Source organism: Streptomyces sp. NPDC014894 (assembly GCF_043080985.1).
GTDB lineage: Bacteria > Actinomycetota > Actinomycetes > Streptomycetales > Streptomycetaceae > Streptomyces.
In genome coordinates this window covers 1-57,671 of the sequence record NZ_JBIBWD010000002.1, presented here as the reverse complement: position 1 = coordinate 57,671, position 57,671 = coordinate 1, and the positions used below count along the sequence as shown (strand labels likewise).

At 74.6% G+C, this 57,671-nt stretch carries 20 protein-coding genes and 1 pseudogene (1 of these 21 running past the window's edge); 3 read left to right on the top strand and 18 right to left on the bottom strand.

Features of this window, described 5'->3' with window-relative positions; all coding sequences use genetic code 11:
• Together ACF089_RS04385 and ACF089_RS04380 are read left to right on the top strand one after the other, a co-directional pair.
• Window positions 1–505, top strand: the 3' portion of a protein-coding gene (locus ACF089_RS04385) for a siderophore-interacting protein (RefSeq protein WP_392021668.1). The gene continues 386 nt to the left of window position 1, outside the view; the window shows 505 of its 891 coding nt (coding positions 387–891); its start codon lies beyond the left edge, outside the window; its stop codon occupies window positions 503–505.
• A 149-nt stretch (window positions 506–654) separates the two neighbouring features.
• Window positions 655–1,353, top strand: a complete 699-nt coding sequence (locus tag ACF089_RS04380; protein ID WP_392021666.1) for a hypothetical protein — start codon at window positions 655–657, stop codon at window positions 1,351–1,353.
• A gap of 59 nt (window positions 1,354–1,412) precedes the next feature.
• Here ACF089_RS04380 and ACF089_RS04375 read toward each other — a convergent pair whose 3' ends face one another.
• From ACF089_RS04375 to ACF089_RS04310, 14 genes are all read right to left on the bottom strand, one after another.
• Entirely contained in the window at window positions 1,413–2,228 is an 816-nt protein-coding gene (locus tag ACF089_RS04375; protein WP_392021665.1) for an alpha/beta fold hydrolase, read from the bottom strand.
• Entirely contained in the window at window positions 2,225–6,826 is a 4,602-nt protein-coding gene (locus tag ACF089_RS04370) for an amino acid adenylation domain-containing protein (RefSeq protein WP_392021663.1), read from the bottom strand. Before ACF089_RS04370 ends, ACF089_RS04375 begins: the two co-directional genes overlap by 4 nt.
• 98 nt (window positions 6,827–6,924) lie before the next feature.
• Window positions 6,925–7,152 carry an MbtH family protein gene (locus ACF089_RS04365; protein ID WP_392021661.1) on the bottom strand — a complete coding sequence of 76 codons (228 nt, stop codon included), beginning with the start codon at window positions 7,150–7,152 and terminating at the stop codon, window positions 6,925–6,927.
• Between the two features lie 52 nt (window positions 7,153–7,204).
• Entirely contained in the window at window positions 7,205–8,941 is a 1,737-nt protein-coding gene (locus ACF089_RS04360; protein WP_392021658.1) for an ABC transporter ATP-binding protein, read from the bottom strand.
• Complete coding sequence (locus ACF089_RS04355) at window positions 8,938–10,932, bottom strand: ABC transporter ATP-binding protein (RefSeq protein ID WP_392021656.1); 1,995 nt, start codon at window positions 10,930–10,932, stop codon at window positions 8,938–8,940. Before ACF089_RS04355 ends, ACF089_RS04360 begins: the two co-directional genes overlap by 4 nt.
• Window positions 10,929–12,152 (bottom strand): MFS transporter, encoded by a 1,224-nt coding sequence (locus ACF089_RS04350; protein ID WP_392021654.1) that lies wholly within the window; start codon window positions 12,150–12,152, stop codon window positions 10,929–10,931. The genes ACF089_RS04355 and ACF089_RS04350 overlap by 4 nt, the downstream gene beginning before the upstream one ends.
• An 87-nt stretch (window positions 12,153–12,239) precedes the next feature.
• Window positions 12,240–13,259 (bottom strand): ABC transporter substrate-binding protein, encoded by a 1,020-nt coding sequence (locus tag ACF089_RS04345; protein ID WP_392021653.1) that lies wholly within the window; start codon window positions 13,257–13,259, stop codon window positions 12,240–12,242.
• A 33-nt stretch (window positions 13,260–13,292) separates the two neighbouring features.
• A complete protein-coding gene (locus ACF089_RS04340) occupies window positions 13,293–14,126 on the bottom strand; it encodes an SDR family NAD(P)-dependent oxidoreductase (protein WP_392021651.1) in 834 nt (277 codons plus the stop codon).
• Window positions 14,113–20,061: an amino acid adenylation domain-containing protein gene (locus ACF089_RS04335; protein WP_392021649.1), complete on the bottom strand. Its 5,949-nt coding sequence runs from the start codon at window positions 20,059–20,061 to the stop codon at window positions 14,113–14,115. Before ACF089_RS04335 ends, ACF089_RS04340 begins: the two co-directional genes overlap by 14 nt.
• A gap of 43 nt (window positions 20,062–20,104) precedes the next feature.
• Window positions 20,105–21,277 carry an acyl-CoA dehydrogenase family protein gene (locus tag ACF089_RS04330; RefSeq protein WP_392021647.1) on the bottom strand — a complete coding sequence of 391 codons (1,173 nt, stop codon included), beginning with the start codon at window positions 21,275–21,277 and terminating at the stop codon, window positions 20,105–20,107.
• The gene (locus ACF089_RS04325; RefSeq protein ID WP_392021646.1) at window positions 21,270–27,671 is read right to left on the bottom strand and encodes a type I polyketide synthase; all 6,402 of its coding nucleotides are present in this window, start codon (window positions 27,669–27,671) and stop codon (window positions 21,270–21,272) included. The genes ACF089_RS04330 and ACF089_RS04325 overlap by 8 nt, the downstream gene beginning before the upstream one ends.
• Window positions 27,668–29,077: a SidA/IucD/PvdA family monooxygenase gene (locus tag ACF089_RS04320; protein ID WP_392021644.1), complete on the bottom strand. Its 1,410-nt coding sequence runs from the start codon at window positions 29,075–29,077 to the stop codon at window positions 27,668–27,670. Before ACF089_RS04320 ends, ACF089_RS04325 begins: the two co-directional genes overlap by 4 nt.
• Window positions 29,078–29,223: 146 nt before the next feature.
• Entirely contained in the window at window positions 29,224–35,910 is a 6,687-nt protein-coding gene (locus ACF089_RS04315; RefSeq protein WP_392021642.1) for an amino acid adenylation domain-containing protein, read from the bottom strand.
• A 236-nt stretch (window positions 35,911–36,146) separates the two neighbouring features.
• Window positions 36,147–37,019, bottom strand: a complete 873-nt coding sequence (locus ACF089_RS04310) for an aspartyl/asparaginyl beta-hydroxylase domain-containing protein (RefSeq protein WP_392021640.1) — start codon at window positions 37,017–37,019, stop codon at window positions 36,147–36,149.
• Between the two features lie 627 nt (window positions 37,020–37,646).
• Between ACF089_RS04310 and ACF089_RS04305 the strand changes: the two genes are divergently transcribed.
• Window positions 37,647–38,282 carry a GNAT family N-acetyltransferase gene (locus ACF089_RS04305; RefSeq protein WP_392021638.1) on the top strand — a complete coding sequence of 212 codons (636 nt, stop codon included), beginning with the start codon at window positions 37,647–37,649 and terminating at the stop codon, window positions 38,280–38,282.
• A 228-nt stretch (window positions 38,283–38,510) separates the two neighbouring features.
• On the opposite strand, the gene ACF089_RS04300 is transcribed toward ACF089_RS04305, so the two are convergent.
• The 4 genes and pseudogenes from ACF089_RS04300 to ACF089_RS04285 all read right to left on the bottom strand — a co-directional run.
• Window positions 38,511–39,611 carry an alpha/beta hydrolase gene (locus ACF089_RS04300; protein ID WP_392021636.1) on the bottom strand — a complete coding sequence of 367 codons (1,101 nt, stop codon included), beginning with the start codon at window positions 39,609–39,611 and terminating at the stop codon, window positions 38,511–38,513.
• Window positions 39,608–42,076, bottom strand: coding sequence for a thioester reductase domain-containing protein (locus tag ACF089_RS04295; protein WP_392021633.1), 2,469 nt, complete (start codon window positions 42,074–42,076; stop codon window positions 39,608–39,610). The genes ACF089_RS04300 and ACF089_RS04295 overlap by 4 nt, the downstream gene beginning before the upstream one ends.
• Window positions 42,069–50,447: pseudogene (locus ACF089_RS04290) on the bottom strand (HAD-IIIC family phosphatase); the annotation flags it as partial. The gene ACF089_RS04295 and the pseudogene ACF089_RS04290, both read right to left, overlap by 8 nt.
• A gap of 9 nt (window positions 50,448–50,456) precedes the next feature.
• Window positions 50,457–57,671 (bottom strand): SDR family NAD(P)-dependent oxidoreductase (locus ACF089_RS04285; RefSeq protein ID WP_392021631.1); only part of this gene is annotated, 7,215 nt, incomplete at its 5' end.

Sequence of the window (57,671 nt, the reverse complement as noted above, 5' to 3'; positions counted from 1 at the left end):
CCTCACCCGTCAGATCCTGGTGGCGGATCTGACCGGGCTGCCCGCCGTGGCGCGGATCCTGGAGAACACCCCGGACCACATCACCACCCGGGTGATCATCGAGGTCCCGGACGAGGCGTCGGCGCTGCCCCTGCCGGCCCACCCCCGGACCAAGGTGACCTGGACCTACGGCGGCAACGGGCACTCCCCGAGCCGGCTCGGGGAGCTGATCGCCGCGGCGCTGCCCGAGGACAGCGATCTGACGGGGACCTACCTCTGGACGGCGGGCGAGACCACCGCCCTGCGCGCCGTGCGCAAGCACCTCCGCAAGACCCTGGCGCTCCCCACCGACCGTTTCAAGGTCGTCGGCTACTGGGTCCCGAACGCGGACACCTGGACGGAGCGCTGGGAGGCCCTCCCGGCGACCGTCAAGGCCGAGCTGGAGGCCCTGTGGGAGGCGCCGACGGACGATCTGGAGGACGTCACCATCGAGTACGAGGACCGGCTGAGCGGTCTGGGACTCTGACCCTCCGGGCGGCGCGGCCGCCCCTCGCGCACCACTGGCCCCGGGGGCTCTCCGGCTCCCGGGAGGGGGGCCGTCCGGGCCGGATGGAACACCTCAAGCGGCGCTACCCTGAAGGAAGTTGACCGGCGTCGGGTGCGGACGGGGATGACATGACGACTGGTGAGAAGAGACCTGCCGAGGCGGCCGGGGGCAAGGGCGTCGGCCGGCCCACCGGCCCGACGGGGAATCACGGTTTCCGGATCGGCGAGGTGAGCGGCAGCGCGATCAGCCTCGGCAACCACAACACGGTCGTCATCGCCGGCGACAGCGGTCCGGTCAAACCGCCGGAGCAGGCGCGCGAGCCTCACGGGGAGAGCCTCGCCCAACAGCGGCAGCGATTCTTCTTCGACTTCCTGAAGCACTCGCTCCGGCAGGCCGAGTGGACGTTCAGGCTGAGCGTCTGGTTCATGTCGGGCGGGGCGGGCATCATCCTGGCGGCGGCCGTGCTGGGTCTGGTGCACGCGGGGAATCCGGATCTGAGCTATCTGCCGATCGTGACCTTCCTGACGGGCGCGCTGATCACCGGCGGCGGCGGCGCGCTGGCGCTCCACGCGCGCCGGGCGCGGGCCCATGTCACCGAGCAGGCCGACCGGATGGACATCAAGATCGATCAGGACCACAGGATGGAGAAGGCGACGGCCTTCATCGACCGGGTCGACGATCCGGCCGCCCGCGACCGGCTGAACTCGGCCGCCGCGCTCGAAGCACTGGGCATGCGGCCGAGCGCCGAGGCGGTGGCCGACCGGACGCTGCCCGGGCGGGAGGGCCGCGGGCCCGGCGAGATCGAGTCCGGCGGCCTCGGCCGCTGACCGCGCGGCGGCGGGGCTCGCGGGATCCCGGAAAGGGTCCCGCGGGCCCCGCCGGCGGTTCAGGACCCGGTCAGGAACTCCACCAGCAGCCGGTTGACCTCGGCCGGCCGCTCCAGATAGCCGAAGTGGCCGGTGTCCGCGACCACTTCCGAGCGGGCGCCCGGCACGGCCGCGGCGATCTCCTCGCCCAGCGCCGGCGGGGACAGCCGGTCGTCCGCGAAGGAGACCACCAGGGTCGGCGCGGTGATCCCGGCGAACGCGGAGACGCTCTCGGGGAACCCGGTGAGCGCCGCCGCGAACTGCGCCCGGACGCCCGCCGACGGAGTCGCCGGGGCCATGCCGAGGATGGCGAGCCAGTCCTCCGCCTCGATCTCGTCCCGCAGACTGGCCGGCGAGAGATTCGCCAGCGCGCCCAGCGCGGCCCGCACCTCCGTGGGGAGGACCACCCCGTGGTCGTGCAGGGCGATCTGGGCCTGGGAGAAGACCGTGAGCGCCGCGTCCGGCCGTCCCCGCGTCGCCAGCAGGGCCAGCCGGTTCACCAGATCGGGGCGGTGCAGCGCCAGCTGCTGGGCCACCCTGGCGCCGAGGGAGGTGCCCACCACATGGGCGGGCCCCTGGGCCGCCTTCTCGATCAGACCCGCCAGATCGTCGGTGAGATCGTCCAGGGTGAACCCCTCGGGGCAGGGCGAACTCCCGCCCACGCCCCGGGCGTCGAAGACGATCACCCGCAGCCCGGCCGCGACCAGCGCGGGCACCTGGTGGGCGCGCCACACCCGCCCCGGCGAGCCGGCCCCCATGGCCAGCACGACCGGGTCCCCGCTGCCGAACTCCTCGTACGCGAGGGTGATCCCGCCCAGCTCGATGGTCTCTGTCATGCGCCGTTCCTCTCGTTCCCCGCGACCGCGGCGGCCAGCGCTTCGAGCGCCCCCCGCCACAGCGCGGCCAGTTCCCTCACGTCCCCCTCGTCGCAGACGCCGGGGTCGTATCTCCACAGCGCCTCCACCACCGGGCCGTCCGGCCCCGGGTGGATCGCGCACACCAGCTCCAGCGCATACGGCTGGGCCGCGTCCGGCTCGCTGTCCTGCGGGAAGACCGCCCGCAGTCCGTCGTCGACCACCAGCGTCCACGGCCGGTCGCCGTCGGCGGCCACCACCTGGTCCAGCCGGCCCAGATAGCTGAAGAACACCTCGGCGCGCACCGCGACCGAGTCGCCGAGCAGCCCGTGGTCGAATCCGCCGTGCGGCGCCGCCGCCAGCTCCCCCGCCACCTTCTCCAGCAGTCCGAGCGCCGCCTCGCGGTCCTCCGCCGCGCCGCGGGCGGTCAGCCGCTCCGCCGTGCCGCCGTCCAGGACGACGGGGTGGAAGACGTTGAACCAGCCGACGGTACGCGAGGTGTCGACGGGGCCTTCGAGAAGGCCGGCGAGGAGATCGTCCCGGCGGCCGTGCCCCTCGCGGACCACGGTGAGTCCGCTGTCCACGGGGTGGCCGCGGCGCTCACGCCAGCCGGCCTCCGCGAGGGCCACCGCCGTGAGCAGGGCGTTCTCGGGAGTGGTGCGCGCGGAGCGCACCAGAGCGCCGGTCGTGGCCGCGTCCACCGTCACCCGGTGCGACACCAGCCGCCCCCGGGTGTGGACGGCGGGGTCGGCGGTCCGGCGCGCGATCCTCGGCGCGCGCCCGTGCTCCTCGGCCACCCCGGCCCAGTGGGCCAGCTGCTCGCGCGGCTCGGGTCCGCCGGCCCGCGCGGCCAGCGCCCGGGACCACTCGGCCATGGTGGTGCGCTCCGCGAGCAGCGGCTCCGGGGACTCGTGGGCCGCGGCGAGGTCCTCCAGCAGGATGTGCCAGGAGACGATGTCCACCACGGCGTGGTGCGCGGCGAGGAAGAGCCGGGCCGCCCCGGTCGCGGTCTCCCGCAGGAAGACTCCCACGATCATCGCGCCGGCGTCCGGGTCGAGCCGCTCCCACACCCGGTGGGCGCTCGCCAGGACCACCGGCGGGGTGAGCCTCGGGTGCTCCTCCGCCGTCAGGACGCGGGGCACGGCGTCCGGTTCGGCCGGGACCAGGGCGATCCGGCCGTCCGCCTCGCGCACGGTACGGGCGGACAGCTGCGGATGCGCCGCGCGTACGCGCTCCAGCGCGCGGGCGGCCTCCTCCGCGGTGATGTCCGGAGGGAGGGCGATCAGCTGGGACTGGGCGAATCTGCGGTAGGAGCCGAGCCGCCGCATCCAGTCCAGCGCCGGGGTGCGCACCGGTTCGGGGCGCGCCCCCTCGGGGGCCGCTCCCCCGGGCCCGTCCACGGCCGCCGGGGCGGTCGCCGCGCGGGCGACCTCGGCCGGGGTGCGGTGGACGGCGATCTGCCGGGGGGTGCAGCGCAGACCGGCCCGGCGCAGTTCGCCGACGAGCGAGATGGTGGCGATGCTGTCCATGCCCCGGTGGAACATGTCGTCGTCGACGCCCAGCCCCGGCTCGTCCAGCAGGGCGCGCGCCGCCGCGAGCACCGTGCGCTCGGCGTCGTTCGCGGGCGGACGGGAGACGTCCGGGGAGTCACCGCCGCCCGTGGGGCGCGGCAGGGCCCGCAGATCGGTCTTGCCGTTGACGGTCAGGGGAACGGCGTCCAGCTCCATCCACCGGGCGGGCACCATGTAGTGGGGAACGCGCCGGGCCAGGTCCTCGCGCAGATCCACCGGGTCGAGCCGGCCGCCCGCGGCGCGCACCTCCTCGGTCGCCACCACGTAGGCGACGAGGACCCGCCCCCGCGCCTCCGGCTGGGCCACCACCACGGCCCGGGCGACGTCGGGCCGGGTCTCCAGCGCGGCCACGATCTCGGCGAGTTCGATCCGGTAGCCGCGGACCTTCACCTGGTCGTCGGCGCGGCCGAGGAAGACGAGCCGGCCGGCCGCGTTGCGGCGGACGACGTCTCCGGTGCGGTAGAGCCGCTCGCCGGTGACCGGGTCCGGTACGAACCGTTCGGCGGTGAGTCCGGGCCGGGACTGGTAGCCGCGCGCCACCTGGAGCCCGCCGAGGTACAGCTCGCCGCGCACCCCGACGGGCACCGGCCGCAGGTCCGGGCCGAGCACCTGGGCGGTGGAGCCAGGCGCGGCGGCCCCGATCTGCGGTTCCTCGCCCGCCACGACGAGGGCGTTGACGGCCTCCACGGTGATCTCCGTCGGGCCGTAGAAGTTGTGCACCCGGGTGCCCCGGAGTCCGGCGAGGACGTCCCAGGCGCTGCGGGGGATGTCCTCGCCGCCGAGCGCCAGGATGGCGAGCGGGCAGCGGTCGCCCTCGATCAGTCCGGCCTCGGCGAGCCGGCCCAGCATCGAGGGCGAGGTGTCGAGCATGTCGACCCGGTGCTCGCGGATCTTGCGCACCAGCCGGTACGGATCGCGCTGGTCCTCCTCGTCGAAGAGGACCACGGTGTGTCCGCTGAGCAGGGCGAGCTGGGGCTGCCAGCTCGCGTCGAAGGCGAACGACCAGCCGTGGCCGACCCGCAGCACCCGCTCGGGGTCGTCGAGGACGGGCGCGTAGATCTCCGTGCGGTGCGCCTCCAGGAGGGCCAGCAGCCCGCCGTGGGTGGCGATGACGCCCTTCGGCTCCCCGGTGGAGCCGGAGGTGAACACGGTGTGCACCGCCCGGTCGGCGGCGGTGGCGCCGGTGAGCCGTCCGGCGCGCGGTCCGCCGGCGGCGGGGGGCCCGTCGCCGGTGGCGCAGCGCTCGCCCTGCCACCAGTCCTGTTCGCCGGGCTCGGCGACGAGCACCCGGGCGCCGGCCAGTTCCACGATGGTCGCGTTGCGTTCGCGGGGCGCGGAGAGGTCGAGCGGTACGAGGACGCCCCCGGCCTTGAGCACGGCGAGCAGGGCGACGAGGTAGGCGCGGGTCCGGGGCAGCGCCACGGCGACGCGGGTCTCGGGTCCGACGCCGAGGGCGCGCAGCCGGTGGGCGACGGAGTCGGCCCAGCGGTCGAGCGTCCCGTAGTCGATCTCGCCGGCGGCGTCGATGACGGCGGTGCGGTCCGGGTGTCGATCGGCGGCCCGTTCGAAGGCGCGGTGGACGCCGTGGTCGGCCGGGGTCCCGGATCGGCCGTCGCCGGCGCCCTCGGCGAGGGCTCGCAGCTCGGCGGCCTCCCCGGGGAGCAGGGCGTCCAGTTCGCGGTGGGTGCGTTGGTGGTCGCGGGCGATCTCCCGCATGAGGTGGAGGAAGCGTTCGGCGAGCCGTCCGGCGTCCAGTCCGCCGAGGAGGGCGTCGACGTGGTCGACGTTGACGTACAGCCGGTCGTCGAGGAGGAAGGGGACCACGGTGAGCGGGTAGTGGGTGTAGCTGTCCATGAGGACGGGGGACATCTTCACGCCGTCGCCGAGGTCCAGGGTGTCCCGGGCCGTTCCCTTCGGCGTGTTGTGGAAGATCATCATGGTGTCGAAGAGGTCGCCCGCGCCGGCCTCGCGCTGGATCTCGCTGAGTCCCACATAGCCGTGGGCGCGCTGTTCGGCGGCGTCGCGCTGGACGCGGCGGCACAGTTCGCCGAGCGGCTCGTCGGGCCGGAGCGTGACGCGGGCGGGGACGGTGTTGATGAAGAGTCCGATGGACGACTCGATGCCCGGGACCTCCTCGGGGCGGCCGGAGACGGTCACGCCGAAGGTCGTGTCCTCCCGGCCGGTGAGCCGGTGCAGGAGCACGGCCCAGGCCACCTGGGCGACGGTGTTGACGGTGAGGTTGAGCGATCGCACCCGGGCGAGGAGCGTGTCGAGCGCGGGGCCCTCCAGGGAGCGCATGGTGAGCCGGGGCAGCGGGACGGCGCCCGGGGGCGCGGCGCCGGCGACCACGGTGGGCTCGTCCACCCCGGCGAGCATCTCGCGCCACCGGCGCAGCGAGCCCTGCCGGTCCTGCCGCTGGAGCCAGCCGATGTACGCGGGGTAGGCGGGGGACGCCTCGACGGGTTCGGCGCCGTCCTCCTCGTAGCGGTCGGCCAGCTCGCGCCAGAAAAGGGGCACCGACCATCCGTCGAGGACGATGTGGTGGAAGACGACCAGCAGGCGGTGGTGGTCGGGTCCGAGCGCGGCGAGGGTGGCGCGCAGCGGGGGCCCCTCGGCCAGGTCGAAGGGCTCGTACTGCGCGGTGCGCACATAGGACTGGAATTCGGGGGCGGTCGTCTCCACCTCCCGCCAGGGGAAGTCCGGTCGGGCGGGGACCAGTTGCACGGGGTGGGGCAGTCCCTCGTCCCAGAAGCGGGCGAGGAGATGCGGGTGCCGGGCCAGCACGGCGGTGAGGGCGCGCCGGAGCCGGGGGACGTCCAGCGGTCCGTGGAAGTCGGTCAGTACGGCGATGGCGTAGATGTCCGCCGCGCCGTCGGCGTCCGGCCCGGCGGTGTCGCCGGGAGGGCGGGCCGGTGCGCTGTGGAGCATTCTGTTGAGTGAGTACAGCCCCCGTTGCAGGGGGCCGAGTGCCAGGACGTGGGCGATGTCCTGCTTGCCGCTGGGGGCCACCGGGTGTTCCTCACCTCTCGCTGACGTGCGGTCGTTCATGGGCGGGTGCGCGTTCCTGGGCGGGGCCGGCCGCGGGGGCCCGCGGCCGGCCGGTTCGGTCAGTGGGCCGCGGCGTCCGCGGCCATCGCCTCGCGCAGGTTCAGCGGGCGCATGTCGGTCCAGTTGTCCTCGATGTACTGGAGGACCTCGGCGCGGGACGCCTCGCCGAAGACGCTCCGCCAGCCGGGCGGGATCTCACGGAAGGCGGGCCACAGGGCGTACTGCTCCTCGTCGTTGACGACCGCGTGGAATCGGCCGGTCTCGTCGTCGAAGGGGTTCGTGGACATGGGGGTTCTCCCTTGGGGGTGAGTGGTCCGGCGGCGGGCCGGGGCGGTTCGGTCAGCGGGGGGTGAGCTTCCAGGAGTCCGCCTGCCGGCGGAGTTCCACGAAGCGGCGGTAGGTGCCGTCGTGCTCCATCAGTTCGGTGTGGGTGCCCGATTCGGTCACCCGGCCCTCGTCGAGGACGATGATGCGGTCGGCGCCGCGGACGGTCTGGAGCCGGTGCGCGACCACGAGGACGGTCCGGTCCTCGGCGAGTCGCGCGATGGCCTGCTGCACGAGTCGTTCGTTCTCCGCGTCGAGGGAGGAGGTCACTTCGTCGAGGAGGACGATGGGGGCGTCCTTCAGCAGGGCGCGGGCGATCGAGACGCGCTGCCTCTCGCCTCCCGACAGGGTGGAGCCGCCCTCGCCGACGCGGGTGTCCCAGCCGTCGGGCAGCCGGTCGACGATCTCGTCCACGCGGGCCAGCCGGGCGACCCGCTCCAGCTCGTCCCGGGTGGCTCCGGGCCTGGCCAGCAGGATGTTGTTCTCGATGGTGTCCTCGAAGAGGTACGGGTCCTGGGAGACCAGGGAGAGCTGGCGCATCAGCGCCTCGGTGCCCAGTTCCCGGATGTCGCGGCCGCCGACGAGCACCGTGCCCGCGCCGGGCCCGGGGTCGTAGAAGCGGGCGATGAGGGAGAGGACGGTGGACTTGCCCGCGCCGGAGGGGCCGACCAGGGCGGTGAGCGTGCCCGGGGCGGCGCTGAAGGACAGCGAGCGGAGCACGGGCCGGCCGGGCTCGTAGCCGAAGTCCACGTCGCGGAATTCGACGGTGGGCGCGCCCGCGGGGGCGGCCTCCTCGGGCTCGGGCAGCGGCCGGACGGAGAGCACCTCCTGGAACCGGCGCATTCCGACGGCCGCGATCCGCAGTCCGCCGGCGACCTCGGCCACGGCGGTGAGCGGCTCGACGAACCGTACCGCGAGCACCATCACGGCCAGCAGGACGGCGATGTCCGCGTCGCCCGCGAGGGACAGGTGCACGACGAGGGCGAGCACGGCGGTCAGCACGGTCTGGAGGGCGAGGAAGAGCGGCGCGCTCGCGGCGGAGCTGCCGATCACCATCCGGCGGGCCTGGGCGTCCTGTTCGGCGAAGGCCGCGCCGAGCGGGCCGCCCTCGTCCGCGCCGCGGCCGTAGGCGCGCAGCACCGGCTGCTGGGTGGCGTACTCCAGGACCTGGGCGGAGGCGCGGTTGGTGCCGGCCTCCCAGTCGTTCTCGACCCGTTCGATCACCCGCAGATAGAGGCGGTAGGCGAGGAGCGGCAGGGGTGCGCCGATCAGCAGCGCGAGGCCGATCTCCCAGCGGACGACGAGGGTGACGGCGATGATCGTGGCGGGGGTGACGAAGGCGGTGATGACCGGGGAGACGAGATGGGCGGGGGCGGTGGCGACGTCGATGGCGGTCTTGGTGACGAGCCGGTTGACCTTCGCGGAGCGGCCGGCGTCGAACCAGCCCAGCGGGATGGTGGTGAGCGTCTCGCCCAGCCGGGTGTGGAGCAGCCGCAGCAGCCGGCTGGACAGTTCGCCGGAGCGCAGATGGTTGCGGAGGATCAGCAGATGGTGGGCGAGGACGAGGCCGGCGAGGACTCCGGCCCAGGTCCAGGTGGACTGCCAGTCCTCGGTGAAGACGGCGCCGAGCAGGGGGATGAGGGTGCAGCCGGCGAGGGCCTGGAGGACGGCGGCGGCGGTGATCCGCAGCAGCAGGGCGCGCAGTTGGCGCCGTCCGGTGTCGTCGAGCAGGGCGTGCAGATCGCGGATCATGGTGCTGCGGGTCCTTCCCGGCGGTCGCTGCGGTCGTCGTCGGCCCGGTCCCCGGCGGGGTCGGCCGGCGGCGGGGGTTCCCCGGCCGGTTCGCCGGCCGGGCGCCCGGGCGGCTCGCTCGGGGCCGGGTCCTGGTCGCCGGGTCGCCCGGCGGGGTCCTCCCCGGTGTGGGCCGCCCACAGCGCCGGGTAGAGCCCGCCGCCTTCGAGCAGTTCCTCGTGGGTGCCGACGGCCGCGATCTCGCCGCCGTCGAGGACGACGATGGTGTCCGCGTGGCGGACGGTGTGCAGCCGGTGGGCCACCACCAGCACCGTCTTGTCGGCGGCGAGGGCGCTCAGCGCCTGCTGGATGCTGGCCTCGCTGTCGGGGTCGACGGCGGAGGTGGCCTCGTCGAGGATGAGGACGGGCCGGTCGGCCAGGATCGCGCGGGCGATGGCGATGCGCTGGCACTCGCCGCCGGACAGGGTGGCGTCCTCGCCGATGACCGAGTCCAGGCCCTTGGGGAGCCGTTCGATCACCTCGTCGACGTGGGCGGCGCGGGCCGCGCCCATCACGTCCTCGTCGCTCGCGTCGGGCCGGGCGAGCCGGATGTTGTCGCGCAGGGACATCCGCAGCGGGGTGGTGTCCTGGAAGACGAAGCCGATGTGTCCGTACAGGTCCGCGAAGGGCAGCCGGCGCAGATCGGCGCCGTCGACGGTGATCCGGCCGGACGCCGGGTCGTGGAAGCGGGCCAGGAGTTTGGCGAGCGTCGACTTGCCGGAGCCGGAGGGGCCGACCAGGGCGGTCATGGTGCCGGGGGCGAGGGTGAGATCGATTCCGCGCAGCGCGGAGGTGTCGCCGTAGGCGAAGTCCACCGACTCGAAGCGGATGGTGGAGCCGGTGGCGGAGGGCTGCGGTCCGTGCGGGACGGAGGGGAGTTCCGGTTCGGCGAGGATCTGGCGTACGCGGTCGGCCGCGCCGCGGGCGGCGAGCAGCGCGTGGTAGTTGAAGCCCACGGCCAGGACGGGTGCGGGGATGGCGAGTCCGAGGACGATGAACGGCAGCAGCTCCAGCGGTCCGTCGAGCCATCCGGCGTTGAGCAGGGCCGCGCCCGCGGCGGTGGTGGTGAGCAGCAGCGTCATCGGGGAGAGCGCCAGCTCCATGAAGGTCGCGCCCGCCGAGCTGGACCGCATCCACGCGTAGTGCCTGCCGTCGAAGTCGTCGGCGGCCTCCCGGTAGGCCCGGTGGGCGCGTCCGATGGTGCCGAAGGACTTCACTTCGGTGATGCCGTCGACGAAGCCGACGGTCACCGAGCCGAGGCGGCCGAGGGAGGCCGCGTACTCGACCATCTTCTCGGTGGTGCCCCGGGTGGCGATCTTCAGTCCGAGCATGCCCGCGAGGACGGGCAGCAGGGTGACGGCCGTCATGAGCGGGTCGGTGAGCAGCAGATAGCCGAGGATGGTGACGGGGACCACGACGGCGGTGGTGAGTTCGGTGACCGAGTGCGCGACCAGGTGGTGGAGCGCCCCCACGTCGTCCTGTACGGCCTTCTTCACCAGGCCGGAGTTGCGTTCGGTGAACCAGCCGAGCGGCACCCGGCCGAGCCGGCGCACCACCGAGCGGCGGACCGAGGAGCCCAGGCGGACGTCGGCCAGGTGGGAGACGGTGGCGGCGGCGAGGGTGAGGACCAGCCGCAGGGCGAGCGCGCCCGCGGCGATCCCGGCCGCGGTCCAGGCGGCGTCCTCGTCGACGGCGCCGCCGTCCACGCCGGGCAGCAGCACCCGGGCCAGCTCGACCAGGCAGATGAGCGGTACGACGCCGGCGAAGGCGGCGACGGCCGCGAGGGCGGCGCTGACGACGAGCGGAGCGCGGACCGGGCGCAGCAGCGCGCCGAGGGTGGCGGGGGCGTCGGCGGGCGGCGCGGGGGCGGCCGGGGCCGTGTTCGCGGGCGGGTCCTCCTCGGGCCGGGCGGCCGGTGCGGCGGTGTCGACGCCGGTGGTGGTCTGGCTCACTGGGGCGCTCCTTGCTGGTCGCCGGCGCCGCTGGGCACGGGGGCGGTGGTCGGCTGCCGGAACGCGAGGGTGATCAGCCCGAGCGCGAGCAGGGAGGTGACGGCGGTGGCGACGGGCAGCCAGCCCGCGCCCGCCTGGGAGACGATGACTCCGCCCAGCGCTCCGCCGAGGGCGATGCCGAGGTAGCCGAAGCTGGTGTTGAGGGCGAGCGCCTGGGCGGTGAGTTCGCCGGCGACCTGGTGGAGCCGGGTCTGGACGGCGGGCGAGCTGAGGTAGGCGAGGGCGCCCCAGAGGGCCACCAGCGGCAGGAAGAGCGCGGTGGGGACGGGCCGCAGCCACCAGAGCGCGGCCAGGGCGATCATCACGGCGGTGAAGGCTCCGAGGCCGAGCCGGATGGTGCGGTCGGCGCCGAGCCGGTCGGTGGCGAAGCCGCCGGCGAAGACTCCGACGGTGCCGGCGACGCCGAGGACCGCGAAGACCGGGCCGCGCACGCTGTCACCGGCGCTGAGCAGGCTCTGGAGATAGGGGACCAGATAGGTCAGCAGCATGATCGAGCCCATGATCGCCACCGCGCCGCCGGTGAGGGCGAGGGAGATCGGGCGGGCGGAGAGCGCGCGGATCTGCTGCCGCAGGGGCAGTGGGACGGTCGGCTCGGTGGCGGGCAGGAAGAGGGCGACGAGCACCAGGCTCAGTGCGCCGAGGGCGGCCATGGAGCCGAAGGTGGATTGCCAGCCCAGCCCGGTGCCGATCCAGCTGCCGAGGGGCACTCCGAAGGCGATGGAGCCGGTGACGCCGATCGCCAGGACGGAGAGGTACCGTCCCCGGCGCTCCGGCGGGGCCAGTTCGGCGGTGCTGGCGAAGATCAGCGGGGTGGCCGCGGCGGCGGCCAGGGCGGCGGCGACGCGCAGCCCGACCATGACCGCGTACGAGTCGGTCGCGGTGGCGGCCAGATTGGCGGCGGTGAAGACGGCCAGCGCGCTCAGCACCACCGCGCGCCGGGCGACATGGGACAGCAGCAGTCCGGCCAGGGGTGTGACGAGCGCGATCGTCAGCGAGAACACCGTGACGAGCTGACCGGCGAGGGCCTCGGAGACCGAGAGCCCTTCGGCCAGCTCGGGGAGTATCCCGGCGATCACATGATCGTCCGTGTAGAACGTGAATATCGACAGGAACAGCGCGATGAGCCACAACGGCGCCGCGGTTCCTTTCCCCTCTGCCACCAATTCTCCCTGGCCGGTACGGATTCTGATCAATGGATCTCGACGGACCGCGGCGCCCCGGAGCGTTCCGGGGCACCGCGGGACGGACTACTTCGTCGTCTCGGAGAGGTACGTCTTCCAGACCTTCTGGACGGTCGTCTTCGAGGCCAGCTCGCCCTGTCCGGAGGCGAGCGTGTTCAGGTCGTGCGCGGACGCGTAGAAGGCGAATCCGGACATGCCGTACCAGATGTCGGCGTCCGGGATGACGACCTTGCCCTTCAGCTCCTTGAAGGTCGGCTTCTTCTGGAGCGCGGCCGGGTCGTAGTAGGCCCCCTTGGGGATCACGATCAGCTCGGCGTCCTGCTCGGACAGGTACTCCGAGGAGAGCGGCACCGAGTAGCCCTTGACCTTGCGCTGCTGGAACGCGGGCCGGGTGAATCCGGCCTCGGAGACCAGGGTGGAGATCGGCACGTGCGGGGGCATGGTGAAGTCGTTCTGCCCGAAGGAGTTGCCGAGCAGGGAGAGCGTCTGGTCGCCCTTCTCGGCCTTGTTGGCCTCCGCCGGCTTCTTCAGGAGCGCCTCGGTCGCGGCTATCTGCCGCTTGCCGATCTCCTCCTTGCCGAAGTAGCCGGCGGTGTCGGCGACGATCTCGCGCCAGGTGCCCTCGATGGGCAGGACGACGGTCGGGGCCAGCTTGGTCAGCTTCTTGTGGCCGACGCCCGCCGGTCCGGCCGCGCCGGTGCCGACCATCAGGTCGGGTCCGTCGACGGTGAGCTTCTCCATGGAGGGCAGGGTGCCGACGGTCACGTCGCGCACCTCGACGCCCTCGGCCTCCAGGATCTCCTGGGCGCGCGGCTGGGCGCTCGCCTTGTAGACGACCTTGGGCTTGATGCCGAGCGATACGAGGGTGAGTCCGGCGACCTCGTCCAGCGCGACCACGGACTTGGGCGCGGTCGGCACGTTCAGGGTGCCGAGCGCGTGGGTGATGCTGCGGGTCGTCTTCTCGGCGGGGGCCTTCTCCCCGCCCTTGCCGCCGTCCGCACCGTCCTTCTCCGACGACGTACCGCAGCCACCGAGGAGCAGCGGGGCCACCAGGGCCGCTGCGACAAGGACACGACGCTTGCTCATGGTTCTTCTTCTTTCGCTGATTCTTCTCTTGTCCTACGCTCGCGCGCCGGCGTTACCGAGCATCCGGTTCACCTGCTGGGCGAGCGCCCTCGGCAACCGGGAGACCGCGGCGATGAACGCCTTGTTGCGGATCCCGGGCATCGAGAACGTCTTTCCTCTGCGGAGGTCCACGAGGCACTGGTCGACGACGGCGTGCGGATCCATCCACCAGCCGTCGCCGACCGTGCGCACGTCGATGCCCGCCCGTGCGTGGAACTCGGTGCGCACGAATCCGGGGGCGAGGACCATCACCCGGGTGTTCGTGCCGCGCAGGGCGTGGCTCAGCCCCTGCGAGAAATACAGGATCCACGCCTTGGAGGCGGCGTAGGTCGATCCCCGGCCCGGCACCAGGCCGGTGATGGAGGAGAGGTTGACGACCGTTCCGCCGTCGTGCTCCAGCATGTGGGCGACGGCGGCGTGGGTGAATTCCTGGGTGCTGGTGACGTTCACCGCGAGCTGGGCGTCCAGTTCGGCGCGGTCCACGGACCAGAAGGCTCCGGAGACGCCGAACCCGGCCGCGTTCACCAGGAAGTCGACGCCCTCGCCGATGCGCTCCAGGACGGCGCGGCGGTCGGCGGCGGACGCCAGGTCGGCGGTCAGCACCTCGCAGCGGGTCCCGTACCGTTCGGCCGCCTTCTCGGCGACGGCCGCGAGCCGGTGCTCGTCCCGGGCGACGAGCACCAGGGAGTAGCCGCGCCGGGCGAGCCGGTCGGCGAAGGCCGCGCCGAGTCCCGAACTGGCCCCGGTGATCAGGGCGCACCGGCCGCGGACCGGTCCGGGGACCCGCACATACGGCAGCGGCCGCTCGGCCGGTTCACTCGTCGTCATCGCCCTCGCCCTCCAGATAGGCGTCCAGTTCGTCGTCGCTCAGCGCGGCGACCTCGCGGTACAGGCCGGCGATCTCCTCCAGCCGGCCGGGGTCGGCCTCGGTGCGGCGCAGCAGGGCCGCGAACTCCCCGGCGCTGCGGGTGGAGAAGATGCCGCCGGGCCGGATGCGGGCCCCGGGCAGGATCGCCCTGAGGTCGAGCACCACCCGTGAGACGACGAGGGAGTCGCCGCCCAGCAGGAAGAAGTTGTCGTCCGGCAGGACGCGGTCCACCTCCAGACGGCGGCTCCACACATCGCGGACCAGCCACTCCAGCGCGCCGTCGGACACGGACCCGCCGTCGTCGGCCGCCGCGCCGTCGCCGTCGCCCGCGTGCTCGTTCTCGTACGCGCGCAGCAGCGCGGCCCGGTCCACCTTGCCGTTGCGGCTGGTGGGCAGGGTGGGGACGGCGATCAGGCGCTGGGGGCGCAGCGCGGGCGCGAGCCCGCTCATGGCCCATCCCTGTACGGCGCGGACGTCGACGCCGTCGGCGAGTACGACGAAGGCGACGAGCGCGCGGACCGAGCCGCGTACGGGTCCCGGCAGCGGGACCACGGCGGAACGGCGCACTCCGGGGAGGCCGTTGAGGAAGGCGGTCACCTCGCCGGGCTCCACGCGGTGGCCGCGGATCTGGACCTGGTCGTCGGCGCGGCCGATGAACTCGACGAGTCCGTCGCGGAAGCGTCCGAGGTCGCCGGTGCGGAAGAACACCTCGCCGGTGTCGGGGTCCGCGGCGTGGCGGTCGCGGGAGAGCCCGTCCGCGGTGAGATAGCCGGGCGTCACCCCCACGCCCGCGACGACCAGTTCGCCGCTCGCCCACGCGGGCCGGTCCCGGAAGTCGCCGTCCACCACCCGGTAGTACGTCTCGGGGATGGGCCGGCCGTAGGGGACGGTCGACCAGTCGGCGCCGACGGCGTCGGGGCCGTCCACCTCGTGGGCGATGTTCCAGCCGGTGGTCTCGGTGGGGCCGCCGATGCTCACCGGGCGCACCGAGGGGGCGGCCGCGCGCAGCCGGTCCAGCAGCGGCAGCGGCACCCAGTCGCCGCCGGTCAGCACCCGGCGCAGCGAGGGCAGTCCGGGTCCGGCCGGGCCGCCCGCGCCGTCGAGCAGCATCTCCACGACGGCGGGCGCGGCGCAGACGGAGGTGATCGCGTACCGGTTGACGGCGCGCGCCCACTCCTGGGCGTCGGCGTCCCGGCCGCGTCCGGCGAGGACGACCGTGCCGCCCGCGCCGAGCATCACGAACAGGTCGAACAGCGACAGGTCGTGGTGGAGGGAGGCCACCGCCAGGGAGGCGTCCGTCTCGTCGAGTCCGAGGCGGTCGATGGTGTGCTCGACGCAGTTGGCGAGTCCGTCGAAGGTGATCGGCACGCCCTTGGGCTCGCCGGTGGAGCCGGAGGTGAACAGGACGTACGCCCAGGCGGATCCGGGGCGGCCGGACGGTTCGCCGGGCCAGGGGTCGCGCCAGGAGGCTCCGTCCGCGCCGGGCGGCGCGGGCAGGGCGGCGTCGGCGTCGACGGCGGTCACCGAGGACGGGACGAGCGCGCGGGTCGCCGTGCCGGTCACCGCCACCCGGACGCCGGCCTGCCGCAGCACGGCGGCGATCCGCTCGGGCGGCAGTTCGGCGTCCAGGGGCAGATAGGCCCGGCCGGTCTCCATGACGCCGAGGCAGGCCGCGTACTGCCGCCAGCCGCGCTCCAGCAGGACCGCCACGGGCGCGCCGGGCGGTCCTCCGGCGGCCGTGAGGGCGTCGGCGACGGTCAGCGCGAGGGTGCGGGCCGCGGCCGCCAGCTCGCCGCGGGTCACGGTGGTGTCCCCGTCCACCAGGGCGGGGGCGCCGGCGTCGCGGAGGGCCCGCTCGCGGACGACGGTGTGCGGCGGGACGTCGCGGGCGGTGCGCGCGGGGCCTTCGCCGCGCTCCCGGGCCGCCGTCTCGGCGACGGCCGCCACCGGGGGCTCGGACCAGGAGGAGGCGGTGTCGCCGAGGGCCTCCAGCTGGGCGATCAGCAGGCGGAACACCCCGTCGACGACGGCCGGCGGGAAGAGTTCCTCGACCACGTCCCAGTTGAGCACCAGGGCTCCGGCGCGTTCGCGCAGCAGCAGGTCCATCCAGACCTGCGGGGTCTGGCTGAGCGCGTAGGTCTCGCGCAGCCGTCCGCCGAAGATCTCGTCCACGCCGTCGCCGACGCCGAGTTCGCTGGTCATCACCACGGGCGCGAGCGCCTCGGTGACGCCGCCGTTGCGGCGGATGAGTTCCCGGGTGACGTCCATGCCGGTGAAGTGGCGGTGGTCCAGATCGCTGAGCAGCCGGCGCTGTACGCGGGCGGCGAGCCGGTCGAAGGCGCCGGCGCCCGCGGTGTCGACCTCCAGCAGGGTGAAGGAGGCGCATTCGCCGACGATGCCGTCGACGTCGGGGTGGACGGGGTGGCGGCTCATGCTCGGCACGTTGAGCAGGAATCTGGGCTCGTCCGCCCACTGGGCGAGGGCCCAGGCGTAGGCGCTGAGGACGACCGCGGTGGGGGTGAGGCCGCGGTGGGCCGCCTCCGCGCGGACGCGTGCCCAGCGGTCGGCCGCGAGGGTGTGGCGGCGGTTGACGAAGACCGGGGCGGCGGCCCCCGCCGGGTCCCGGAGCAGCGGCATCCGGGGGCCGGAGGGCAGGGTGTCGATCCGCTCGCGCCAGTAGCCGGCCGCCCGCTCGAACTCGGGCTGCTCGCGCAGCCGGGCCACCGCCGCGACGTACTCCCGGAAGGTGGGCGCGCCGGGGGCGGGGGCCAGGTCGCCCCGGAGGGCGGCGGACCAGTCGTCGAAGATCACCTGGATGCCGCGGGCGTCCGCGAGGAGGGCGTCGATGCTGACGCACATCCGCAGTCCGCGCCCGGGCAGCCGGACGAACACCACGTTGAACAGGGGGAAGACGCCCGGGGGGCGGCTCTCGTGGGACAGCCGGTCGCGGACGGCGGCGGCCGCCGCCGGGTCGTCCACGGCGTCGACGATCTCGCAGACGTAGGGCGGGACGTCCTCGGGCCGCAGCACGCGCTGGGTCATGTTCTGCTCGTCGAAGACCGTCCGCAGCATGTCGTGGCGGTCGATCAGCAGCCGCAGCGCGTCCTGGACGTCCTCGATCCGGACGCCGGGGCCCTCGCGGCCGGCGTCCGGGGCCGCCTCCTCGCCCTCGTACTCGAGGTAGAGGTGGCAGGCCACTCCGCCGCCCTCGATGTCGCCGCCGCGTCCGATCAGATACGCCTGCTGCTGGTCGAGGAGGTCGAAGGGCTCGTAGCGCTCGGCGGGCCGGGGCCGCAGGGCGGGCTCGGCGTCGGCCGGGGCGGGGGCCGAGGCCCGGGAGGCGACCAGCGCGGCGAGGGCGTCGAAGCGCGCGTGCTCGGCGACGTCGGGCACATTGAGCCGGATGCCCAGCCGCCGCCGTACGGCGGAGGCGACCTGGATCGCGGTGAGGGAGCTGCCGCCGACCTGGAAGAAGTCGTCCTCGTCGGCGACCTCGGCGACACCGAGGATCTCGGTCCAGACGGCGGCCAGTTCGGCCTGGGGGCCGGTCCTGCGGGCGCCCGCGGGCTCGGCGGGCAGCGCGGTGTGGTCGGGCAGGGCGGCCTTGTCCACCTTGCCGCTGGGCGTCAGCGGCAGGGCGTCCAGGAGGACGACCGCGGACGGCACCATGTAGTCGGGCAGCGACGCGCCGAGCCGCTCCCGCAGCCGGGCGGCGAGACCGTCCCCGGCGGCGCGCGGCACCACGTACGCGACGAGGACGTTGGCGCCGGACGCGCCCTGCCGGGCGACCGTGGCCGCGTTGGCGACCTCCGCCTGGTCCAGCAGCCGCGCGGTGACCTCGTCGGGCTCGACCCGGTGGCCGCGGATCTTCGTCTGGGCGTCGGCGCGCGTCACATAGGCGAGCCCGCCGTCCGGCAGCAGCCGCACCAGGTCGCCCGTCCGGTACATCCGGGCGCCGGGCGCGCCGAACGGGTCGGCGACATAGCGTTCCGCCGTCAGCCCCGGGCGGCGCAGATAGCCCCGGGAGAGCTGGGGGGCCGCCGCGTACAGCTCGCCGACCTCGCCCGGACCGACCGGGCGCAGCCGGGTGTCGAGGACATGGGCCCGGCAGGTGTCGAGCAGCGGACCGAGCGCGACCGGCCCCTTGGCGTGTCCGCGGCCCCGCTGGGGCAGCGGGTAGGCGGTGATGACATGGGTCTCGGTGGGGCCGTAGTGGTTGTGCAGGGTGGTGCGCGGATGGGCGTCGAGGAAGCGGCCGATGCCGTCGTTCATCACCAGCGGCTCGCCCGACTGGTAGATGTGGCGCAGCGAGGGCAGCGCGACGCCGGTCTCGCCGGCCGCCCGGCACATCTCCTGGAGCATCACCTGCGGGCAGAAGAACTCGGTGACCCGCTGCCGGGCCATCAGCGCGACGAGCGCCTCGGGGTCGGTGCGCTCCTCGTCGCGCGGGAGGACCAGGCACTTGCCGGCCGCGAGCGCGGTGAGGATCTCCTGGCTGGCGACGTCGAAGTTGAGGCTGGCGAACTGGAGCACCCTCGGCCCGGTCTCCGCAGTGGCGGTGCGGGTGTGCCAGTCCACGAGATTGCCGATGGCCCCGACCGTGTGCACCACGGCCTTGGGCGTGCCCGTGGAGCCGGAGGTGTAGAGGACGTACAGCGCGTCGTCGTCGCCCGTGTCGGCCCAGTCGGGGTCGCCCGGCAGTCCGTCCGTGCCCGCGAGGTCGATGGCGCTGGTGGTCCCGGTCTCCGCGTACGGCGCGAGGGTCGTGCCGTCGCCGATCACGGTGTCCACGCCCGAGTCGGCGGCCATGAAGGCCAGCCGGGGGCGCGGATAGGCGACGTCGAGCGGCAGATAGGCCCCGCCGACGCGGACCACGGCGATGATCGCGGCGATGGCGTCGACGGATCGCGGCAGGGCGATGCCGACGGTGCTGCCCCGGCCGCAGCCGTGCTTGCGCAGCAGCGCGGCGATCTCGGAGGAGCGCTCGTCGAGCGCCCGGTAGGAGACGGCGTCCTCGCCCGCGAGCACCGCCGGGGCGTCGGGGGTGCGGGCGAACTGCCGGGCGATACGGGCGGGCAGCGCCGTGCTGTCCGGCGCGGGCGGCCGCTCGCCGCGGCTCAGCAGGCCGACGAGGCGGTCGACGTCCTCGGGCGCGACGGACCGGATGTCGTGATCGACGACGACCGTCCCGTCGGGGCGCAGCTCGACCGCCAGCGGATAGGCGTGCCGCGGGTCCTCGCTGTGCTCGGCGATCTCGATCACGGCGTCCCGGCCGGCGGCGTCGGCGGGGATCGTCCACAGCCAGGGCCGGTCGATCAGCAGGGAGCCGCCGAGCGGGTCCGGCGCGGACGGCGCGGGAGCGTCCGCCCCCAGGACCGCCCGCACCTCGCCGGGGCTGACCGCGGGCATCAGCGACCGCAGCAGACCGGCCGGGTCCGTGCCGGACGGGGTCGCCCGGACGAGCCGCCGCCTCGGGTAGCGGGCGGCCTCAGGCCCGGAAGGCGCGGGCGGGGCGGTCGGGAACGGCGTGTCGCCGGGTCCGTCCGGCAGCGCGAGACGGGCGCACAGCTCGTGCGCGACCTCGTACGGGAGCCGGGCGCGGCCCGGTGTGCGCGGGGCGACGACCGAGACGAGGTCGAGCGCGCCCCGGCCGTCGGCGGGCGCGGGCAGCCGGACCACGCGCAGGGTCCAGCCCCCGTCGCGGCCGAGGGCGTCGTGCCACTGCGCCGCCTGCACCTCGCGGAACGCGGCGAGCGCCGCCGCCTCCCCCCGGTCGGTGAGATCCACCGGCACGGCGGCGCCGGGCGACCCGCCCGGACCCGCCGCTTCCGCCCAACGGCGCGCGGGCACGGCGCCCCGCACCCGCAGCACGATATGGGCCACTGGTGTCCCCATGCTCAGACCGCCTCCGTACGATGACGTGACACGAACGTGCTCCTCAGAAGATCGAAAGGTCGAGCGGGGCGCCGGTGAACCGCCCGCCCAGCGCCTCGGCGCTGGACACCCCCCGCGGTGGATGGAAGGCCAGCGCCCGGGAGGCGGAGACCAGATACGCCACCTCCGGTCCGGTGACGAAGGCGAGTCCGCCGAGCAGCCGGGCGAGGCGGGCGCACAGATCGGGCAGCCGCTCCTCCACGAACAGCCGGGCCAGCAGCGCCTCGGTCATCGCCGTCTCGGCGGCGCCGCCCGCGTCGAAGGTGGCCGCGGCCCGCTCACAGGCGCTGCGGCACACGAACAGTTCGGCGGCCAGCTCGCCCAGCGCGCGGCGGTCCACCCGGGACGCGCCCGCCGCCCGGTCGAACAGCGACTGGGCGGTGCCCAGATAGGTGCCGCAGGCCAGCACCTCGAACCAGGTCCAGGCGCGCACCTGCAGCTCGTCCATGCCCCGTTCGGGGCGGCCGCCGGGCACCACCATCGCCGCGGGGACGTGCACCCGGTCGAGGACGACCTCCTCGCTCTCCGCCGCGACGAGGACCGGGCTGCGCCAGAACGGCCGTACCCCGACGCCCTCGATGGCGGCCGGGATGACGGCGAGGGCGACCGTGCCGTCCCGCTCGTCGTCGGAGCGCACCAGCACGCTGCTGGTGAGGATGTCCATGGAACGGGCCAGACTGCACGGCTTCTTGGAGCCTTCGAGGACATAGCCGCCGTCCTCCTGGAGGGTGGCGGTGGTCCGGGGCACCAGCGCGTCCGAGCCCCGGCGGGCCTCGGAGGAGGCCGAGGCGAGGAGGTGGTCGCGCTGCGCCACCGACGCCAGCAGCGCCCACTGGGGGGCGTCGTCGCCGACGTGGACGCGCAGATACTCCACGAACGACACCACCGCGAGGTGGTGCATCATCGTGCCCACGCCCAGCGAGGGGGAGAGCGTCGCGAGCGCCGACTGGACCCGCAGGGCGTCACGGCAGTCCAGCCCGTGGCCGCCGTGGCGGCGGGGGATCAGCAGCCCCGGGCCCTTCGCCTTGCGGAACAGGTCCAGCACCGGACTGCCCTCGCCCTCCAGCTCCATCAGCCCGATCTCCCCGAGCTGTGTCACCAGACCCGGCAGCAGAGCGTCCGTGAAGGCCGCGTCGGCCTCCGTGAAGGCGCTTGTGCGCCGTCCCTGTTCACTCATCGCCGTACTCCTCGCTGTGCGCGGTGACCGTCGCCGGGGCCGGGGTGACCGGATGGTCCGCCGGGCGGTCGTGGTGGGGTGGTTTCCCGGCGGCCCCGGCGGCCTTCGCCCCCGGGCCGCCGGATGTCGTGGTGAGCGCCTGCCGCACCCACTGGGTGAGGGCCAGCGGGGTGTTGTGCGTCCCGAAGACCTGGACGGGGACGGTGACGCCGAGGGCGTCCCGCAGCCGCCGCCGCAGATCGACCGTGGTGAGCGAGTCGAGTCCCAGCTCGGTGAAGCTGTGGTGCCGGCGCTCGTCGGCGTCGGCGGGGCTCAGATGCAGCACCCGGGCGACCGCCGTCAGGACCGCCGTGTCCGCGCGGGGCGCCGCCGGCGACGGCGGGTCCCCGGCCGGGGCGGCTTCGGGAGCCCCGGCCGTCCCGGCCGCGGGGGCCGGGGCGGACGGGACCGGCGCCGGGGGCGCGCCCGGGCTGATCCAGAACCGCCGGTGCGCGAACGGCGTCGGCGGCAGATCGGCCGGTTCGGCGACCGGTCCGCCGAAGACGTCCGCCGTCCAGCCGACCGGCACTCCCCGGGTCCAGGCCAGCCCGACCGAGGAGAGGAAGTCGCGGTGGGAGCCCCGGTCGCGCCGCAGACTGCCCAGCACGATCGTGTCGGCGCCGCCCTCCAGTCCGTCCAGGGTGGCCGTGATCGGCGAGGTCAGCACCTCGTGCGGGCTGATCTCGACGAACGCGGTGCGCCGCGAGCCGGCCAGCGCCGCCACCGAGCGGGCGAAGTGCACCTCGCCCCGGAGGTTCTCGTACCAGTAGCCGGCGTCCAGTTCGGCGCCGGAGAGCCAGGCCGCCCGGGTGGTGGAGAAGAACGGGGTGCGCGCCTCCCTCGGGGTGATGCCCGCGAGGGCGGCCGTCAGCTCGGCCTCGACGGGCTGGACCATGGCGGAGTGGGAGGCGTAGTCCACGGCCACCGTGGCGGTCCGCACCCCCGCCGCCGCCAGCCGGGCGACGAGCGCCCGTACGGCGTCCACCGGGCCCGACACCACCGTGCTGCCGGGGCCGTTGACGGCCGCGACCTCCACCCCGCGCTCGTCCGCCGGAGCGTTCGCCAGCTCCTCGCGCGCCGCCGGTCCGTCGAGACCGATGACCGCCATGGCCCCGCTGCCCGAGAGCCGGGACAGCAGCCGGGCCCGGACGGCGACCACCCGGGCCGCGTCCGCGAGATCGAGCGCCCCGGCCGCGCAGGCGGCGGCCGCCTCGCCCTGGGAGTGCCCCATGACCAGGTCCGGGGCCACCCCCGCGGCGCGCCACAGGTCCGCGAGCCCGACCATCGTCACGAAGAGCGAGACCTGGATCGCCTCCAGGCCCCTGGCCCGTTCGCTGTCGTCCGCGCCGCTCAGCAGATCGGGTACGGAGAAGTCGACGTACGGGGCGAAGGCCTCGGTGCTCGCGGCGACGCTGTCGGCGAACACCCGCGACTCGCGCAGCAGCCGGCGTCCCATCCCGGCCCACTGGGAGCCCTGGCCGGGGAAGACGAAGGCCACGGCGCAGTCGCCGCGCGCCTCCCCGAACGCCACATGGTCCGCGGTCTCCCCGCGCCGGGCGGCGTCGAGCCCGGCGAGCAGCCCGGCGCGGTCGGTCGCGACGACGGACGCGCGGTGCGGCAGCGCGGCCCTGCGGGTCGCGAGCGTCAGCGCGGAGGCCGCGAGCGACGGCCCCGCCGGTCCGGGGTCCCGCGCGAGCGCCGTCCGTACGCGCTCCAACTGGGCGCGCAGGGTGGCCCGGTCGCCCGCCGACACGACGAACGGGAGGGCGGGCGGCTCCTCCCCGGAGCGCCCCTCCCCCGAGTGCTCCGCCGCGCGGTCCTCGATCACGGCGTCCTCGGGCGCGGACGCGTGGACGGCGTCCGGTACGGCGTCCTGGACCGGGTCCGGGTCCGGTACGGAGTCCCCGGCGGCGCCGGGTACGGACGCGTCCCGCGCGCCGGCGGGGCGTCCGGCCACCGCCCACGGGCGGACGGCGCCCGCCTCCGGCTCCTCGATCAGCAGATGCGCGTTGGTGCCGCTCATGCCGAACGAGGACACGGCGGCCCTGCGCACCCGCGCCCCGCGCGGCCAGTCCGCCGGCTCCTCCGGCAGCCGTACGCTCTCGGGCCACTCCACCTTCGGCGTCGGGGTGTCCGCGTACCGGGTCGCCGGCAGCCGCTCCCCGTGCAGGGACGCCACCATCGCGATCAGACCGCCGACCCCGGCCGCGGCCTGGGTGTGCCCGATGACCGACTTGAGCGAGCGGAGCAGCACCGGCGCGGCGGCGCGGTCGCGGACCCCGTAGGTCTCGATGACGGCCTGCGCCTCCACGGAGTCGCCGAGGACCGTGCCGGTGCCGTGCGCCTCCACCACGTCGACGTCCTCGGCCCGCAGACCGGCGTCGGCCAGCGCCCGCGCGATCACGCGGCGCTGGGCGGCGCCGCTGGGGGCGGTCAGCCCGTTGCTCGCGCCGTCCTGGTTGACGGCGCTGCCCCGGAGGGTCGCCAGGATCCGCAGACCCCGGCGGCGCGCCTCGGAACGGCGTGCCACGACGACGACTCCGGCGCCCTCGCTCCACACCGTCCCGTCCGCCGAGGCGGAGAACGGCCGGCAGCGGCCGTCGGCGGAGAGTCCGCCCAGACGCTGGAACTCCTGGAACATCTTCGGCGTCGACATCACCGTCACCCCGCCGGCCAGCGCCAGTTCGCACTCGCCCCGCAGGAGCGAGCCGGCCGCGAGATGGACGGCGACCAGCGACGAGGAGCAGGCGGTGTCCACGGTCAGCGCGGGCCCGGTGAGCCCCAGCTGATAGGCGACCCGGCCGGAGAGGACCGCGTTCGAAGCCCCGGTCAGCTCGTGTCCGCCCAGATCGTCGCCGACCTCCCGGGCGGCGGTGGCGTAGTCCCCGGCCATCGCGCCGAGGAAGACCCCGACGTCCTGGCCGTGCAGGGACCTGGGGTCGCACCCGGCCCGTTCCAGGGCCTCCCAGCACAGCTCCAGGGCGATCCGCTGCTGCGGGTCCATCGCCCGGGCCTCCCGGGGGGAGATCCCGAAGTGGGCCGCGTCGAATCCGGCGACGTCCGCGAGGAAGCCGCCGTACCGGGGGTAGGGTCCGGGCGCGGCCCAGGCGGGGCCCCGGTCCTCGGGGAATCCGCCGAGCGCCTCGCGGTCGGACAGCGCCAGCTCCCACAGCTGCTCCGGGGAGGACACCCCGCCCGGATAGCGGCAGGCCATGGCGGCGATCACCACCGGATCGTCACCGGCCGGGCGCGCCTTTTCTCTTGGGTCGGCGGAGCGCGGTACGGGGCGGGGCCCGGCCAGCCGGGCCGCGAGGGCGGCCGGGGTCGGGTGGTCGTACACGAGGGAGGTGGGCAGCTCCCGGCCGGTGCGCGCGGCGAGTTCGGCGCGGAGTTCCAGCCCGAGCAGCGAGGTCATGCCGAGGTCGGCGAGGGTGTCCGTCGCGTTCACGGCGTGCGCGGGGCGGATGCCCAGCACCTCGGCGACGGTGGCGAGGACGAGCCCCAGGACGTCGCCGCCGGGAGCGGCGGGGGCCGCGGGAGCCTCCGGGGCGGTCGGAGCCAGAGCCGGGACGGTCGGGGCCTGGGCCGGGGCGGTCGCAGCGGTCTCGGGCGCGACGGGCCCGGTCGAGGCGGGGGCGGAGGAGGCGGGGGCGGTGTGCCCGCCGGGCCAGTACCGCCGGCCGGTGAACCGATGGGTCGGCAGCGCCGCCCACGGGCCCTCGCCGAGCCCGGGCAGCCGGGCCCAGTCGACGTCGTGGCCCTGGACATGGGCGAGCACCAGGGCGTCGAGGAACGCCCCGTACGCGTCGGAGCCGTCCCCGAGCAGCGAACCGGCCGCCGGTGCGCCGCCGCCGGGCGCGCGGACGGCGGCGCGCGCCATCGCGGTGAGGGTCGCGCCGGGTCCGAGTTCGAGGAAGAGCGAGGCGCCGGATTCGGCCGTCCGCTCCAGGCAGTCGCCGAAGCGGACGGCGCCGCGGATGTGGTCCGCCCAGTAGTCGGCGGTGCGCAGGTCGTCGCCCGCGGCGAGAGCACCGCTCACATTGGAGAGCACCGGTACGGCGGGGCGGCCGTGCTCGATGCCGGCCGCGACGGCGCGGAACCGGTCCAGCACCGGGTCCATGTGGGCGGAGTGGAAGGCGTGGGAGACCTTGAGCACCCTGGTGCGGTGACCTCGGTCGGACAGCGCCCCGGCGCAGTCGAGGGTGGACGCGCGGTCGCCGGAGATCACGGTGCCCGCGGGTCCGTTCACCGCGGCGATGTCGGTGCCCGGCCGTCCCGCGACCACCGCGCGGACCTCGTCCTCGGACGCCTCCACCGCCACCATGACCCCGCCGGGGTCGGCCTGGGCCATCGCCGCGCCCCGCGCGAGGACGAGCCGCACCGCGTCGGGCAGCGTCAGGACGTCCGCCGCGTGCGCCGCGGCGAGTTCGCCGACCGAGTGGCCGAGGAGCGCGTCGGGGACGACGCCCAGCTCCGTCACGCTCCGGTGGAGGGCGGTGCCCAGGGCGAACAGGGCGATCTGGGTGTGCTGGGTGGCGTGCACCGGGGCCGCGGCGGGGTCGCCCTCGGGGGCCGGGTCGAACACGATCCGGTGCAGGGGCAGTTCCATCAGCGGATCGGCGACGGCCGCGACCGCGTCGAAGTGCCGGGCGAAGGAGGGGAGGCGGCGGTACAGCTCCGCCCCCGCCCCGGGGCGCTGGCTGCCCTGCCCCGGGAAGAGGAGGACGGTGCGGGCGCGGGGGCCCTCGCCGTGCCGGACCGCCCGGTCGCGGCCGCCCTCCGCGACGGTGCGCAGCCGCTCGCGCAGCTCGTCCGCGCCGCGCACGGTGAAGCCGGTCCGCCGGGGCAGCCGGGCCCGCCGGGTGGCGAGCGTACGGGCGACGGCGTCCGGTCCGTCCGTCGCGGTGGCGGCCCACTCCTCCAGCGCCGCCGCCCCCAGCCGCAGCGACTCCTCGCTCGCGGCGGACAGCAGCACGGGGACGACGGGGACGGCGTCCTCGTCGGCGACGGACCGGCCGGACGACTCGGACGGCTCAGCCGCGTACCGGCCGAGCACCACATGGCAGTTGGTGCCGCCCATGCCGACCGATCCGACGCCCACCGCGGCGCCGTCGCGCAGCGGGACCGCCCGCGCCGGCACCTCGATGCCCGCACCGGCGAGCCGGCGCGCCGTGGCCCCGCCCCGGTGTCCGGCCGTGCCGGGCACGACGCCGTGCTCGGCGACCAGCACCGCCTTCACCAGTCCGAGCAGACCGGCCGCGCCCTCCAGATGGCCCGTGGTCGTCTTGACCGAGCCCACCAGGAGCCGCGCCGGGGCGCTCGCGCCGTCACCGCCGCCGCCCGGGTTCGCGTTCGCGCGCTCGCTCTCGCCGAAGACCCGCAGCAGGGCCTCGGCCTCCACCCGGTCGCCGACCGGGGTCCCGGTGCCGTGGAGTTCCACGTACCCGAGTCCGTCCGGCTCCACCGACGCGGCCGCGCACGCGCGCCGGAGCGAGCGCGCCTGTCCGTCGGCGGTGGGGACGACCAGCGCCTCGCCGCCGCCGTCGTGGGTGACCGCGGTGCCCCGGACGACGGCGTGGATCCGGTCCCCCGCCCGGACGGCGTCGGCCAGCGGGCGCAGCACGACCGCCGCGCCGCCCTCGCCGCGGACATAGCCGTCCGCGTCGTCGTCGAACAGGGTGGCCGTCCCGGAGGGGGACTGGCCGCCGAAGGAGGCGGTCGCCGTGGCCGCCTCGGTGGAGAGGTTCAGATTGACCCCGACGACCAGCGCGGCCGAGCAGTCGCCCGCCCGCAGTGCGAGCACCGCCTGGTGGACGGCGACCAGCGACGAGGACTGGCCCGTGTCCACGACCACGCTCGGGCCGCGGAGGCCGAACACATGGCTGATCCGGTTGGCCATGACCGACGGCGACCAGCCCGCCAGCGACGACGGGCCGATCGGACCCAGCCGGCCCGCCGCGTGCTCCATCGCCCAGTCCGCGCCCATCGAGCCGACGAACACGCCGAACCCGGCGTCGCGGGGGGCCCGGGGGATCTCCCCGGCGTCCTCCAGCGCCGCCCAGCCCAGCTCCAGCGCCCAGCGCTGGTGCGGGTCCATCGTCGTCGCCTCACGCTCGGACACTCCGAACAGCTCGGCGTCGAAGCGCGCCACATCGTCCAGGTACGAGCCCCGGACGGAGCGCTCCAGCAGTCCCGCGGGGACGGCGCCCGGGTCGAACCGGCCGTCCGGCGCGCGCCCGTCGGCGCGGCGGCCGTCCAGCAGCAGCCGCCACAGCTGTCCGGGCGAGTCCGCGCCCGGGACCCGGCAGGCCAGCCCGACGACGGCGATGTCGTTCCGGGTGTCCCATTCGCTCATGCCTCACCGCCGCCGAGCACCGCTGTGGAGACGGCGGCCCGGACCTGTCCGTCGAACGCGCCGGTCTCCCGGCCGTCGACCGGGTCCGGGTCCGTCGCGACGGCCCGCACCCGGCGGGCCGCGCCGAGCACCCGGTCGGAGAGCAGCCCGAGCGAGCTGAGGTTGGCGAATCCGGGGCCCTGCTCGTAGCCCGCGAGGGTCGGCAGCAGCAGCCGGGGGACGACGCCTTCGAGGGCGAGATCCTCGCCGATCCGGCGCTCCAGCGCCCGCGCTCCGTCGTCGGCGTCGCCGACGGCCCGCTGGACCGCCTTGCGGGCCACGGCGCCGAAGAGGTCCAGGAACCAGTCGGGGCGGGCCCCGGTGGCGTCGATGACGACGTCGAACCGCAGGGCGCGGTCGGCGCGGCCGGGGTTGCTGAGCAACAGTTCGGTCTGGCCGCCGTCGCGGCGCAGCGAGATCACGGTGCCCTGGCGGTGCTCCACCCGGGCGTCGGTGGTGATCGCCTCGATCGCCCGGGGCGAGAACACTCCCCGGTCGGTACGGGCGATGACGTCCCGGCGGTCCTGCTCGGACAGCTCGCGCCAGCGCTCGGGCCGGGAGTAGAGCGCGTTCTCGAAGTAGCCCTCGCCCCGGCTGTAGACGACCGGCTGCGGGCTGATGACGGTGGTGGAGCCCGCGTGCTGGTGCATCAGGTACTCGGTGATCGCCGCCGCCGTCTCGCCGCCGCCGACCACCGCGACGCTCGGCTCGGGCGCGTCGGTGTCCAGGCCCCGCCGCCAGAAGTCCTCCACGCTGCGGGTGGCCTCGCCGGCGAGCAGGCCGTCGTGGGGGCCGGGACCGCTGATCATCATCTGATCCAGCAGGAGCACGGCCTCATCGCCGCCGACTCCCTCGACGGTGACCTCCCACTGGTCGCCCGCGATCTCCAGGGCGCACACGGCGCCGCGGACCAGGCAGAAGTCCATCCGGTCGGCGGCCCAGCGCAGATAGGCGGCCCAGGTGGAGTGGCGGGGGCTGGGCCGCCCGCTGTCCACCCAGGTGGCGTACTCGCCCCGGGACACCAGGTATCCGGCCCAGCCGAACTGCTGCATCCGGGCGTTGACCTCGGTGGTGAGGGGGCCGTACGCGTCGGAGGCGTAGGGGAATCCGAGATCCTTCTCGGGGCTGGTGGACAGCCGGGGGCGGCCGTTGGTGCGGCCGCCGACCGCCGTCCAGTTGGCCGCCACGCCATGGGGTTCGACGACGACCACGCGCGGGACCTGGACGCCCAGTTCCCGCAGGACCTGGCTCTTGGCGGCGGTCGCCAGGGCCTTCGGTCCGGCCCCGACGACGCCGAGCAGACCGTTAGGGTCGCGGCGGCCGGTGCCGAAGCGACGGCGTGCTTCCTCCAGGGAGAGCTGCTCCATCGATTCAGTGCTCCAGGCTTCTGTCGAGAGGGGTTCGGACGGGGAGGGGCGCGGGCGCGGCGGCCCGTATCGGCGGACGGGGTACGAGGGCCCGTGCCGAGGGGCCGGGCGCGGGGCCCGGCCGGAGCGGGGAGGGGGAGCGCATCTCAGCCACGCCCCCAGCTGCCCAGCAGGGCCTGGAGGGTCTCGGTGTCGAGCCCCGAGGCCTCGGTCGCCGACACCGGCACATCGGCCCGCCGGTCGCCGGCGCGGGCCGACTCGGCGGCCGCCCGGTCGCAGGCCTCGGCCAGCTCGGCCACGGTCGGGTGCTCGAAGACCATCTGCGCGGTCAGCGGCAGCCCCCGGGACCTGGCCCGGCTGGCGAGCTGCACCGAGATGATGCTGTCGCCGCCCAGGGCGAAGAAGCCGTCGGTGCGGCCGACCTCCTTGGCGTCGAGGACGTCCTCGAAGAGGGCCGCCACCGCCTCCTCGGTCTCGCCGCGCGGCGGCTCGTGCGCGCCCTCGGTGCGCACCGAGGGCTCCGGCAGCGCCGGTCGGTTCAGCTTCCCCGAGCCGGTCAGCGGCATCGCGTCCAGCACGGTGATCACCGACGGGTGCAGATACGAGGGCAGTTCCTCGGCCAGCCGCCGCCGTACGGAGGCCACCGCGGCGTCCGGGTCGGCCGTCGGGTCGGCGAGCGTGACATATCCGGCGAGGGTGGTGGATCCGTGCACCTCGTGGGTGCGGGCGGCGGCCTGGGCCACCTCGGGCGCGGAGCGCAGCGCCGTCTCGATCTCGCCGAGTTCGACCCGGATGCCCCGCAGTTTCACCTGGTGGTCGGTGCGTCCGCCGAACACCAGCCGGCCCTCCGCGTTCCACATCGCGCGGTCGCCGGTGCGGTAGAGCAGCTCTCCGGGCCGGGAGGCGTACGGGTTGGGCAGAAAGCGGGCGGCGGTCAGCGCGGGCCGCCGCCAGTAGCCGCGGGCCACCTGGTGGCCCGCCGCGTAGACCTCGCCGGGCACGCCCACCGGGCAGAGGTTGAGCCGGGCGTCGAGCACCAGTACCCGGGAGCCGTCGACGGGGACGCCCAGATGCAGGCCCTCCTCGTGGAGCCGGCCGCGCACGACGCCGCCGCTCAGTTCGGTGGCGCCGTAGTTGTTGATGATCTCGCTGTCGGGCGCGGCGGCGCGCAGCCGCTCCAGCAGCGCCTCGGTCATCGGCTCGCCGCTGGTCACCCAGCGCGGCACCGAGCGCACCGCCTCGGGGGACTCGGTGAGCAGGGCGTTGATCGCCGTGGGCACGGCGGTGACCTGGCCGATCGGATTGCCCTCGATCAGCCGGACCAGGCTGCCCACGTCGCGGGCCTCCTGCTCGTCCGCGAGCAGCAGTTCGGCGCCCGCGATCAGACCGGCGAGGATCTCGCAGCCGCCGTCGTGGAAGCTGAGCCAGCCCTGGCAGAGCCGGACGTCGGGCTTGGCGATCGGATAGCGCGTCGGCTGCCAGGTGAGCCGGGCCGCGTAGGCGCGGTGGGTGCCGATGACGCCCTTGGGGACGCCGGTCGAGCCCGAGGTGTAGAGGAAGTACGCGATGTTCTCGCCGCGCGCGCGGCGGGCGATCTCGGCGGGCAGCCGTTCGGCGGGCTGTGCGGCGAGCGCCGCGACCACGTCGGGGGCGTCCAGTGTCACCCGGGGCGAGGCGGCCGAGTCGGGCAGTTCGACCGGGGCGTCCGAGCGGGTCACCACGGCGACCGGCGCGGCGTCCTCGATCATGAAGGCGAGCCGGTCCGCGGGCAGCCGCATGTCCAGCGGGAGATAGGCGGCCCCGGTCTTCACCACGGCGAGCAGCGCGACGACCATGTCCACCGACCGGGGCACGGCGATGGCGACGAATCGCTCCGGGCCCGCGCCGCGTTCGATGAGCAGTCGGGCGAGGCGGTCGCTGCGCTCGTGGAGCCGTCCGTAGTCGACGGTCTCGCCCGCGCAGTCGACCGCGGTCCGCGCGGCGGCCCCCGGTTCGCGGAGCATGCTCCGGCTGCGCTCGATCAGCTCCGGGAGGGTCTCGGCGCGGTCGGCCGCGGCCCGCGGGCCGCGGCTCCACTCGTCGAGCACGAGCCGGCGTTCCGGCTCGGGGACCAGGTCCAGTTCGTGGAGTCGGAGGCCGGGGCGCTCGGCGAGGGCCCGCAGGACCAGGCCGAGGCCGTCGGCGAGCCGGGTCACGGCGTCCTCGTCGTAGAGGTCGCGGCGGTAGATCATCTCGCCGTTCCAGCCGCCGCCGGCCGAGTCGGGCTCGAAGTTGACCGACAGGTCGTACTTGGCGGTCGCGGTGTACTGCGGGACCGGCCGCCAGCGAAGGCCCTCGGTGCGGCGCTCGACGGACTCCTCGTCGCGCAGCTGGACCAGGACCTGGAAGAGCGGGCTGACGCTCAGCGAGCGTTCGACGCCGACCGCGTCCACGACCTGTTCGAAGGGCAGCTCGGCGTGCTCGTAGGCGTCCACCGCGCGCTCCTTGGCGCGGGTGACGACCTCTTCGAGGGTGGGGTCGCCCGACAGGTCGTTGCGCACCACGAGGAGGTTGACGAACAGGCCCACCACCTCGTCGAGCGTCTCGTCGGGCCGGTTGGCGACCGGGGTGCCGAGGGGGATGTCCTCGCCCGCTCCCCGGAGGCCGAGCAGCACGGCGACGGCGCTCTGGAGCACGATGAAGGGGGTGGCGCCGGTGCGCTCGGCCAGCCGCTCGACGGCGGTGCGCACCCGGGCGTCGAAGGTGAGGGGGACGATTCCTCCGGCGCTGTCCGGCCGGCCCGGGCGGGCCCTGCCGAGCAGGACGGAGGTGTCCTGGGGCAGATCGGCGAGGGCGGTGCGCCAGAACGCGCGGAGCGCCTCCGGGTCCCGGTGGCCGTCCGCGTCCGGGGCTGCGCCCGAGAGCAGTTCGCCCTGCCGGACCGCGTAGTCGGCGTACCCGACGGGCAGCGGCGGCAGCACGGGGCCGCCGTCCGCGCCCGCGCCGCCGCGGAGGGCCTCGTACGCCCGGGTCACGTCCGCGACGATCACTCCGGCGGACACCTCGTCGCAGACGATGTGGTGGACCAGCAGCGACAGGACGTGCCGCTCGGGGCCGACGCTCAGCAGGGCGGCCCGGAAGGGGCGTTCGGCGGCGAGGTCGAAGGGGTGCTCGGCGGCCGCGGCGAGCGTCGCGGCCACCTCGTCCCCGGTCAGTTCGGTCAGGGGCAGTTCGACCCGGTGGTCGGGGAGGATCCGCTGGCGGCCGACGCCCTCGCGGTCGGGGAAGACCGTCCGCAGGGACTCGTGCCGGCGCAGGACCTCCTCGAGCGCGCGCCGGAGCAGCTCGCGGTCCAGCGGTCCGTCGATCCGCAGCGCGATGGGGACGTTGTAGGTGGTGCCGTCCTCCTCGATCCGGTCGACGAACCAGACGCGCTGCTGGGCGGGTGAGAGCGGCGGCTCGGCCGGTCGCGGGCCGTAGACGGGGGTGCGGTGGGCCGGGGCGGGGGCGCTGTCGGCGATCAGGCGGGCCAGCCCGGCCGGGGTGGCGCGGGTGAAGGCGTCGCGGACGCCGATCCGGGCCCCGAGGTCGCGGCGGACGCGGGAGATGAGCCGCGTCAGCAGCAGGGAGTGGCCGCCGAGTTCGAAGAAGGAGGTGTCCGCGCCGATCCGCCGGCCGCCGACGGACGGGACGCCGTCGGTCTCGGTGACGGGGTTCGCGGGCCGCTCCCCGGGGGTGTCCGCGCCGTGGGTGAGGAGTTCGGCGAAGAGCTGGGCGATCCGGCGCTCGACGCCGTCGCCCGCCGGCCGGAATCCCGCGTCGGCCCCGGTCTCGGCGGGGGCGTCGGGCAGCGCGCGGCGGTCGGTCTTGCCCGCCGGGGTCAGCGGCAGGGCGTCGAGGACGACGAAGGCGCTGGGCACCATGTGCGCGGGCAGTTCGGCGGCCAGGCGCTCCTTCACTCCCCCGGCGTCGGGCTCGGCGCCGTCGGCGGGGGTGAGGTAGGCGACCAGGCGGCGGCCCGTGCCCTCGTCCTCGCGGACCACGACCACGGCCTGTCCGACGCGCGGGTCGGCGCGGAGCGCGACCTCGATCTCGCCGGGCTCCACCCGGAAGCCGCGGATCTTGACCTGGTCGTCGGCGCGGCCGATGAACTCCAGCTCGCCGCCGTCGGTGAAGCGCGCCAGGTCGCCGGTGCGGTAGAGCCGCGCGCCCGGGGTCAGCGGGCTCGGCACGAAGCGCTCGGCGGTCAGGGCGGGGCGGCCGAGATAGCCGCGCGCCAGCGAGCTGCCCTCGATGTACAGCTCGCCCACCTCGCCGAGGGGGGCAATGCGCAGATCGGCGTCGAGGACGAGCGCCGTGTTGCCCCACTTCGGGGTGCCGATGGGGACGGTCCGGTGCCCCTGGGGGGCGGTGACGGGGTGGCCCGTGACGGACTGGGTGGTCTCGGTGGGTCCGTAGAAGTTGCCGAGGCCCAGCCGTCCGTTCGCGCCGAAGCGCTCGCGCACCCGGTCCGCGAGGTCGCCGGGGAGGGCCTCGCCGCCGACGGGCAGCCAGCGCAGCGAGGGCAGTTCCGCCCCGGGGGCGGCGGTGGCCAGATAGTGCAGGAAGCTGGGGACGGCGTGGACGACGGTGGCGTCCAGCTCGGCGAGTTCGGCGAAGAGGGCGTCGAGGTCCCGTTCGGCGTCGGGGCGGGCCACGAGGACCTCGCCGCCGGCGGCCAGCGGTCCGAAGAGTTCGCCGACGGAGACGTCGAACGCGGGCGAGGCGAGCTGGAGCCAGCGCACGTCGCGCGGATCGTCGTGGGTGGCGGCGAAGTGGGAGAGCAGCCACTCCAGATGGTCGCCGAGGGCCGCGTGGCTAGTGCCGACGCCCTTGGGGCGGCCGGTGGAGCCGGAGGTGTAGATGATGTACGCGAGATTGTCCGGCCGCAGCGGGCGCACCCGGTCGCGGTCGGTCAGGTCGCCGGCTCCGGCGAGCGCGGAGACCTGCGCGTCGAAGGCGGGCGAGGTGACCACCGTACGGGGCACGGTGCTGGAGGGCACCGAGGCGTCGGTGGCCGGGGAGGTGAAGAGGTGGCGCGGGCCGGCGTCGGCCAGCAGCCGGGTCAGCCGCTCCTCGGGGTGGGCGACGTCCAGCGGGAGGAGGACCGCGCCGGACTTGAGCACGCCGAGGGCGATGGTCGCGGCGGCGAAGGAGCGCTCCAGCGCGCAGGCCACGACGTCCTCGGGGCCGATGCCCTGGGCGGCGATCCACCGGGCCACGGCGTTGGCGCGGTCGTTGACCTCGCCGTAGGTCATGGCGCCCTCGGCGCCGCGCAGGGCGACCGCGTCCGGGTGCAGCGCCGCCCGGCGTTCGAACCGCTCGACGACACCGGGGGTCGGGGTGTCGAGCGGCGCGGCCGTGCCGTGGGCGAGGATCGTCCGGCGCTCCTCCTCGGTGACCAGGCTCTGGTCGCCGAGGGGCACGTCGGGGTCGCTCAGTCCGGCGAGCAGGGTGCGCCGGGTCGACTCGACCAGCGAGCGGGCGGTCTGTTCGCCCACCGCCTCGGGGATGTGCTCGAAGCGGATCACCCAGCACCCGTCGGGCTCCTGACGGGCCATCACCGACAGGGGCGCCTGGGCTATTCCGGTACGGGCGGCGAGGGTCTTCGCCTCGACTCCCGGGAGGCTCAGCCGCGGCCCGGCGCTCTCGATGCCGAAGCTGACCTCCACGGGCTGGACCCGGCCCGAGGCCCCGAGCAGCCGGATCGCCTCGTCGTACTCCAGGTCCTGGTGGTCCAGCGCCTCCACGACGACCCGGCCCACCGAACCGAGCGCGTCGCGGAAGCTGCGGCGCGGATCGGTGTCGAGGACGAGGAGGAGGACATTGCCGAAGTAGCCGATCGTCCGGGCGGTGTGTCCGCTGTCGCGGCGCAGTACGGGGGTGCTGATGAGGGACCGCTCGCTGCCCGTGTGGCGGCGCAGGGCGGCGGCGAAGGAGGTGAGGAGGACGGTGAAGGGGGTGGTCCCGGCGCCGCGGGCGAGCGCGTCCAGCTCGGCCGAGCGCTCGGCGTCCAGCCGCACTTCGACCGCCTCGGCCTCGGCGGTCTGCTGGTCGGCCGCGGTGCGCCGGTCGAGCCCGGCGGCGCCGGAGGCGTGCGTCAGCGTCCTCGCCCAGTGCCGTCGCAGGGCGGGCAGGGTGTCGCGGATCTCGTGCTCCACGGCCCGGGAGGCCTTCGGGTACGAGGTCGCGGGCGCGGGCCCGGCGCCCCGGTAGACGGCGGCCAGGTCCTCGAAGAAGACCTCCCAGCAGGCGTCGTCCCAGGCGATGTGGTGCACCACGAGCAGCAGGGTGTGCCGGTCGGGCCCCTCGGCGTAGAGGGTGAGCCGCAGGGGGTGGCCGGTCTCCAGGTCGAAGGGGGTGCGCAGGCTCTCCCGCACCAGGGCGTCGAGGTCCGCGCCGCGGGCGTCGGCCTCGGTCAGCGCCACCGTGTCGGGCAGGTCGGGGATCGCGTGCAGCTCGCCGGAGTCGGTGAGCGCGTAGCGGGTGCGCAGGATCTCGTGGTGGGCGACGACCGCGCGCAGGGCGGCGGAGAGGGCGGGGCGGTCGAGCGGGCCGTCGAGGCGCAGTGCCGCGCCGACGTTGAGGGCGGCCCCGGTGGGGTCGCTCGCGTGCTGGAGCCACAGACGCTGCTGGGCCGTGCTGGTCCCGGTCGGCGCGCCGGGCTCGGCGGGCGTGTCCGGTGCGGAGGCGTCCGGCCGGTCCGCCGCTCCGGCGGCCGGGTCGGCCAGTCCGCGTGCGGCGATGCGCTTGCGCAGCGCGGCGAGCCGCCGTTCGTGATCGTCCTTGTCCCTGGCCGTGTTGCGCGTGCCCACGTGCCCTCCCCTGTCGTTGACCGGCCGTGGCGGCCGGTCGTCATCGGTCTTCTTCCGGGCGGCCGGTCCGGGGCCCGGGTGCGCCCCACCGCACCGGCCCGGTCCCACGCCGTCCGTTTCCCGCGGGCCCGCCCGGGGCCCTTCTCACCGTGTTCGCCGCCGGTCCGCCGTCCGGCGCCGGACGCGCTGTGGTGCGCTGGTCCGGCGCCGGAGCGGCTGCCGATCGCGGCGGGGTCTCACCCCCAGGAGTTGACGGTGAAGCGCTCGCTCAGCGCGCGGGCGCCGATGGCGTATTCGCGCAGTTCGCCGGCCTTCTCGACGAGGAGTTCATCGCCCGATGCGGCGGCGATGTCGGCCAGCCATCCGTAGGTCGCCTCCGCGGGCACGTCGTAGCTGAAGTGGACCTTGGAGAGGAGGAAGAGGAACTCCTTGAAGTTCGAGCGGTCGACGACCTGCCCGAGCCCCTTGATGGCGTCCAGCCGGGCCGCCGGCAGGGCGGGGCGCTCGATGACGCGGGCGTCGTCGGAGGGCCGGTAGCGGGAGGCGTCGCGGAAGACGTCCTTCTCCTCGTACGGGCCGTCGAAGGCGAAGTCCACACAGAGCATCTGACGGCTGTTCGGGGAGAAGTTGGCCGCCGCGTGGACGGAGCCCGCGTCGAGGAACCAGATCTCGCCCGGTCGCATGTTGATGACCGTGTCGTCGTTGGAGTGGAGGGCGGCGGGGTTCTCCTCCAGGAACATCAGGACGCGGAAGTACTGGTCCGCGTCCCGGTCCAGCTCCACGAAGTCCCGGTGGGGGATGACGACCGCGTCGACGAGGTTGCGGGTGCGCACCATCGTGATGTGGTCGGTGTTGAAGGTGGTCTCCACCAGTTCGCGCAGGTAGGAGCAGTGTTTGCCGTGCTCGGTGAGCTGGGCGGCCGAGTCGGTGTCGCGGTAGATGTCGTCGCCGGCGTCACCGGTGCTGTTCCACAGGGGCAGGTTCTTCCAGTACCCGTTGCTGAACTCGTCGTAGCCCTCCTCGCCGCGGGGCAGAGAGGCGAGGTATTCGAGATCCCTGGACAGAAGTGTCTCGTCCAGGTCGATGCGTCCCAGGATGTGTGATCTCAAGACTGACATCACCTTTCGGAATCGTCTCGCGGGCGCGGTGGGTGGTCACCGTCGCTCCCGCACTGGTCAAGTACCGCGGACATGCCTCACTCCGCGACTGCCCCCATGGATCGTTCCGGGCGGGCCGCCGTGTGCTGTCCCCCCGGGACAGCACGGGACCCGCGTTCGTCGTGGTGGATGGGGGTGTGCCGCGTGGGCTACCGGTCCGGCATCGATCCGGGTCGGTCGGGTCGATGTGGCTTGAACGCTATTCATGTCTTGAATGTTTGGCAAGGCTTACCTAAGTTGATCTCCATTATGACACGTACATCACACCCGCCCCGGCCTCACGGCGTGATGGGGGTCACGTGTAACTCGCCCTAGCGTGTGACGGCTTGACGTAAGGTCGCCCACGGCGGGGGTGACGGTGATCTCCTTGTCACCTCGGCCGCCCGGCTGGAACAATTCCGGAGCGCCGCGTGCGCCCCGCGCCGGGCCCGCCCCGCGCGCCCGGCGTTCCCTCGCCCGCACCACGGGCCGTGCCGTCGCGCCCCCCACCCCGCACGGACGCGACCGCGCCCCGGGCCCGCGTATGCCCGAAGCCCGAATCCCCACCCGACACAGCCGTACCAACCGTGGAGTGTCACGTTGAATCCGACCGAGACCTATCCGGTCCTGCCCCGCTACGTCACGGACGGGCTGCCCGCCTCCTGGCTGGAGGTGCCGGCCCCGCCCACCGGCTTCGCCCGGGGCGATCTGTTCTACCGGCCGGCGCGGGCGGACGGCCCCGACGTGCCGATGATCTGGGAGTGGATGAACCGGCCCCACACCGCGAAGGGATGGGAGTACGACTGGCCCCTGGAGCGGTGGCAGGCGCACATCGACGCGCAGCTCGCCACGGGCTACTCCCGGCCGATCATCGTGGAGCAGGACGGGCGGCCCATCGCCTACATGGAGTTCTACCGGATGGCCCAGGACGTCGTGGGGCACCACTACCGGGCCTCGGCGCACGACCTGAGCATGCACCTGGCGATCGCGGACCTCGCCGACACCGGGCGCGGCCTGGGCAGCCGGATCATCGGGGAGGTCACCGACGAGTTCTTCCTGCGGGACCCGGAGTGCGACGCGGTGGTCTACGAGCCCGACGCGGCGAACAAGGCGTCGCGCAGGATGATCGAGAACAATGACGCGACGTGCCTCGGCGAGGTCCAGGTCCGCCACCGCAGGATCGCCCTGTACGCCAAGGCGAGGGAGGGCCGCCCGCTGCCGCGCATGGAGCCCTGACCCCCGCGCGGCGCGGACCGGGCCGCGTGCGGAGCCCCGACCGGGGCCCGGCGCGCCGGCCGCACGGGAGGAGGCCCCGCACGACGGCGGCCGCCCCTCCGGTCACGGCCCCGCGACGAGGCCGATCCCTCGTCGCGGTGAGCCGTCTCCCCGCCCGCTGCTACGGGCCGCGGCGGGCGCGCCCGTCCGGTGTGCCGGGCCGGCCGCCCCCGCCGTCAGACCCCGCCGTCAGACCCCGGCGGCGGCGACGGACCGGCACTCGTCGAGGAAGTCCACGATGTGACCGAACACGTCCAGGGCCGCGTTGCGGCCGATGAACGTGTCGAGATGGCCGTATCCCGGCACCTCCGCGTAGCGGACGTCCAGCTGCGGATACCGGCTGGACAGGACCTCGTGGCAGAGCTTGTTGGAGTCGTACCAGAAGCGGTTGTCACTGCCGGAGAGCAGCAGCAGCGGCGCCTCGGTCCGGCCCGCCTCGTCGAGCGCGTTGGCCGGGAGCGCGTCGTACCGGCCGTCGCCGGTGTTGAACCGGAGCACGCTGTGGGCCAGTTCGATGCCGCGCAGATGCGGGAGGATCCACATCGGCACCGCCCCGTACAGATCGGCCAGCCGGTCGTGGGTGACGGGGTGGATATTGTCGTGCTCGAAGAGCGAGCCGCCGACGCCCCAGGAGTCGTTCTGCAGGATCTGGCAGTTGGGGTCCTTGCACTCGGCTCCCAGCGAGACCTCCGCGAAGAGCAGGGAGTACTTCGACCACAGCCCCACCTTCCTGATGTCGGTGGGGATGGTCGCGACGCGCGAGCGCAGCAGCTCCCCGCCGAAGTGCAGCCGCGCCCGGGTCTTCCAGGACATCTTCGGGGTGAGGAAGACCCCCTGCGCGACGACGCCGGCCAGCCCGGGCACCAGCCCGGCGGCCATGCTCATCGACAGGCACAGCGCCCCGATGCAGTGCGCGACGACCAGCAGCGGCCGGCCGTCGGTCCGCTCCCGGATCAGCGACACCGCCTCGGGGATGTCGTAGAGCGCCACATCGTCGAAGGTGTAGCGCTCCCGGCCCTCGTTGTACGGAAGACGGCAGCTCCCGCGCCAGTCCAGCAGCCAGGGCTCATAGCCCGCGTCGAGCAGGACGTCGACCAGATTGCGGGTCTCGGGCAGGGTGAACATGTCCGACGAGGCGGTGAGCCCGTGCAGGACGAGCACCGGCGGGCGGTCGGCGGCCCCGTCCTCGGAGGCGATCCGGCACAGGGCCAGCTCGGTGCCGTCCGAGGCGGTGAAGGGTATCTCCTCGACCCTGTCGCCGAGCGCGGAGTGAAGGGGCCTCGGCGTCATCGGATCTGCTCCCTTTGCGTCATCAGCTTCCTGATCCTGCGTCGCAGCTTGTCCTTGTCCCGGTCGAGCGCGTCCCGGCGCAGGTCCATCAGCTCGGCGGCGGCCCGCATCGACGGCTCCGCGAGCCCCATGCCCACCTGGACGAAGAACCACGACAGCCAGGCGATCTTGGCGAGCCTCCGCTCCTGCGAGGACAGCCTCGGATCGACCCGGATCCCGTCGATCTGGTCCGGGACGTAGCTCTTGGCCGGCACCCTGACGATCCCGGCCACGCTCGCCGGCTCGCCCTCGCGGCCGATGGTGATCTCCAGCGTGCGGGTCTGCTTCCAGAAGTCACGGCGGGCGCGGGCCGTCTTCCAGCCCTCCAGCCACCAGCGCCCGCCGTCCCGGTCGGCCAGCTCCAGCCGGTAGCGCAGCAGCGGGTGGTCGCCGCCGTGGCGGAGCGGTACGCCCTCGTCGGGGCGGACCAGGATCTCGCCGTTCACCACCGTCAGCGGCTCCGCGTGCAGCCGTTCGCAGCGCACCTCGCCCCGGACGTCGATCCTCCGGTGCCGTACGACCTGGTACATGCTGGCGATCGACAGCGTGAACGCCATCCGGCACTTGGTGTCGGCGGCCTCGCCGACCGGGCCGACATGTCCCTTCGTCCGCTCGCGGAACGACAGATAGGGCGGGTCCTCGCGGCTGGGGAGCCGGGCCACGCCGTCCAGCGCCATCCGTTCGAAGGCCTTCAGCTGGGCCTGGGAGCCGTAGCGTTCGGGCATCGGCAGCCGGTGCCTGGCCAGGAACGCCTCGGTGCGGTCCGCCCCGGCCTCGGGGCCGAACATCAGCGCCTCGAAGAGCTTCACGGCGGTGGGGCTGCGCAGAATCCTCACCAGGAAGTCCAGCTCGGGCACCGGATCGGCGCCGTGCCGCCGGATCAGGTCGTCCCGCCACTCCCGCCAGCCGGCCACCCGTACGTTCATCCCGGCCAGCTTCATGTCCTTGACCAGCTCCGGCAGAGTCTCCGCCCGGCCGGTCAGATGGTAGTTCTGGCCCCAGGCCTTCGGGTCGAAGACGATCGCGGCCGCGACCCGGCTGACCCAGTCCACCGGCGCGAGATTCATGAACTTGAACGCGGGCACGGTGCGGTAGCGGGAGAACGCCCCGATCAGCCCGGTGCTCAGATCGCGCGGGTTGTACACACCGGTACGGGTGTGGCCGCCGATCGCGCCCGGGCGCAGGAAGGTCACGGTCAGACCGTGCTCCCGGGCCCGCCGCAGCGCGGCCTCGGCGGCCCACTTGGACTTGTCGTAGCCCGCGGACAGCAGATCGAGATGGGCGACCGGATCGTCCTCGCCCATCTTCGCGATGCCGACCTCGTTGAAGACGGCGACGGAGGAGATGTGGTGCAGCGGCTTGGGCCGTCCGGTCATCGCCAGCTCCGCCAGGAGCAGCGGGCCGAGCACATTGGTCTGCCGCAGCGAGGGGTAGCCGCGCAGGAAGTCCACCGCCGCGGCGACGTTGACGATCGAGTCGATCTCCCTCGCCAGGCTCTCCCAGCGCTCCTGGGACAGACCGAGCCGGGGCCGCCGGATGTCCGACGCGAGCACCGTGACCCGCCGCCGCACCTCGAAGGACCAGGGCTGGCCGAAACTCGCCAGCGCTTCGGCGAGGCGTGCTCCGGCGGCCTCGTCGTCGGCCGCGCGCACCAGGCACACCACATGGGCGTCGCCCTGCCGCAGCAGATCCAGCAGCAGATGGCTGCCGAGGAAGCCGGTGGCGCCGGTGAGCAGGATCCGGCGCGGCGGCCGGGGTTCGGCCTGGGCGCTGAAGGGCAGCCGGTCGGCCAGCGCGAGATCGGCCAGCACGGTCCCGAGGTCCTCGTCGTCCCCGTGCGCCGCGCGGGCGGGGGCCGGCGCGGCCGCCTCCCGTACGGCGGGGGCGGCCGCGGCGCTCGCGGCGGACGGGCTGATGCCGGGCGTGCTGATGCCGGGCGTGCTCGCGGTGGACGGGCTCGCGGTGGCGGTGTTCGCCACGTCGGTGTTCGCCACGCCCGTGTTCGCGACGGCGGTGGGCAGCCCGGCGGCCTCGGCCCAGCGCTGCGCGAGCCGGCGGGGCCGGGCGTCCGCGAAGACGTCGTCCAGGCTCACCCGTACGTTCAGCTCCCGGGCCATGAGCGCGACCAGTTCCACCGCGTCGATGGAGGAGAGACCGGCGTCGAAGAGATCCGTCTCGGCGTCGGCCGCGCCCCCCGACAGAAAGCGGGCGGACCGGGCCACGATCTCCGCGGCGACCTGCTCGACGCCGCGCCGGCCCGTGCCGGCGGCGGGGGCCGTCGGCGCGGCCGCGGGGGCCGGTCTGCGGAATCGGGCCAGCAGTTCGGACGCCTGGGTCCGCCCCGGGCCGCGCCGCTCGATCACCTCTTCCTCCGGCCGCCGGTCGACACTGGGGTTACGGCTGGCGCCGTTGCCCGCATCAGGCATTGCTGACCTCCGCTGCGATGTCCGATCCGAGGTCCCAGGAACGGAACTCCCGGAGTTGCGCCGGGGCGACCGCCGTCTCCAGCCGCGGCGCCTCCACCTCTCCTCCGCCCAGCCGGGAGACCAGACGCCGCGCGGGGATGTTGCGGGGCGTACGGTCGGCCACCAGGCGCACCGTGGCGCAGCCGAGGGCCTCGGCCCGGTCCGCGAGCCATCGCAGCAGCCGGTCCTCCACCCCTCGTCCGAGCACCCGGCAGCTCATCATCCAGGCGACCACCTCCAGCGCGTCCCCGTCCCGCCGGACGGCCAGGACGCCGATCTGCCCGTACGCGCCGAACCGGTCGCGCGCGGTCGCCGTCCACACCTCGCCGTCCCGCCGCAGCCGTTCCAGTCCGGCGGCGTCCAGGGCCCGGGGCCGCAGATTGAACTGATTGGTGCGGCGGCTGAGCTGGACGGTGCGCTCGGCCGACTCCTCGGACACCGGCTCGATGTCGAGTTCGAGCCGGAGGTCGTCGAGGAACTCGGCGAAGTTCATCCGGGTGCGGGCCTCGTCGCGGACCCGCTCCTGCCGGTAGTAGTCGGCCCGGGCGGCGTCCTCCGCCGTGGCCGCCCTCGGCACGATCGGCCACAGCCGGGCGAGGAATCCGCCGAGTTCGGCGGCGGGCGGGCAGGTGACGCAGAGCACCTCGGGCAGCTGGGCGCGCACCCCGGCGATCTCCACCGGGTTGTCGTCGAGGAAGAGGAAGCTGTCCAGGCCCAGCCGCAGTTCCTCGGCGATGGCCGTGATCCGTGTCCACTTCGGCTCCCAGGCCGCGGAGACCGCGGCGAAGTGCTCGCGGCGCAGCGGGCTGTCCGGCCGGTCGAGGATCCGGTGGACCGTCTCCTCGTCGTTGTTGGAGACCAGGGCGAGCAGCACTCCGGCGGCCCGCCACTGGAGCAGCCGTTCGGCGAGCAGCGCGCGGGGCCCGGTCAGATCGACGTGCTCCGGCCCGATCTCGCCGGCCACCCCGCTCCACAGGGTCTCGTCCCCGTCGACCACGATCACCTTGGGCGGCCGGCTGCGGATCCGGTGGACGGTGTCGGCGAGGCGCAGGGCCACGAGCGCCTGGAACTCGTCCTGGAACGGCAGATGGGCGATGTCGTCGGTGTGCGCGTCGAACACGCCGTCCGCCGGAAGGTCGCCGCCGGCCGGTTCGGCCCAGGAGTCGGAGGGCAGTACGGCGATGCCGGGCCGGTCCGCGAGACGTGCCGTCACCCGCCGCTCCCAGGCGCGCGACCGCTCGTGGTCCGGGTCCGTCTTCTCCGGGTGCTCCGGCTTCTCGGGGCGTTCCGGATGCTCCGGGTGCTCCGGGTGCTCCGGCTTCTCCGGGAGGAAGGCCACGACGAGCGGGGTGCGGGTGCGGTCGGCGAGGGCGGTCAGGGCGGCCGGGTACTCGTCGGCGAGCTGGTCGAGCAGATCGCCGTCCCCCGGTGCGAAGCGGGTCAGATCACCGGCGCGGAGCAGGACCAGACCGACGGAGGTCGCGGTCTGCGCGAGCACGCCGCCCGGGTCGTGGAGGCTCGCCAGGACCTGGTGGTAGGGGGCCTCGACCACCTCCGGGGGGCCGCTGTCGGCGGTCGTGCCCGGAGCCGGGTCCCGCGGGTCCTCCAGGTCCTCCAGGGCGAGCGCCAGCATGGCCGGGAGATTGCCGAGGGCGAAGGTGGCGGCGACGGCGACCTGGGCGCCGGGCACGGGCACGGGCACGGGGGCCGTGGCGGCGAGTCGGCCGTCGGGCGCGGTTTCCTGGGCCACGAGGGCTCCTTCCGGCAGGGCGACGAGGGTGTCGGGGCCGTCGGCGATCTCGGCGGCGAGGGCGAGGAAGGCCCGCCCCAGCTCCGCGCAGCCCGTCTCGTCGAGGACGTCGACGCTGTACTCGAGCCCCAGCTTCCCGAGGCCCGGCATGACGGTGACCATGAGATCGAGGTCGGAGTGGCCGGTGCCCGCCGGCAGGATCCGCAGGCCCTCGGCCGTGCCGGCGCTCGGCGGCATGTAGTTGAAGTAGACCTCGACGAGGGGCGCGTCCGCGCGGTACAGCCCCTCCTCGACGAGGGCGGACATCGCGTCGAAGAAGGTGACGCCCCGTTCCAGCACCCGGCTGAGCCGGGCGTCCGTGCGCCGCAGTACGTCGGCGACGGCTTCCCCGGTCTCCGCCCGGGCGGCGAACGGGATGGGCAGCCCGAAGTAGCCGACCGCGTCGAGGGCGCCGACATGCATCCGGGTGTCCACCGGGACCGCCAGCACGAATCTGTTCCGCCCGCGCAGCCGCGCGAGGTGCACCGTCAGCACGCCGAGCCAGAAGGCGGCCGGGGTGATCCCGAGGCGGTTGGCCCGGGCCGCCACCCGCTCCTGGAGGTCCGGCTCCAGATCCACCAGATGCGTGGCGGAGCGGAAGGACCGCCGCTCGGGCCGTCGGGACTGCTCCAGGTCCAGCCGCCGGACCCCGGCGAAGTCCTCGCGCCAGTCGGCCGCGGGGCCCGCGCCGTCCGCCGGCCGGGCGGCCTGCGCCCTCAGCAGCAGGTCGACGTCCCGGTTGGTGACGAGGGCGGGCGGCGCGGAGCCGCCGAGGCCGGCGCCCAGCTCACCGGCGACCAGCGTCAGCGACGCCAGGTCGGAGACCGCGTGGTGCGCGCCGAGGACGAGCACCTGCTCGCCGCTCGGGTACACCAGCAGCTCGAACCGCCACAGCGGACCGGTCGCGAGATCGAAGGGCGGCTCCATCAGCTCGCGCAGCCGCTCGTCCGGGTCCGTGCCCTCCTCCACCGGCGACCAGCGCGTCAGCTCGCCGGCCGGGGAGCGGCGCACCTCCAGCAGCAGCCCGCCGTCGGCGTCCGGGACGATCCCGGTCCGCAGGGCCGCGTGCCGTCCGGCGAGATCGGCGATCAGCTCGGCGAGCCGCTCCCGGGTCGTCGCGGCAGCGAGCCGTACGGCCAGCCCGATGTGGTGGGTGGCGGCGGGGGTGCCGTGCTGCTCCGCGCGGAGCAGGCGTACGACGTCCCGGGTGGCCGGGTGGCGTACGACGTCCGGGACCCGCTCGGCGGACGCGGCGGACTCGGCGCTCCCGGCCGCCGGTTCCGCTCCGCCCCCGTCGGCCGCCCCGGCGACGATCTGGTCGGCGAGGCTCGCGACGCTCGCGCCGTTGAACATCGACGCGATCGGCAGGGTCTGGCCGAAGTCGGATTCGATCAGGCTGCGGATCTGCATGGCCATCACGGAGTCCAGGCCCTGGCCGACGAGCGGCGCGGCCGGGTCGATCTCCTCGGTGTCGAAGCCCATGGTGCGGGCGAATCGGTACCGCAGCCGCTCCAGCACCGCTTCCCGCGACTCCGGCGCGACGGATCCCGCCGGTCCGCCCGCACGGCCCGACCGGGCCACGGCGACGCGTCGGCGCCTCGGGAACAGGCCGGCCAGCAGCGGGGGAAGCAGCCCGGGCTCGGTGTGGCGCAGGACGGTCTCGTCGAGGGCGAGGGCCAGCAGCAGCGCGTCGCCGTCCGCGCCCCGGGCGAGCGCGGCGTCGAGAAGGGCGAGGCCCTTCTCGGTGCCGAGCGCGGCGATCCCGCCCCGGTTGATCCGCTCCAGATCGGCCTCGCCGAGGTGTCCGGTCATCCCGGTGCGCTCCGCCCACAGGCCCCAGGCCAGCGAGAGTCCGGGCCGGCCGGTGCGGCGGCGCTCCTGCGCGAGCGCGTCGAGGAAGGCGTTGGCGGCGGCGTAGGCGCCCTGCCCGGCTCCGCCGAGCACTCCCGCGACCGACGAGAAGACCACGAAGGCGGACAGGTCGGCCCCGGCCGTCAGCTCGTGCAGATGCCAGGCCGCGTCCGTCTTCGGCCGCAGCACCGCGTCCAGACCGTCCGCGTCGATCGACGCGACGACGCCGTCGCGGAGCACTCCGGCGGCGTGGACGACGGCCGTCAGCGGATACTCCTCCGGCACCTCCGCCAGCGCCCGCTCCAGCTGGTCGCGGTCGGCGGCGTCACAGGCCCGTACGGTGACCTCGGCCCCGAGGGCGGCGATCTCCTTCCGGAGGGTCTCGATCCCCTCGGCCTCGGGGCCGCGCCGGGACAGCAGCAGCAGATGGCGCGCGCCGAGCCCGGCGGCGTGCCGGGCGACCCGCGCGCCGAGCCCGCTCGTTCCGCCGGTGATCAGAACGGTGCCCGTGCCCAGCGCGCCGGCCGTGCCGTCGGACGGCTCGGTCGCCCGGCGGCGCAGGACGGGCGCGTACACCTTCCCGTCCCTGACGGCGAGTTCGGGCAGTCCCGAGCGGAGCGCCTCCCTCAGCGTCCCCTCGTCGAGGTGGTCGGGATAGTCGCCGTCGACGTCGACGAGGACGACCCGGCCGGGGTTCTCCGCACGGGCGGCGCGGATCAGGCCCCACACCGGGGCGTGGCCGAGATTGATCCCGGCGCCGGGCTCCTCGGCTCCGGTCAGCACCGCACGGCGGGTCAGCACGACCAGCCGCGCCGGAGCCCGTCGGTCCTGGTCCTGGTCCTCTTCTTGGTCCTGGCCGTGGCCTTGGCCTTGGCCTTGCTCCAGCCAGCGCTGCACTTCGCGGAGCGTCCCGCCCAGGACGTCCCGTGCCCGGGCGGCCTCGTCACCGGTGTCGGGCCCGGCCTCGCCGATCTTCAGCAGCGTCATGTCCGGGGCGTCCGCGCCGCTGTCCGCGGTGTCGCCGCCCTCGTACACGGACCATTCGACGGCGAGCAGCGTCTCCGTGGCGCTCCCCGCGGCGGCGAGATCACCGGCGGCCACCGGGCGCACCAGCAGCGAGTCGATCCGGGCGACGGGCGCGCCGGACGGGTCCGCCGTCTCCACGGTGAAGGTGTCGCGCCCGGTGGGGGCGATACGCACGCGCACCTCGCTCGCGCCCCGGGAGTCCAGGGTCACCGCGCCGAAGGAGAAGGGCAGCGGTGTACGCCCCCGGGGGTCCTTCGGCCCGTCCACCGCGGCGGCCTGGAGCGCCGCGTCCAGCAGGGCGGGGTGGATGCCGAAGCGGTGCGCCTCCTCCGTCTGCCGGCCGGGCAGGGTGACGCGGGCGAGGATCTCGTCGCCGAGCCGCCATACGTCGGACAGGCCCTGGAACGCCGGTCCGTACTCCAGACCGGCGTCGGCCATCGTGTCGTAGTGCGCGGTCACGTCCAGCCGTTCCGCCTCGGGGGGCGGCCAGTCGGCGGCGTACAGGGCTCCGGTGGTCTCGGCCGGTTCGGCGGGGCCCTCGGTGAGGACGGCGGCGGCGTGGTGGGTCCACTCCGCCGTGCCGTCGGTCCGGCGGGGGCGGGAGTAGACGTCCAGCGGTCGGCCGCCGCCGTCCACGGCTCCCACCTGGACCTGCACATCGATTTCGCCGTGTTCGGGGAGGATCAGCGGCGCGCGGAGGGTCAGATCCCGCAGGGCGGCCCGGCCGACCTCCTCGGCGGCCCGGAGGGCCAGTTCGACGAAGGCGGTGCCGGGGAGCAGTACGGTGCCGAAGACGCCGTGGTCCTCCAGCCAGGGGTGTGTGGCGCGGGATATCCGTCCGGTGAGGACGACCTCGTCGCCGCCCGCCAGGCGCACGGCCGCGCCGAGCAGCGGATGCCGTACCGCGCCCAGTCCGGCGGAGCCGACGTCGGCGGCCGTTGCGGCGGCGGGCCGCCAGTACCGGTGCCGCTGGAAGGCGTACGTCGGCAACTCGACCGGGCGACCGCCCGCCAGCCAGGGCGACCAGTCCACGTCCACACCCGCGACGAACAGCTCCGCCGCGCTGCGCAGCAGACGCTCCGGCTCGTCCTCACCCCGGCGCAGGGTCCCGACAGCGGTCACACCGGAGATCCCGGCATGGTCGGCGTTCTGCGTGAGCGCGCCGAGGAGTACGGGATGCGGGCTGGCCTCGACGAACAGTCGGTGTCCGGCTTCGAGGAGGCTCGCCACCGCCGTGTCGAACCGGACCGTCTCCCGCAGATTCGTGAACCAGTACTCCCCGTCCATCACCGCCGTGTCGATCAACCCGCCCGACACCGTCGAGAACAACGGAATCCGCCCCGACCGCGGCCGGACCTCCGACAACGCCTCCAACAGCCCTTCCCGCAGCTCCTCCACCTGCGGCGAATGCGACGCGTAATCCACCGCGATCCGACGCACCTGCACCCCCTCCACCCCACACCGCTCCACCAGCACATCCAGCTCACCCACCGACCCCGACACCACCACCTGCTCAGGACCGTTCACCACCGCCACCGACAACCCGCCCGACAACCACCCCGACACCCGCTCCACCGACGCCAGCACCGACACCATCCCCCCACACCCCGACAACCCCACCACCGCACGCGAACGCAACGCCACCACCCGCGCACCATCCACCAACGACAAACCACCCGCCACACACGCCGCCGCGATCTCCCCCTGCGAATGACCCACCACCGCACCCACCCGCACACCCAACGAACCCCACACCTCGGCCAACGACACCATCACCGCCCACAACACCGGCTGCACCACATCAACCCGCCCCAAGACCTCCTCGTCCCCGGACCGCACCACATCCAGCAACGACCACCCCTCCACAAACGGCTCCAACGCCGCCCCGCACTCAGCCATCCGCCCCGCGAACACCGACGAGAACCCCAGCAACTCCCGTGCCATCCCCAACCACTGCGAACCCTGACCCGGAAACACCAACACCACACCCGAAGCACTCCCGGACACCGCACCACTCCCCACCACCACCCCAGACCCCACACGCCCCTCCACCAACCCGCCCAAACCAGAAACCAACTCCCCCGCACCCCGACCCACCACCACCGCACGGTGCTCCAACACCGCCCGCCCCGACACCAACGACCACCCCACATCCCGCACACCCACACCACCACCACCAGCCACATGGGCCAACAACCGACCCGCCTGCTCCCCCAACGCCACCCCACTCCGACCCGACAACACCCACGGCACCACACCCGAACCCACAGACACCGAACCCGACCCCGACCCCGACCCCGACCCCGACTCCGGGCCAGACACCGGAGCCGACTCCAGAATCACGTGCGCGTTCGTCCCGCTGTAGCCGAAGGTCGACACACCCGCCCGGCGCGGGCGATCGCTCTCGGGCCACGGCCGGTTCTCCGTCAGCAGCTCGACCCGGCCGGCGGTCCAGTCGACGTGACGCGTCGGCTCGTCGACATGGAGGGTGCGCGGCATGACGCCGTGGCGCATCGCCTGCACCATCTTGATCACACCCGCGACACCGGCGGCAGCCTGCGTATGACCGATGTTCGACTTCAACGACCCCAACCACAAAGGCCGGTCCTCCGACCGCCCCTGACCGTAGGTCGCCAACAACGCCTGAGCCTCGATCGGATCGCCGAGCGTGGTGCCGGTGCCGTGTCCTTCGACGATGTCGACGTCGGCGGCGGTCAGCCGGGCGCCGGCCAGCGCGTCCTGGATCACCCGCTGCTGCGCGGGCCCGCTGGGAGCCGTCTGGCCGTTGGACGCGCCGTCCTGATTGACGGCGGATCCGCGCACCACGGCCAGGATCCGGTGGCCGTGCCGCTCCGCGTCGGAGAGCCGTTCCAGGACCAGCAGTCCCGCGCCCTCGGCCCAGCCGGTGCCGTCGGCGGCGGTGGCGTAGGGCTTGCAGCGGCCGTCGGGGGCGAGCCCGCGCTGACGGGAGAACTCGACGAAGACGCCCGGGGTGGAGAGCACGGTCACCCCGCCGGCCAGCGCGAGGGCGCACTCGCCGCGGTGCAGGGACTGGATGGCCTGGTGGACCGCGACCAGGGACGACGAGCACGCCGTGTCCACCGTGACGGCGGGCCCCTGGAGGCCGAGCGTGTACGCGACGCGCCCGGAGACGAGGCTGCCGACGCTTCCGCCGCCGGGGTCGTAGTCGTGGTGGAAGGAGCCGGCGAACACGCCGGTACGGGTGCCCTTGAGGCTCTGCGGGTTGATCCCGGCGCTCTCCAGGGCCTCCCACGACGCCTCCAGCATCAGGCGCTGCTGCGGGTCCATCCCCTGCGCCTCGCGCGGGGCGATCCCGAAGAACGCCGGATCGAAGTCCGCCGCGTCGTACAGGAACCCGCCCGAGCGGGTGTACGTCTTGCCGGGGCTTCCCGGCTCCGGGTCGTACAGCGCGTCGACGTCCCAGCCCCGGTCGGTCGGGAACGCGCCGATCGCGTCCTCTCCCTTGACGACCATCTCCCACAGGCGGTCCGGCGAGGAGACCCCGCCGGGCAGCCGGCAGCTCATGCCGACGATCGCCACGGGCTCATGGCGGCGGTTCTCCAGCGTCTGGAGCCGGCCGCGGGTGGTGTGCAGCTCCTCGGAGACCGCTTTGAGGTACTTCAGCAGCTCGTCTTCGGTGGGCATGGCTCACTCTCAACTCGGGTCGGTGGGCGATTCGTCGCCGGAGATGGAGATGCCGAGGCTGTTGGTGACGAAGTCGAGGACTTCCGTCGCGGTCGCCGACGCGAGTCCGGCCGGGGCCGGCTCGCCGGCCCCCGTCGCGGTCTCCGTCCCGTCGGTCCACGGCCCCGACATGTCCCGGACGGTCTCGGCCAGCGCGGCTCGCTGCGCGCCGGTCAGCTCCAGTACGGCCAGGTTGTTCCGGATGCTGGTGAGGTACGACATGACCCGCTCGTAGGTCGGTTCGCCGGAGTCCCGCGCGTCGGCGGGAGCCGGGACGAGCCCGTCGAGCAGATGGGCCGCCAGATCGCGCGGGCTCGGATGGTCGAACACGGCGGTCGCGCCGAGCCTCAGCCCGGTGCGCTTGTTGATCCTGTTGCGCAGTTCGACGGCGGTGAGCGAGTCGAAGCCGAGATCGCGGAACGCGCCGTCGGCGGGGACGCCGCGCGGGTCGCTGTGTCCGAGCACCAGGGCGATCTCGGTCCGGACCAGATCGAGCAGAATCTCGCGCCGCTGCTCGTCGGGCAGTCCGCGCAGCACGCTCTCCAGGGATTCGGCGGGGGCGGCCCCGGCGTGCTCCGCCGTCCGCCGGTTCGCGGCGGGCAGCAGCTCCCGCAGGACCGGTGGGGCGGTGTCCGCGTGGAGCGCGGCCGGGTCGACGCGCACCGGGACGACGACCGGCAGGGCGCCGGTGAGCGCCCGGTCGAAGGCGGCGAGACCCTCGTCGGCGGCGGTGGGCAGCAGTCCCGTACGGGCGATCCGGCTCCGGTCGGCGGCGCCCAGACCGTCCGTCATCGCGCTGCTCTCCGTCCACAGTCCCCAGGCGATCGAGACCGCCGGCCGTCCGGCCGCGTGCCGGCGGGCGGCGAAGGCGTCCAGATAGGCGTTGGCCGCGGCGTAGTTCGCCTGGCCCGGCGAGCCGAGCACGCCCGCGGCGGACGAGAACACCACGAAGGCGGCGAGATCGGCGTCGGCGGTCAGCTCGTGCAGGGCGCGCGCCGCGTCCGCCTTCGGGCGCAGCACGGTGGCGAGCCGGTCCGGCGTCAGGGCTTCGATGACGCCGTCGTCGAGCACCCCGGCCGTGTGCACCACGGCGGTCGGCGGACGCTCCGCCGGGATGCGGGCGAGGGCCCGCTCCAGCTGGTCGCGGTCGGCCGCGTCGCAGGCCACGGAATCCACCCGGACGCCGCTGTCCAGCAGGTCCTGGGGGGCCGCGCCGCCACGGCGGCTGAGCAGCAGCACATTCCGTACGCCGTGTTCGGCGACGAGCCGCCGCAGGACGAGCTGCCCGAGAGCGCCGCTCGCGCCGGTGACGACGACCGTGCCGTCCGGGTCGAGCGGCCGGGGAATCGTCAGGACGGCCGTGCCGGGGTGTCCGTCCTCGCCGAGGCGGCGGTAGGCGTCGGCCGCGGACCGTACGTCGTAGGCCCTGACCGGCAGCGGGCGCGGCGATCCTGTCGCGAGCAGACCGGCGAGTTCGGCGAGGATCGTCTGCCGACGCGCCTCCGGGACGTCTCCGAGATCCCAGGTCGCGCCGCCGGGCCGTCCGGCGGCGCCCGCGGTCACCTGTCGGCCGCCGTCGGCGAGCGGGGCGGCGTCCGCGGTCCCCGTGAGGTCCAGCACGATGTCGAAGTCCGCCGGCGTTTCCCCGGCGGCCGCGCCGGTCGCCGGTTCGGCGAGGCGTGCCCCGTCCGCCCCGGGCTCGCGCGGAGCGTCCGGGGAGCCGGGATCCGGGGCGACGAAGACCTCCGCGCCCAGATGGCGGCCGATCCGGGCCGCCGCCGCGCCGAAGCCCTCGGAGCCGCCGAAGCCGTCGGAGCTGTCCGAGCTGTCCGAGTCGTCGGAGCCGGTGCGGATCAGCACTCGCTCGCCGCTCCGCAGCCCGGCCTTGTCCACCAGGGCGTGCCAGGCGGTGACGAACGCGCGCGGGGCCGCGGCGGCCTCGGCGAAGCTCCAGCCCTTCGGCACCCGGAGCAGCGACCGGTGGCCGGTGACCGCCGTCGTGCCCAGGGCCCCTCCGTACGGGAACAGGCCGAGCACACGGTCGCCCACGGCCACGCCGTCGACCCCGGCGCCGATGTCCGTGACGACGCCGGCTCCCTCGGAGCCCCGCGCGCCGGGGCCCTCGGTCAGATCGGCCGGGCAGATCCCGGCGGCCCGGATCGAGACCCGGACCTCCTCCGGCCCGAGCGGATCGGCGGCGGTCTCGGGGACTGCGGCCAGGACGAGGGAGTCGGCGGGATCGCCGTCGCCGGTCGTCTCCAGCCGCCATTCCCGGGCGTCCGGCAGCGCCAGTACGGCCGGGGCGGAGCGGCTGAGCCTCGGTACGAACACCTGCCCGGCGCGGACCGCCACCTGGGGCTCGCCGGAGGCGACGGCCGCGGCGAGGGCCGCGTCCGAGCGTTCGTCCACATCGGCGAGCAGCAGCCGGCCGGGGTGTTCGGCCTGTGCCGAGCGCAGCAGGCCCCACACGGCGGCGGCGACCGGATCGGGGCGTTCCATGAGCGTGCCCCGGGTGACCACGGCGAGCCGCGCCTCGGCGTTCGCCGGGTCGGCGAGGAATCGCCGTACGCGCTCCAGCGTCTCGGCGAGCCGGGTGTGGAGATCGCCGGGCTCGATGTGGGCGACGGCGGTCTCGGGGCCGCGCTCCCGGGCCGGCTCCGCCGCCGGGACCGCGCGCCAGCGCAGATGGAGCCCGCCGTCCCGGTCGGGCCGCGCGGTCGCGGACATCGGCCGCAGGGCCAGCGCGTCCACGGTGATGACGGTCCGGCCCGCGGTGTCGACGGCGGCCAGGGAGACGCCGCCGTCACCGGCGTCGGTGAGCCGGACCCGTACCGTCGCCGCGCCGGAGGCCTCCAGCGTGACGCCCGTCCAGGAGAACGGCAGCAGCGGGCGGGCGCCGTCGGTGCGGGCGACCGCGCCGGCGGGGGACGGCACCCCGAGGGTGACGGCGTGCAGGGCCGCGTCCAGCAGCGCGGGATGGATCCCGAACTCACCCGACTGAACGGGCAGTTCGACCTCCGCGTACAGTGCGTCGGCCGTGCGCCAGGCCGTGCGCAGCCCCTGGAACGCCGGTCCGTAGCCGTAGCCGCGCTCGGCCAGCTCGCCGTAGAGACCGTCGACCGGTACGGGGAGCGCGTCGGCCGGCGGCCAGGTCCACGCGGCGGCGGGCGGCGGGGACGCCGGGGACAGCACGCCCGTCGCGTGCTCGACCGGCGGCTCGGCGCCGGCGGTCGGCGTGGACGAGGAGTGGACGGCGACGGAGCGGCGGCCCTCGTCGTCCGGGGCGCCGACGACGACCTGGAGATATACGGCGCTGTCGCCCGGCAGGACCAGCGGCGTCCTCAGGGTCAGTTCCTCGACGAGCGGGCAGTCCACCGCGTCACCGGCGTACAGCGCCAGTTCGAGGAAGGCGGTCCCCGGCAGCAGCGGCGTGCCGCCGACCGTGTGGTCGGCGAGCCAGGGGTGCGATCCGGGCAGTACGCGGCCGGTGAGCACCGCCTGGCCGTCGGCGAGGAACACGGCCGCGCCGAGCAGCGGATGGCGGGTGGCGTTCAGCCCCGCGGCCCGGACGCCTGCCGTCGACTCGGCCGCGTCCTGCCAGTAGCGCTGCCCCGCGAACGGATAGCCCGGCAGCTCGACGCGGCGTCCGCCGGTCAGCAGCCGCTCCCACGCCATCGGCGCGCCCGCCACGAACGGCCGGGCGAGCGCCCGGGCGAGGGCGAGGGCCTCCGGCGCCCCGGATCGGAGCGCCGCCTCCGCGACGAAGCCGTCGTCGCCGAGGACCGCGTCGAGGGTGGCGTGCACCATGGGGGTCACCGCGGCCTCGGGTCCGACCTCCAGATAGGCGGTGACTCCCAGATCGGCCAGGCAGCGCACGCCGTCGGCGAACCGCACGGACCGGCGCACATGCTCCACCCAGTACCGCGGGGTGCACAGACGCTCCGGCTCGATCAGCCCGCCAGTCACATTCGACACCACGGGGATCACCGGCTCCCGGAACGAGAGCCCGGCCACCACGTCGGCGAACTCGTCGAGCATCGCGTCCACGCGGTGGGAGTGGAAGGCGTGCGACACGGAGAGCCTGCGCACCCGGCGTCCGAGGGACCGGAAGTGCTCGGCGACGGCGATCACGGCCGCCTCGTCGCCCGACACCACCACGGCCTCGGGGCCGTTGACCGCCGCGATCCCGACCGCGTCCTTCAGCGACGCCTGCTCGATGTAGCCCTCGGCCTCGGCCTCGTCGACGGCGAGCGCCGCCATCGCGCCGCCGGTCGGCAGCGCCTGCATCAGACGGCCGCGCGCCGCCACGAGGGTGCAGGCGTCGGCCGGCGAGAGCACGCCCGCCGCGTACGCGGCGGTGATCTCGCCCAGGGAGTGGCCCATGACGTAGTCGGGAGTCACCCCCCACGCGTCCAGCAGCGCCAGCAGCGCGACCTCCAGCGCGAACAGCCCGGTCTGCGTGTACATGCTCTGGTCCAGCAGCGCGGCCGCCGGGGAGCCGGCGGGGGCGAACACGACGTCCCGCAGCGGGTGTTCGGCGTGTCCTTCGAGATGTCCGTCCACGGCGTCGCACACGGCGTCGAACGCCTCGGCGAAGACCGGGTACCGCTCGTACAGCTCCCGTCCCATCCCGGCGCGCTGCGCGCCCTGGCCGGAGAAGACCAGGGCCAGGCCGCCCGCGCCGACGGCTCGGGCCGCTCCGACGACGGCGGCCGGCGTCTCCTCACCGCGGGCGAGGGCGGCCAGCGCGGCGGTCAGCTCGTCGCGCCCGGAGCCCAGGACCACGGCCCGGTGTTCCATCAGCGCCCTGCCCGTGGCCAGGGTGTGTCCGATGTCCTGGACGCCGGGGCCGGACGCGCCGGTGACGCTGTCGAGCAGCCGTGCCGCCTGCCGCCGCACCCCGGCCGGCGTCCTGGCCGACAGCACCCAGGGGACCATCGGCGCTTCCGGCGCCGGGTCCGGAGCGGCGGGGTCGTGGGGGGCCGCTTCGAGGATGACGTGGGCGTTGGTCCCGCTGATGCCGAAGGAGGACACCGCCGAGCGGCGCGGGCGGTCCAGCTCGGGCCACTCCCGCTCGGAGGTCAGCAGACTCACAGTCCCGGACTCCCAGTCGACATGGCGCGAGGGCTCGTCCGCGTGAAGCGTGCGCGGCATGACGCCGTGGCGCATCGCCTGCACCATCTTGATCACACCCGCGACACCCGCCGCCGCCTGGGTGTGACCGATGTTCGACTTCAACGACCCCAACCACAACGGCCGCTCCTCCGAACGCCCCTGCCCATAGGTCGCCAACAACGCCTGCGCCTCGATCGGATCACCCAACGACGTACCCGTACCGTGCGCCTCCACCACATCCACATCAGCCGCACCCAGCCGCGCACTCGCCAGCGCGTCCCGGATCACCCGCTGCTGCGACGGACCATTCGGAGCCGTCAGACCATTGCTCCCACCGTCCTGATTCACCGCCGAACCACGCACCACCGCCAACACCCGATGACCCTGACGCACCGCGTCCGACAAACGCTCCACCACCAACAACCCCACACCCTCCGACCACCCCGCGCCGTCGGCGTCGTCGGAGAACGCCTTGCACCGGCCGTCCGGAGCCATCGCCCGCTGCCGCGAGAACTCCACGAACGTCGTCGGCGTCGACATCACCGTCACCCCGCCCGCCAACGCCAGCGAGCACTCCCCGTTCCGCAACGCCTGAACCGCCAGATGCAACGACACCAGCGACGACGAGCACGCCGTGTCCACCGTCATCGCCGGACCCTCAAGACCCAGCAGATACGAGATACGCCCCGACGCCACACTCGACGAGCTGCCGAGCATGCGGAATCCGTCCATGCTCTCGATGGACTCGTGCAGGGGCGGCCCGTACTCCATCGCCATCAGGCCGGCGAAGACACCGGTCCTGCTGCCGCGCAGCGAGGACGGATCGATCCCGGCACGCTCGAACGCCTCCCACGCGGTCTCCAGCAGCAGCCGCTGCTGCGGATCCATCGCCGCCGCCTCACGCGGACTGATCCCGAAGAACTCGGGGTCGAACACGGCGGCGTCGTGGAGGAATCCGCCCTGCCGGGTGTACGTCGTCCCCACTCGGCCGGGGTCCGGGTCGTAGAGGCCGTCGATGTCCCAGCCCCGGTCGGTCGGGAACCCGGAGACGGCGTCGAGGCCGTCGACGACCGCATCCCACAGCCGCTGCGGCGAATCGATTCCTCCCGGGTAGCGGCAGGCCATGCCCACGATGACGATCGGGTCGTCGTCCGTGGGCGCGGTGATCGCGGAGGCGCCGGTCGGGCCGGCGGCGGTGCTGCCGTGGATCTGCTCGTCCAGGAAGCCGACCAGCGCCGTGCGGTTGGGGTAGTCGAAGACCAGGGTCGACGGCAGCCGGAGCCCTGTCTCCGTCTGGAGCCGCTGCCGCAGCTCAAGACCGGTCAGCGAATCGAAGCCCATGTCACGGAAAGCACGATCCGGCTCCACCGAACCGGCCGGTCCAAGGCCCAGCACCAGGGAGATCTGTGTGCCCACCAGCTGGAGGAGTGCCGTCTCGCGCTCGGCGTCGTCCAGGGCGGACATGTCGGCGAGCCATGACGAGCCCTCGTCCGCGCCCGTGGCAGCCACCGCCCGACGCGCCGGCGCACGGACCAGCGACGCGAACACCGACGGCAGACTCCCCCGCACCGCCCGGGTCCGCAACGCCGCCAGATCCAGACGAGCCGGAACCACCGCACCCCGACCCGAAACCAGAGCCGCATCGAACAACGCCAACCCCTGCTCCCCCGACATCGGCGCCAGACCACTGCGCGACAACCGCGCCAGATCCCCCGCGTCCAGATGCGCCGTCATCGCACTCGCACCCGCCCACAGACCCCACGCCATCGAAATGCCCGCCAAACCCTCCGCACGACGCGACACCATCAACGCGTCCAGCCACGCGTTCGCCGCCGCGTAGTTCGCCTGACCCGCCGTCCCCACCACACCCGCGGCCGACGAGAACACCACGAACACCGAAAGATCCAGACCCCGGGTCAACTCGTCCAACAGACGCGCGCCCTCCACCTTCGGCCGCATCACCGCCGCCACCCGGTCCGGAGTCAACGCCGACACCACACCGTCGTCCAGCACACCCGCCGCATGCACCACACCCGTCAACGGATGCTCCGCACCCACACCCGCCAGCAC

What these genes read in the sequence shown, in the direction of transcription:
- ACF089_RS04375 (WP_392021665.1), bottom strand. Translation starts at nt 2,228, where the DNA reads ATGACAGAGACCATCGAGCTGGGCGGGATCACCCTCGCGTACGAGGAG.
- ACF089_RS04380 (WP_392021666.1), top strand. Translation starts at nt 655, where the DNA reads ATGACGACTGGTGAGAAGAGACCTGCCGAGGCGGCCGGGGGCAAGGGC.
- ACF089_RS04295 (WP_392021633.1), bottom strand. Translation starts at nt 42,076, where the DNA reads ATGCCTGATGCGGGCAACGGCGCCAGCCGTAACCCCAGTGTCGACCGG.
- ACF089_RS04300 (WP_392021636.1), bottom strand. Translation starts at nt 39,611, where the DNA reads ATGACGCCGAGGCCCCTTCACTCCGCGCTCGGCGACAGGGTCGAGGAG.
- ACF089_RS04340 (WP_392021651.1), bottom strand. Translation starts at nt 14,126, where the DNA reads ATGACGACGAGTGAACCGGCCGAGCGGCCGCTGCCGTATGTGCGGGTC.
- ACF089_RS04365 (WP_392021661.1), bottom strand. Translation starts at nt 7,152, where the DNA reads ATGTCCACGAACCCCTTCGACGACGAGACCGGCCGATTCCACGCGGTC.
- ACF089_RS04330 (WP_392021647.1), bottom strand. Translation starts at nt 21,277, where the DNA reads ATGAGTGAACAGGGACGGCGCACAAGCGCCTTCACGGAGGCCGACGCG.
- ACF089_RS04320 (WP_392021644.1), bottom strand. Translation starts at nt 29,077, where the DNA reads ATGGAGCAGCTCTCCCTGGAGGAAGCACGCCGTCGCTTCGGCACCGGC.
- ACF089_RS04325 (WP_392021646.1), bottom strand. Translation starts at nt 27,671, where the DNA reads ATGAGCGAATGGGACACCCGGAACGACATCGCCGTCGTCGGGCTGGCC.
- ACF089_RS04360 (WP_392021658.1), bottom strand. Translation starts at nt 8,941, where the DNA reads ATGATCCGCGATCTGCACGCCCTGCTCGACGACACCGGACGGCGCCAA.
- ACF089_RS04335 (WP_392021649.1), bottom strand. Translation starts at nt 20,061, where the DNA reads ATGGGGACACCAGTGGCCCATATCGTGCTGCGGGTGCGGGGCGCCGTG.
- ACF089_RS04345 (WP_392021653.1), bottom strand. Translation starts at nt 13,259, where the DNA reads ATGAGCAAGCGTCGTGTCCTTGTCGCAGCGGCCCTGGTGGCCCCGCTG.